The sequence below is a fragment of the Acidiphilium iwatense genome (genome assembly GCF_021556475.1).
Lineage (GTDB): Bacteria > Pseudomonadota > Alphaproteobacteria > Acetobacterales > Acetobacteraceae > Acidiphilium > Acidiphilium iwatense.
In genome coordinates, this window is record NZ_JAKGBZ010000005.1 from 1 (window position 1) to 57,671 (window position 57,671).

Annotated in this window: 39 protein-coding genes, 1 tRNA gene, 1 pseudogene and 1 riboswitch (1 of these 42 running past the window's edge); of the genes and pseudogenes, 16 read left to right on the forward strand and 25 right to left on the reverse strand. The window is 64.3% G+C overall.

What is annotated here, in order from left to right:
• On the forward strand, window positions 1-358 hold a 358-nt coding region (locus tag L2A60_RS03840; protein WP_235703050.1), incomplete at its 5' end, for an integrase core domain-containing protein.
• Between the two features lies 1 nt (window position 359).
• On the opposite strand, the gene L2A60_RS03845 is transcribed toward L2A60_RS03840, so the two are convergent.
• From L2A60_RS03845 to lepA, 4 genes are all read right to left on the reverse strand, one after another.
• On the reverse strand, window positions 360-1,088 hold the full coding sequence (locus tag L2A60_RS03845; protein ID WP_235703051.1) for a tyrosine-type recombinase/integrase: 729 nt from the start codon (window positions 1,086-1,088) through the stop codon (window positions 360-362).
• Window positions 1,089-1,258: 170 nt separating this feature from the next.
• Window positions 1,259-1,348 (reverse strand) — tRNA-Ser (locus L2A60_RS03850).
• A gap of 51 nt (window positions 1,349-1,399) precedes the next feature.
• Window positions 1,400-2,743: a DNA recombination protein RmuC gene (locus tag L2A60_RS03855; protein WP_235703052.1), complete on the reverse strand. Its 1,344-nt coding sequence runs from the start codon at window positions 2,741-2,743 to the stop codon at window positions 1,400-1,402.
• A 33-nt stretch (window positions 2,744-2,776) separates the two neighbouring features.
• Window positions 2,777-4,582 carry a translation elongation factor 4 gene (lepA, locus tag L2A60_RS03860; RefSeq protein ID WP_235703053.1) on the reverse strand — a complete coding sequence of 602 codons (1,806 nt, stop codon included), beginning with the start codon at window positions 4,580-4,582 and terminating at the stop codon, window positions 2,777-2,779.
• 153 nt (window positions 4,583-4,735) lie between these two features.
• On the opposite strand from lepA, the gene L2A60_RS03865 reads away from it, so the two are divergent.
• The 8 genes from L2A60_RS03865 to L2A60_RS03900 all read left to right on the forward strand — a co-directional run bounded on the left by L2A60_RS03865 (window position 4,736) and on the right by L2A60_RS03900 (window position 15,766).
• A complete protein-coding gene (locus L2A60_RS03865; protein ID WP_235703054.1) occupies window positions 4,736-5,509 on the forward strand; it encodes an ROK family protein in 774 nt (257 codons plus the stop codon).
• Between the two features lie 166 nt (window positions 5,510-5,675).
• A complete protein-coding gene (locus L2A60_RS03870; RefSeq protein ID WP_235703055.1) occupies window positions 5,676-8,501 on the forward strand; it encodes a bifunctional transaldolase/phosoglucose isomerase in 2,826 nt (941 codons plus the stop codon).
• Between the two features lie 17 nt (window positions 8,502-8,518).
• Window positions 8,519-9,517 (forward strand): phosphogluconate dehydrogenase (NAD(+)-dependent, decarboxylating), encoded by a 999-nt coding sequence (gene gnd, locus L2A60_RS03875; protein WP_235703056.1) that lies wholly within the window; start codon window positions 8,519-8,521, stop codon window positions 9,515-9,517.
• Window positions 9,518-9,519: 2 nt separating this feature from the next.
• Entirely contained in the window at window positions 9,520-11,130 is a 1,611-nt protein-coding gene (gene zwf / locus L2A60_RS03880; protein ID WP_235703057.1) for a glucose-6-phosphate dehydrogenase, read from the forward strand.
• Window positions 11,127-11,948 (forward strand): Cof-type HAD-IIB family hydrolase, encoded by an 822-nt coding sequence (locus tag L2A60_RS03885; RefSeq protein WP_235703058.1) that lies wholly within the window; start codon window positions 11,127-11,129, stop codon window positions 11,946-11,948. The genes zwf and L2A60_RS03885 overlap by 4 nt, the downstream gene beginning before the upstream one ends.
• Window positions 11,945-12,685 (forward strand): 6-phosphogluconolactonase, encoded by a 741-nt coding sequence (pgl, locus tag L2A60_RS03890; RefSeq protein ID WP_235703059.1) that lies wholly within the window; start codon window positions 11,945-11,947, stop codon window positions 12,683-12,685. Before L2A60_RS03885 ends, pgl begins: the two co-directional genes overlap by 4 nt.
• Before the next feature lie 14 nt (window positions 12,686-12,699).
• Window positions 12,700-13,971: a ribose 5-phosphate isomerase A gene (gene rpiA / locus L2A60_RS03895; protein WP_235703060.1), complete on the forward strand. Its 1,272-nt coding sequence runs from the start codon at window positions 12,700-12,702 to the stop codon at window positions 13,969-13,971.
• A gap of 22 nt (window positions 13,972-13,993) precedes the next feature.
• Complete coding sequence (locus L2A60_RS03900) at window positions 13,994-15,766, forward strand: glycoside hydrolase family 15 protein (RefSeq protein ID WP_235703061.1); 1,773 nt, start codon at window positions 13,994-13,996, stop codon at window positions 15,764-15,766.
• Between the two features lie 7 nt (window positions 15,767-15,773).
• Here the strand turns inward: L2A60_RS03900 and L2A60_RS03905 are convergent, their stop codons facing one another.
• From L2A60_RS03905 to L2A60_RS03920, 4 genes are read right to left on the reverse strand one after another with little or no spacing between them, the layout of a single operon-like run.
• Complete coding sequence (locus tag L2A60_RS03905; protein WP_235703062.1) at window positions 15,774-16,523, reverse strand: GDSL-type esterase/lipase family protein; 750 nt, start codon at window positions 16,521-16,523, stop codon at window positions 15,774-15,776.
• The gene (locus tag L2A60_RS03910) at window positions 16,520-17,695 is read right to left on the reverse strand and encodes an MFS transporter (protein WP_235703063.1); all 1,176 of its coding nucleotides are present in this window, start codon (window positions 17,693-17,695) and stop codon (window positions 16,520-16,522) included. The genes L2A60_RS03905 and L2A60_RS03910 overlap by 4 nt, the downstream gene beginning before the upstream one ends.
• Window positions 17,695-18,543 (reverse strand): undecaprenyl-diphosphate phosphatase, encoded by an 849-nt coding sequence (locus L2A60_RS03915; RefSeq protein ID WP_235703064.1) that lies wholly within the window; start codon window positions 18,541-18,543, stop codon window positions 17,695-17,697. The genes L2A60_RS03910 and L2A60_RS03915 overlap by 1 nt, the downstream gene beginning before the upstream one ends.
• Window positions 18,544-18,603: 60 nt before the next feature.
• Window positions 18,604-20,049: a DUF2142 domain-containing protein gene (locus L2A60_RS03920; protein WP_235703065.1), complete on the reverse strand. Its 1,446-nt coding sequence runs from the start codon at window positions 20,047-20,049 to the stop codon at window positions 18,604-18,606.
• Between the two features lie 171 nt (window positions 20,050-20,220).
• Between L2A60_RS03920 and L2A60_RS03925 the strand changes: the two genes are divergently transcribed.
• Both L2A60_RS03925 and L2A60_RS03930 read left to right on the forward strand, forming a co-directional pair.
• Window positions 20,221-22,899, forward strand: a complete 2,679-nt coding sequence (locus tag L2A60_RS03925; protein WP_235703066.1) for a hypothetical protein — start codon at window positions 20,221-20,223, stop codon at window positions 22,897-22,899.
• A 285-nt stretch (window positions 22,900-23,184) separates the two neighbouring features.
• On the forward strand, window positions 23,185-23,814 hold the full coding sequence (locus L2A60_RS03930) for a DUF2142 domain-containing protein (RefSeq protein WP_268920127.1): 630 nt from the start codon (window positions 23,185-23,187) through the stop codon (window positions 23,812-23,814).
• Here the strand turns inward: L2A60_RS03930 and L2A60_RS03935 are convergent.
• Window positions 23,757-24,035: pseudogene (locus L2A60_RS03935) on the reverse strand (EamA family transporter); the annotation flags it as partial. The gene L2A60_RS03930 and the pseudogene L2A60_RS03935 overlap by 58 nt on opposite strands.
• Entirely contained in the window at window positions 24,032-25,078 is a 1,047-nt protein-coding gene (locus tag L2A60_RS03940) for a glycosyltransferase family 2 protein (protein WP_235703067.1), read from the reverse strand. The gene L2A60_RS03940 and the pseudogene L2A60_RS03935, both read right to left, overlap by 4 nt.
• Window positions 25,079-25,182: 104 nt before the next feature.
• Between L2A60_RS03940 and L2A60_RS03945 the strand changes: the two genes are divergently transcribed.
• Window positions 25,183-27,909 (forward strand): hypothetical protein, encoded by a 2,727-nt coding sequence (locus L2A60_RS03945; protein WP_235703068.1) that lies wholly within the window; start codon window positions 25,183-25,185, stop codon window positions 27,907-27,909.
• Window positions 27,906-28,847 (forward strand): glycosyltransferase family 2 protein, encoded by a 942-nt coding sequence (locus L2A60_RS03950; protein ID WP_235703069.1) that lies wholly within the window; start codon window positions 27,906-27,908, stop codon window positions 28,845-28,847. Before L2A60_RS03945 ends, L2A60_RS03950 begins: the two co-directional genes overlap by 4 nt.
• 50 nt (window positions 28,848-28,897) lie before the next feature.
• Here L2A60_RS03950 and L2A60_RS03955 read toward each other — a convergent pair whose 3' ends face one another.
• From L2A60_RS03955 to L2A60_RS03975, 5 genes are read right to left on the reverse strand one after another with little or no spacing between them, the layout of a single operon-like run.
• Complete coding sequence (locus tag L2A60_RS03955) at window positions 28,898-29,647, reverse strand: lysophospholipid acyltransferase family protein (RefSeq protein ID WP_235703070.1); 750 nt, start codon at window positions 29,645-29,647, stop codon at window positions 28,898-28,900.
• Window positions 29,648-29,667: 20 nt separating this feature from the next.
• The gene (locus tag L2A60_RS03960; RefSeq protein ID WP_235703071.1) at window positions 29,668-30,714 is read right to left on the reverse strand and encodes a rhamnan synthesis F family protein; all 1,047 of its coding nucleotides are present in this window, start codon (window positions 30,712-30,714) and stop codon (window positions 29,668-29,670) included.
• On the reverse strand, window positions 30,714-33,839 hold the full coding sequence (locus L2A60_RS03965; RefSeq protein WP_235703072.1) for a class I SAM-dependent methyltransferase: 3,126 nt from the start codon (window positions 33,837-33,839) through the stop codon (window positions 30,714-30,716). Before L2A60_RS03965 ends, L2A60_RS03960 begins: the two co-directional genes overlap by 1 nt.
• Window positions 33,836-35,581 carry a methyltransferase gene (locus tag L2A60_RS03970; protein WP_235703073.1) on the reverse strand — a complete coding sequence of 582 codons (1,746 nt, stop codon included), beginning with the start codon at window positions 35,579-35,581 and terminating at the stop codon, window positions 33,836-33,838. The genes L2A60_RS03965 and L2A60_RS03970 overlap by 4 nt, the downstream gene beginning before the upstream one ends.
• Entirely contained in the window at window positions 35,574-36,941 is a 1,368-nt protein-coding gene (locus tag L2A60_RS03975; RefSeq protein WP_235703074.1) for a UDP-glucose dehydrogenase family protein, read from the reverse strand. Before L2A60_RS03975 ends, L2A60_RS03970 begins: the two co-directional genes overlap by 8 nt.
• 175 nt (window positions 36,942-37,116) lie before the next feature.
• On the opposite strand from L2A60_RS03975, the gene L2A60_RS03980 reads away from it, so the two are divergent.
• From L2A60_RS03980 to L2A60_RS03990, 3 genes are read left to right on the forward strand one after another with little or no spacing between them, the layout of a single operon-like run.
• Window positions 37,117-38,295 carry a hypothetical protein gene (locus L2A60_RS03980; RefSeq protein WP_235703075.1) on the forward strand — a complete coding sequence of 393 codons (1,179 nt, stop codon included), beginning with the start codon at window positions 37,117-37,119 and terminating at the stop codon, window positions 38,293-38,295.
• A gap of 20 nt (window positions 38,296-38,315) precedes the next feature.
• On the forward strand, window positions 38,316-38,993 hold the full coding sequence (aat, locus tag L2A60_RS03985) for a leucyl/phenylalanyl-tRNA--protein transferase (RefSeq protein ID WP_235703076.1): 678 nt from the start codon (window positions 38,316-38,318) through the stop codon (window positions 38,991-38,993).
• A complete protein-coding gene (locus L2A60_RS03990; RefSeq protein WP_235703077.1) occupies window positions 38,990-39,592 on the forward strand; it encodes a hypothetical protein in 603 nt (200 codons plus the stop codon). The genes aat and L2A60_RS03990 overlap by 4 nt, the downstream gene beginning before the upstream one ends.
• Here the strand turns inward: L2A60_RS03990 and pbpC are convergent.
• The 10 genes from pbpC to L2A60_RS04040 form a co-directional block, all read right to left on the reverse strand.
• Entirely contained in the window at window positions 39,549-41,549 is a 2,001-nt protein-coding gene (gene pbpC / locus L2A60_RS03995) for a penicillin-binding protein 1C (protein ID WP_235703078.1), read from the reverse strand. The genes L2A60_RS03990 and pbpC overlap by 44 nt on opposite strands.
• A complete protein-coding gene (locus L2A60_RS04000) occupies window positions 41,530-46,806 on the reverse strand; it encodes an alpha-2-macroglobulin family protein (protein ID WP_235703079.1) in 5,277 nt (1,758 codons plus the stop codon). Before L2A60_RS04000 ends, pbpC begins: the two co-directional genes overlap by 20 nt.
• A 67-nt stretch (window positions 46,807-46,873) precedes the next feature.
• A complete protein-coding gene (locus L2A60_RS04005; protein WP_235703080.1) occupies window positions 46,874-50,476 on the reverse strand; it encodes a hydantoinase B/oxoprolinase family protein in 3,603 nt (1,200 codons plus the stop codon).
• The gene (locus tag L2A60_RS04010) at window positions 50,476-51,729 is read right to left on the reverse strand and encodes an MFS transporter (protein ID WP_235703081.1); all 1,254 of its coding nucleotides are present in this window, start codon (window positions 51,727-51,729) and stop codon (window positions 50,476-50,478) included. The genes L2A60_RS04005 and L2A60_RS04010 overlap by 1 nt, the downstream gene beginning before the upstream one ends.
• 69 nt (window positions 51,730-51,798) lie before the next feature.
• Window positions 51,799-52,599 carry a putative hydro-lyase gene (locus L2A60_RS04015; RefSeq protein ID WP_235703082.1) on the reverse strand — a complete coding sequence of 267 codons (801 nt, stop codon included), beginning with the start codon at window positions 52,597-52,599 and terminating at the stop codon, window positions 51,799-51,801.
• A gap of 96 nt (window positions 52,600-52,695) precedes the next feature.
• Window positions 52,696-53,583, reverse strand: coding sequence for a LysR family transcriptional regulator (locus L2A60_RS04020; RefSeq protein WP_235703083.1), 888 nt, complete (start codon window positions 53,581-53,583; stop codon window positions 52,696-52,698).
• Between the two features lie 7 nt (window positions 53,584-53,590).
• A complete protein-coding gene (locus L2A60_RS04025) occupies window positions 53,591-54,151 on the reverse strand; it encodes a cob(I)yrinic acid a,c-diamide adenosyltransferase (RefSeq protein ID WP_235703084.1) in 561 nt (186 codons plus the stop codon).
• A 10-nt stretch (window positions 54,152-54,161) separates the two neighbouring features.
• Window positions 54,162-55,049: a cation diffusion facilitator family transporter gene (locus tag L2A60_RS04030; RefSeq protein ID WP_235703085.1), complete on the reverse strand. Its 888-nt coding sequence runs from the start codon at window positions 55,047-55,049 to the stop codon at window positions 54,162-54,164.
• Between the two features lie 56 nt (window positions 55,050-55,105).
• Window positions 55,106-57,085, reverse strand: coding sequence for a TonB-dependent receptor plug domain-containing protein (locus tag L2A60_RS04035; RefSeq protein ID WP_235703086.1), 1,980 nt, complete (start codon window positions 57,083-57,085; stop codon window positions 55,106-55,108).
• Window positions 57,086-57,195: 110 nt separating this feature from the next.
• Window positions 57,196-57,400, reverse strand: a riboswitch (cobalamin riboswitch).
• Window positions 57,364-57,671 carry the final stretch of a sensor histidine kinase gene (locus tag L2A60_RS04040; RefSeq protein WP_235703087.1) on the reverse strand. The gene runs 1,105 nt beyond the window's last position, so the window shows 308 of its 1,413 coding nt (coding positions 1,106-1,413); its start codon lies off the right edge, out of view; its stop codon occupies window positions 57,364-57,366. It overlaps the preceding riboswitch by 37 nt.

Sequence of the window (57,671 nt, forward strand, 5' to 3'; positions counted from 1 at the left end):
GCACGATCGCCGCCCGACCCAGCGGAATGGCCTCGTGCATCACAGTGATCGGGGCGTACAGTATGTCTCGATCCGCTACACTGAACGTCTGGCCGAAGCCGGTATCGAACCGTCGGTCGGCAGTGTCGGAGACAGCTACGACAACGCTTTGGCGGAGACCATCAATGGCCTGTTCAAAGCGGAGGTGATCCACCGACGCGGGCCGTGGCGCCATGCCGAAGCGGTCGAATTCGCCACCCTCGAATGGGTGGACTGGTTCAACCACCGGCGTCTCCTCGAGCCGATCGGCAACATCCCACCCGCCGAGGCCGAGGCGCGCTACTATGAACAACTGAACGAGATGGCTATGGTCGCCTGAGTCAAACAAAATGGCCTCCAGGATTCCCGGCGCGGTTCAGGTCAAGCTTCGTGACCGGATGGGCGGGGATCGCTTCCGCTGCGACGAGGGCCTCGCGCACTGATTCGAGATCGACCACGGCCGGCTGCCGTCCCTTTTTCATCGGCGCCATGGCGCCGGCCACGATCGCCGCCGGGTCGGCCTCGGCCAAGCCGCTGCCGATCGCATGGACAAAGACCGCTGACATCCGCTGCCGCACGCGCCGCGCGGTCTCAAGCGCCGGACGCTTTTCGATGCGCCGTATAACCTCAAGAACCATTGGTGCGGTGATCTCACGAATGTCGATGCCGCCAATGGCAGGGAAAACCAGCTTTTCGAGACTGCCGAGCACATCCTCGGTGTGGCGTTCGGTCCAGTGCGGCGCATGGAGGGCGTGCCATTGCCGCGCGACCGCCTCAAACCCGCGATCGCTCGCCTGGGCGTTTGCGCGCATCTGCCGCCGCGTCAGGGACGGGTCACGGCCGCCCCGCAACTCCGCCCGCGCCGCATCCCGCGCATCCCGCGCAGCGGCGAGGCTCACGGCAGGATAGGCACCAAAACTCAACAGCTTCTCGCGGCCCGCGAGCGAGTATCGCATCCGCCAGAGCTTGCTACCGCCGGGTGTCACCTGGACGAACGGGCCACCTGAATCATAGAGCTTGAAGGGCTTCGCGGCAGCAGGTGCCTTGCGCACCGCCGCGTCGGTCAGCATGTGGTAAACCCCGAAAATACCCCATCTCGGATTTCGATACCCCGCATTCTACCCCGCCTTCCATCGCGCTTGCCGCCCATCGGAGCCGATGAACAGCCACACGATAGGCTCAGAAAACAAGGGATTTCAAGGGATTTTTCGATGGTGATCGACAAGGGGCAACCGGGGTCTGGCGGAGGGAGTGGGATTCGAACCCACGGTACGCTTTCACGCACACACGCTTTCCAAGCGTGCGCCATCGACCGCTCGGCCATCCCTCCGGCGCCGGCGCTTCTTAGCCAAAGAAACGCGGCGGCTCAAGCGGGGGCGGGCTATTCCTCGGCGGCGGCTTCGATGCCGAGCAGGGGGGCGGCTTCGATGTAGTCCACTGCTTCGACCGCACGCAGGGTGCGGCCGACGGCGCGGATGCGGATCTGGGTTTTTTCGATATCGCCGCTCATGTCGATTGAGCGTTTGGCGAGTTTTTCCATCGTGTCGCCGAGTTTGCCCCACTCGGCTTTCACCGCGCTCAGGATCTTGCCGATTTCGCCCGCCTTGCGCTCGAGTTGCACGGTGAAATGGCCGACTCGGATGGTATGCAGAAGGGCAGGGAGCAAGCTCGGGCTCTGGATCAGCACACGGGTTTCGCGCTGAATCTGCTCGATCAGCCCTGGTATCCGCGCCACTTCGGCGAACAACCCCTCGCTCGGTAAATAGAGCACCGCGATGTCGGTGGTGCGCGGCGGACGGATATATTTCTGGGCGATCTTCTTCGCCTCCGCCCTGATCCGCGCGCCCAGCGCCACGATCGCGATCTCCTCAGCCACCCGATCCGCCGCCTCCGATGCCAGCAGCAGCCGGTCGTAATCCTCGGTCGGAAACTTCGCATCGATCGGCAGATATACCGGCTGCTCCCCCTCGCGCACCGGCATCCGCAGCGCGAATTCCACCGTCTCCGCACTGTTCGGATCGGCCTTGAAATTCGCCTCGAAGGTGCCCGGCGGCAGGGTATCCTCCATGGTCTGGCGGATCTGCGCCTCGCCCCAGCCGCCGCGCGATTTCACGTTGGCGAACAGGCGTTTGAGATCGCCCACCTGGGTCGCGACGTTCTGCACCTGGCCGATCGCCTGCTGCACCTGGGCGAACTGGTCGGCGACCCGTTGGAAACTCTCGCCGATCCGCTTTTCCAGGGCCGATTGCAGTTGCTCATCGACCGCGAGCCGCATCGCCTCCAGCTTGGCCTCGTTGCCGGCCCGCATTTCGTCGAGTTTCTGCTCCACCCGGCCGCGCAATTTCTCCTGCTCCTCGCGCAGCGCGACGGAGAAACCACCAAAATCGCGCCCCATCCGGTCGGCGAGCTGGGTCTGGCTGTCGGTGAGACGCGCGATCACCGCCAGCGTCTCGTTCAGCGCCTGGGCGCGGCCGGTCTGGGCGGCGCGCTCCGCCTCCGCCAGTTTTTCCGTCATCAGCAGCGAAAGATCGCCGATCGCGCCGTGCAGCCGGCCCAACTGCTCGTTCTGCGCCCGCGCCCCCTCCTGCACCCGCTCGAACGCGGTAATCAATCCGGCGCGCGACTGCTCCGCGATTTCGCTCCGCAGCGTTTCGCTCAGCCCCGCAATCCGCCGGGATTGCAGCGACAGCACCGCCAGCGCCAGCAGCACCAGGAGGAGCAACAACAACAAAATCCCGGCATCGAGGAGGAGCAAAACTCAGGCGTCCATCTTCAACGCGGCGAGGAACGCGGTCTGCGGAATTTCGACCTTGCCGAACTGGCGCATCCGCTTCTTGCCCTCTTTCTGCTTGTCCAGCAGCTTGCGCTTGCGGCTGATATCGCCGCCGTAGCACTTCGCGGTCACATCCTTCGACAGTGCGCCGATCGTCTCGCGCGCGATCACCCGCCCGCCGATCGCCGCCTGGATCGCGATCTTGAACAACTGCTTGGGGATCAGATCCTTCAGCTTGGCGCAGATCGCCCGGCCGCGCGTCTCGGCGACCGAACGATGGGCGATGAAGGCGAGTGCATCGACCGGCTCCAGATTGACCAGGATCGAGATTTTCACCAGCTCGCCCTCGACGTAATCGTCCATCTGGTAATCGAAGCTCGCATAGCCGCGCGAGACCGATTTCAGCCGATCGTAGAAATCGAACACCACCTCGTTCAGCGGCAGCCGATACACCGCCATCGCCCGATTGCCCACATAGGTCAGATCCGCCTGCTGGCCGCGCCGCTCGTTGCACAGGGTCAGCACCGCGCCGAGATAATCGTCCGGCACCATGATCGTCGCCTTGATCCACGGCTCCTCGATATGATCGATCACCGATCCGTCCGGCATGTCGGCCGGGTTGTGCAGCTCCATGGTCTCGCCATTGGTCTTGTGCAGCCGATACACCACCGAAGGCGCGGTCGCGATCAGATCGAGGTCGAATTCACGCGACAGGCGCTCCTGGATGATCTCCAGATGCAGCAATCCCAGGAATCCGCAGCGGAATCCGAAGCCCAGGGCCGCCGAGGTTTCCGCCTCGTAGTGGAAACTCGCGTCATTCAGCCGCAGCTTGCCCAGGCTGTCGCGCAGTTTCTCGAAATCGTCCGCATCGACCGGGTACAGCCCGCACCACACGACGGGAATCGACGGCTTGAAGCCAGGCAGCGCCTCGGCCGAGGGGTGCCGATCGTCGGTGATCGTGTCGCCCACGTTGCAATCAGCCACCGTCTTGATCGCGGCGGTGATGAAACCGATTTCGCCCGGCCCCAGATCCGCCTCCGCGCGCAATTTCGGCGCGAACACCCCAACCTGATCGATCGTATGCACTGCCCCGGTGGACATCATGCGGATGCGCTGGCCGCGTTTCAGCCGGCCGTTCTTCACCCGCACCAGGATGATCACGCCGAGGTACTGGTCGTACCAGCTATCCACCAGCAGCGCGGTCAGCGGCGCATCGGCATCGCCCACCGGCGGCGGCAGCCGCGTCACCAGCGCTTCCAGCACGGCTTCGATGTTCAACCCGGTCTTGGCGGAAATTTCCACCGCATCCGACGCATCCAGCCCGATCACGTCCTCGATCTGCTGCTTGACCCGCTCGGGTTCGGCCGCCGGCAGGTCGATCTTGTTGAGCACCGGCACGATCTCGTGATGCGCGTCGATCGCCTGATACACGTTCGCAAGGGTCTGCGCCTCGACGCCCTGCGAGGCATCGACCACCAGCAGCGACCCCTCGCACGCGGCGAGGCTGCGGCTCACCTCATAGGCGAAATCGACATGGCCGGGCGTGTCCATCAAATTCAGCGTGTAGGTCCTGCCGTCCTTCGCGGGGTAGGACAGCCGCACCGTCTGCGCCTTGATGGTGATGCCGCGCTCCTTCTCGATATCCATGGTGTCGAGCACCTGCTCGGTCATTTCGCGCGCGGTCAGCGCGCCGGTGGCCTGGATCAGCCGGTCGGCCAGGGTCGATTTGCCATGGTCGATATGGGCGATGATCGAGAAATTGCGGATGAGTTCGGTAGGGGTCGCGGTCATACGCGCCCTTTAGTCCAGTTTCGCTTCCGTGTCAGCGCCGCTCCGTCCGGCGTGCCGGGGTGACGATTCCGCGACGCAATTGAAAAGAGTGGCGGAACGCGCCAGATTGTTCCGCGTGCGCCTTCAGGCGCATTATTAGCCGGGGATGGAACCATGGACCGATCGACGAGCCAGGCAACGCACCGGGCCGACGCCAAGCAACCTGGCACGGCGCAGCTCCGTACCCTGTGTGTCGATGTCGGCGGCAGCCATGTCAAGGCCGCGATCGTCGGCCAGGATTCGACTGAACTGACCGATCAGGTCAGGGTGGTCACCCCGCTCGGCGGCGCGCCTTCGGTCCTGGTTGAAACCATCGCCGCGCTGGCCGCCCCGCTCGGCGGGTTCGACCGGGTTTCGGTCGGGTTTCCCGGCGCGGTGCGCGATGGACTCATCTTGACGGCGCCCAATCTCGGCGGCGCCGAATGGCACGGATTCCGGCTGGTGGAAAAATTGTCGGCCCGGCTCGGCCGTCCGGTGCGGCTCGCCAACGACGCGACGGTGCAGGGCCTCGGCGCCATCTCCGGGCGTGGGCTCGAATGCACCATCACGCTCGGCACCGGCATGGGGTTCGCGCTGTTCAGCAACGGCGAACCCGCGCCGCATCTGGAACTCGGCCAGCACATCGCGCGCAACAAGCGCAGCTACGATCATTACGTGGGCGAAGCCGCCTTGAAGGTCGATGGCGCAGGCAAATGGAACAAGCACGTGCAGAAGGTCATCGAGGCGCTGCGCGTCCTGGTCAATTTCGACATGCTCTATATCGGCGGCGGCAATACGAAGCGGATCGGCTTCGACCTGCCCGCTGACGTCCACCTGGTCTCGAACGAGACCGGCATCACCGGCGGGATCAGGTTGTGGGACGGTGTTCCGGGGCAGCTAGACGCATGATCGCCCCCGCGTTCACGATACGGTCAGGAACGCCCGACCCCGCCCGACATCGCGTGACATCAGTGGCCGCCCGCCCCATCTGTCCTGACGGATGATCGGGAGGGAGGCCGCGTCCAACCGAAACGATCGACATCCACGCCTTCTGCTATCTGCTAGGAGATTCATGATGAATGCCCTGAAACAACTCGCCGAGACCGGCCAGGCGCCGTGGCTCGATTTCGTCCAGCGCCATCTGATCCAACAGGGCGACCTCAAAACCCTGATCGAGCGGGACGGGCTGAAGGGCGTCACCTCCAACCCATCGATCTTCGAAAAAGCCATCGCCGGCTCGAAGGATTACGGCGATGATCTCGCCGCGTTCCTCAAGCACGCCGATCATGGTCCGATGGCGATCTACGAGCATCTCGCCATCGCCGACATCAAGGAAGCGGCCGATGTCCTGCTTCCCGTGTTCAAAGAAACCAAGGGCCGCGACGGCTTCATCAGCCTGGAGGTTTCGCCCTATCTCGCGAACGACACCGAAGCCACCATCGCCGAAGCGCGGCGCCTGTGGAAAGCGGTCGGCAAGCCCAATCTGATGGTCAAGGTGCCGGCCACCACGGCCGGAATCCCGGCGATCCGCACCCTGATCGGCGAGGGGCTGTCGATCAACGTAACCCTGCTGTTCGCCGTGCCGGTCTACGAGGAGGTGGCGAAAGCCTATATCGCCGGGCTCGAGCATTTCGCCGGACAGGGCGGCGATGTTTCCAAAGTCGCCAGCGTCGCCAGCTTCTTCGTCAGCCGGATCGACAACGTCATCGACAAGCAGCTTCAGGCGAAAATCGATGCCGGCGACACCGCGCTGAAACCGCTGCTCGGCAAAGCCGCCATCGCCAATGCGAAAGTCGCCTATGAGAGATACAAGAAGCTGTTTTCCGGCAAGGCGTGGGATGCGCTCGCCGCCAAGGGGGCCCACACCCAGCGGCTGCTCTGGGCCTCGACCAGCGTGAAAAACCCCACCTATCCCGACACGCTCTATGTCGAAACCTTGATCGGCCGCGACACCGTCAACACCATGCCGCCGGCGACGATGGATGCGTTCCGCGACCACGGCAAAGTTGTGCCCGATGCGGTCGAACAGGATCTCGCCGGCGGCAGGGCAATCCTGAAATCGCTCGAAAAATCCGGCATTTCTCTCGAAAAAGTCACCGCCGATCTGGTGGTGGACGGGGTGAAGCAATTCGCTGATGCGTTCGACAAGCTGCTCGGCGCGGTGGCCGAAAAGCGCGCGGCGTCGGTCTCGGTGAACAAGGCGACCGTCGAGACCGACGATGCGCTCAAATCCGCAATCGCGGCAGAGCAGAAACAATGGCTCGCGGAAGGCAAAATCCGCAAATTATGGGAAGGCGATAAATCGGTCTGGACCGGCAAGGACGAAGATCACTGGCTCGGCTGGCTCGATATCGTCAGGCATGAACACGACCATGTCGGCACGCTGGCGCGCTTCGCCGAGGCGGTGAAATCCGGCGGATTCGCGCATCTCGTTCTGCTCGGCATGGGCGGGTCGAGCCTCGGGCCGGAAGTGCTGGCAAAGAGCTTCGGTCACCATGCGGGCTGGCCACGCTTTCACATGCTCGACAGCACCGATCCCGCGCAAATCCGCACGCTCGAACGCACGCTCGATCTCAAGAAAACCATGTTCATCGTGTCGTCGAAATCGGGCAGCACGCTGGAGCCGAACATCTTTCTCGCCTATTTCAAGGCGCGCATGATCGAGACGGTCGGCGACGCCCATTGGGCCGAGCATTTCATCGCCGTCACCGATCCGGGTTCCGCGCTCGAAGCCGAGGCCAGGAAGGATCGTTTCGCCCATATTTTCCATGGCGTGAAATCGATCGGCGGGCGCTATTCGGTGCTGTCGAAATTCGGCCTGGTTCCCGCCGCCGCCATGGGAATCGACGTGGCGCGGTTCCTGGAAATCACCGCCCACATGGTCACCGGTTGCGGCGCCAATGTTCCGGTGGACCAGAACCCCGGCGCGGAACTCGGCCTGCTGCTGGGCATCGCCGCCAAGCAGTTCAAGCGCGACAAGGTCACCATCATCGCCTCGCCGAAAATCGCCGATCTCGGCGCCTGGCTTGAGCAGTTGATCGCGGAGTCCACGGGCAAGCAGGGTCACGGCCTGATCCCGCTCGACAGTGAACCGCTGGGCGATGTCAGCGTCTATGGCAAGGATCGCGTGTTCGCCTATCTCGTTCTCGACGGTAATGAGCAGAAGGCGCAATCCGTTCATGTCGCGGCCCTGGCGAAAGCGGGGCATCCGGTGGTGCGTATCGCGGTGCGCGATGTCGCGCATATCGGGCAGGAATTTTTCCGTTGGGAAATCGCAACTGCCGTCGCGGGTGCGATCATCGGCATCAACCCGTTCGACCAGCCGGATGTCGAAGCCAGCAAGATCAAAACCCGTGCCCTGACTGACGCTTATGAAAAATCCGGCGGCGTCGCGCAGAACGAGCCGGTGTTCCGCGCGAACGGCGTCGCGATCCATGCCGACGCGAAGAATGCCGAAGCACTCGGCCGGCATAATTCGCTCGCGACATATCTTGCGAAGCATTTCGGCCGCGCCCACGCCGGCGACTACATCGCCATCCTCGCCTATATCGAGCGCAACGAGGCGCACGGCAAAGCGTTGGAGGCGATCCGAACCCGGCTGCGCGACGCACGCAAAGTCGCCACCTGCCTTGGTTTCGGGCCGCGCTTTTTGCATTCGACGGGCCAGGCCTATAAGGGTGGACCGAACAGCGGCGTGTTCCTGCAAATCACTGCGGACGATGCGCATGATCTTCCGGTTCCCGGCCACTCCTATAGTTTCGGCCAGGTCAAGGCCGCGCAAGCCCAGGGCGATCTCAGCGTCCTGGTCGAGCGCGGCCGGCGCGTTCTGCGCGTTCACCTGAAAGATGTCGGCACGGGCTTGAAGGAATTGCAACAGGCCGTCGACCACGCATTCCATTAACGGAGCGGAGCAAGAATATGAAAATCGGAATCGTCGGCCTTGGCCGCATGGGGGCCAATATCTCGCGTCGTCTGATGCGTGCAGAACACGAGTGCGTGGTGTTCGACAAATCCGCTGACACGGTCAAGGATCTTCAGAAAGACGGCGCAACCGGCGTCGGTGATCTTGCCGCGATGATCAAGGCGCTGGAGGCACCGCGCGCGGTGTGGGTCATGCTGCCGTCGGGACATATCACCGAGGAAACCATCGAAGCCCTCGCCGGGCTGATGGATAAGGACGACGTCATCATCGATGGCGGCAATACCTTCTACAAGGACGATATCCGCCGCGCGGCCACGCTCAGGAAAAAATTCATTCATTATCTCGATGTCGGAACTTCCGGCGGGATCTGGGGCATCGAGCGCGGCTATTGCATGATGATCGGAGGCGAGGCCGATGTGGTGAAACGGCTCGATCCGATTTTCAAGTCCCTGGCACCCGGCATCGGCACGATCGAGAAAACCCCCGATCGCGACGGGAAAGACCCCCGCGCCGAGCAGGGCTACATCCATGCCGGCCCGGTCGGTGCCGGGCATTTCGTGAAAATGGTCCATAATGGCATCGAATACGGCTTGATGCAGGCCTATGCGGAAGGTTTCGACGTCCTGCGCAACAAATTCTCGACCGATCTGCCCGAAGACCATCGCTTCGAGCTCAATCTGGCGGACATCGCCGAGGTGTGGCGGCGCGGCAGCGTGGTCTCGTCCTGGCTGCTCGACCTGACCGCCTCGGCTCTGGCCAAGGACGAACAACTCACCAACTATACCGGCTATGTCGAGGATTCCGGCGAAGGCCGCTGGACCATCGAGGCCGCCATCGAAGAAGCCGTGCCCGCCGAGGTTCTGACAGCTTCGCTGTTCGCCCGCTTCCGCTCGCGCAAGGAACACACTTTCGGCGAAAAAATGCTCTCGGCGATGCGCCAGGGTTTCGGTGGTCACATCGAACAAGGTCACGACACTGGCAAAAAGGGAAGCTGACCATGACGGCGATGGCCAATCATCCGCTGCGCGACGACGCGACCACGCAACAGCCCAGTTCGACGAAACCGCCCGGTCCGTGCAGCGTCGTCATTTTCGGCGCCGGGGGCGATCTCACCAAGCGCCTGCTGGTTCCGGCCCTCTACAACCTCGCGCATACCGGGCTGATTCCCGAGAAATTCGTCTTGATCGGCGCGGATATCGCCAAACGCAGCGCCGATGACTGGAAAAACTCGCTGCACAAGACGCTGGAAAGCTTCATTGGCGACCCCAACGCCGAAGACCAGATCAAGAAAATCGACGAGAATACCTGGAGCAAATTTGCCGGTCACCTTTCCTACGTCCAGGGTGATTTCACCGATGCCGCGTTCTATCAGGCGCTGAAACAGGAATTGGAATCGCTCGAATCCCAGCACGGCACCGGCGGCAACCGGCTGTTCTACCTCGCCGTGGCGGACCGGTTCTTCGGCACCATCGTCGAGCATTTGGGTGAAGCCGGGCTGGTTCACGAGAAAGACGATGCTGCCATCGATGCGCCATGGTGCCGTGTGGTCATCGAAAAACCTTTTGGCCACAGCTACGCCTCGGCCCAGGCGCTGAATACGCAGATCCTCGGCATCCTGAAGGAGCGCCAGATCTATCGCATTGACCATTTCCTCGGCAAGGAAACGGTGCAGAACATCATGGCACTGCGCTTTGGCAACGGGATGTTCGAGCCGATCTGGAACCGCGACCGGATCGATCATGTGCAGATCACCGTCGCAGAGACCGTGGGCGTCGAAGGGCGCGGTAAATTCTACGAACAGACCGGTGCATTACGCGACATGGTGCCGAACCACGTGTTCCAGTTGCTCGCCATGGTGACGATCGAACCGCCCATCGGGTTCAAGCCGGAAGCGATCCGCGACAAAAAATACGAGTTGTTCGCCGCGATCGAGACATTGACCGAAACCGATGCGGTGCGCGGCCAGTATGGCCCCGGCACGGTCGCCGGCAAACAGGTCATCGGCTATCGCGACGAGCCGGATGTCGCAAAAGACTCTGCCATCGAAACCTATGTGGCGATGCGACTGAAAATCAACAACTGGCGCTGGGCCGGCGTGCCGTTCTACATCCGCACCGGCAAGCACATGCCCCAGCGGATGAGCGAAATTGCCATCCGCTTCAAGAAGGCGCCTCTGGCGGCGTTCCAGGGCACCTCGCTCGACACCATGCCGCCGAACTGGCTGGTGCTGCGCATCCAGCCGGATGAGGGCATTTCGCTGCAGTTCGAGGTCAAGCGCCCCGGCCAGGCGATGCGCCTCGCTCCGGTGAAAATGGATTTCCGCTATCGCGACTGGTTTGCGCCGGAACCCAATGTCGGCTATGAAACCCTGCTGTATGACTGCATGATCGGCGATCAGACTTTGTTCCAGCGCGCCGACATGGTGGAGGAAACCTGGCGCGTCGTGCAACAGGTCCTCGATCGCTGGGCTGCGACGAAGCCGAGCGATTTTCCGAATTATGCTTCGGGCAGTCCGGGCCCGGATGCGGCGGATCGCCTGCTGTCGGACGACGATGCCGGGCGCCGCTGGCGCGATGTCGCCCTGCCCAAGACGGGGGGGCGCTCATGAGCCGCAAAATCGAGCTGGTTCTCGCCGATGTCGACGGCACCCTGGTCACCAACGAAAAGGAACTCACCGAGGGGGCGAAACGCGCGGTTGCCGATCTGCACAAAGCCGGCATCAAATTCGCGATCACCAGCGGAAGGCCGCCGCGCGGCATGGCGATGGTCAGCAAGCCACTCGGCATCGACACGCCGATCGCCGGTTTCAATGGCGGCGTGCTGATCGCGCCCGATCTCAAAACGGTGATCGACAGTCATGATCTTCCGAGCGAGGTCATCAAGCGCGCGATCGATTTGCTCGGCGAGCACGATCTCGATGCGTGGGTCTATACCAAAAGGCGCTGGCTGGTGCGCGATAAGTTGGCACCGCATGTCGATCGCGAGGCGCGCACGGTGCAGTTCGATCCCGAAATCATCGAGGATTTTTCCGCCGACGATTTGAAAACCGTGGTCAAGATCGTCGGCGTCACCGATGACCATGAAAAAATGCAGCAGGCTCTGAAGGCCGCTCAGGACGAATTCGGCGACAATGTCGCGGCCTCCTGTTCGCAGCCTTATTATCTCGACATCACCAACGCAAAAGCCAACAAGGGTGCGGTGGTCGATTCGCTGTCCCGTATTCTCAAGATCGAGCCGGACCACATCGCCACGATCGGCGACATGCCGAACGATGTCAGAATGTTCAAGCGCAGCGGCGTGTCGATCGCAATGGGCAATGCCGATGACACGGTCAAGGCACACGCGAAATTCGCCACTGACAGCAATGAGCATGATGGATTCGCGAAGGCGATACGGCGCTTCGTGCTCGACGGAGACGGCGCATGAAACCGGTGCTGGGCGAGATTCTGGTCGTTCCCGATGCCGAGGCTTTCGCGGAAGCCGGCGCAAAACTGTTCGCCGATGCGGCGATGGTGGCGCCAGACCGCTTCGTCGCCGGACTTGCCGGCGGCTCGACGCCGAAATCACTCTACGAACGGCTCGCCGTCGCACCCTATCGGCAGCAGATCAGATGGTCGGCGATTGACTTCGTGCTCGGCGACGAGCGTTTCGTCTCCCCGGACGATGACGACAGCAACCTTCACATGGTCCGCAATTCGCTGTTCGACCGGCTCGATCATGAAAAGCCGCGAATCCATCCGGTGCCGTTCGAGGGTTTGACGGTGAACGAGGCCGCCATAGCTTATGAAAAAACCCTGAAATCCCTCTACGGTTCGGAAAGCTTGGCACCGGATCGGAAATTTTTCGATATTTGCTTTCTCGGCATGGGTGATGACGGCCATACCGCATCCTTGCTGCCAGGCCAGCCAAAACTGCTCGACGAGAAAAAACGCTGGGTCCTGCCGGTCACCGAAGGGCGCCCGGAATCGCGCGTCACCCTGACATATCCGGTGCTCGAAAGTGCTGAACTGGTCGTGTTCGTCGTCTCGGGCGGGGGAAAACGCGCGATGCTGGATCGTATCCTGAGCGGCGAAGAGCGCGAGGTTCCGGCGGCAAGGCTGCGTCCCCAGGGACGCCTGCTATGGCTGGCCGATCGTGCCGCCGCCGGGCGCTGGGCGGATTGATCGAAGCAATCCGCATGACCACACAGGACGATCAAAAACGCGCGGCCGCGCGCGAGGCGGCGAAACTGGTCGAACCCGGAATGCGGCTCGGACTCGGCACCGGCTCGACCATCGCGCATTTTCTCGATGCCTTGGCGGAGCGGGTAAAAACCGAAAACATCGATCACGCCTGCGTGGCGACATCAGTGACAACCGAGCGCCGCGCCGCCGAACTCGGCATCAAGGTGACAGCACTCGATGGCGTGCTTGACCTTGCGGTCGATGGCGCCGACGAGGTCGAATTCGGCAGCCTGCACCTCATCAAGGGATTGGGCGGCGCGCTGTTGCGCGAAAAGCAGATCGCCGAATCCTCCCACCGCTTCGTCGTCATCGCCGATCAGGGTAAGCTGGTCTCGCGCCTGGGTGAGCGCTCGAAACTGCCTGTCGAAATCGTGAATTTCGCGGTCGCGCGAACCCTCGCACGCATCGGCGAACTGGGCTTGCTTGCCGAACCGCGCAAACAGGCGAATGGCAAGGCCTTCATCTCCGACAACGGCAATGTCATCGCCGACTGTGTGCTTCCAGGACGGATCGATGCGGTGGCGCTCGATCGGGCTTTGAAATCGATTGCCGGCGTGGTCGAAACCGGGCTGTTCACCGCCGGCTGCGATTGCGCGATCATCGGCTATGACGATGGCAGCACACGCTGTTTCGAGGGTGACGTTTTCGCGAAGCTCGGTGTCTCCACCATGATCGCGACTTTGCGCGCACTGCGTCTGCAGCACCTTGCGCACAAACCGCTGCTCGCCGTGATGGGGGTTTCCGCCTCGGGCAAAAGCACGATCGGAGCGATGCTTGCCGGCGTGCTCGGCGTGCCGTTCCGCGATGGCGACGATCTGCATCCCGCATCGAACCGACGGAAGATGCACGAAGGCAAGCCGCTCGACGATAACGACCGGATGCCCTGGCTGCACCGCATCGCGCTGGAACTGCGCGGCTGGCGGGATGCCGGATCGGGTGGCGTCATTGTCAGTTCTCTTCTGACACGATGCTATCGCGATTTTGTGCGTGGCGGATCAGACGATGTGACCCTGATTCATCTCGACGGCGATCGCGATCTGCTGGCCGATCGCATCGCAAATCGTCACGGGCATTTCATGCCGGCGAAACTGCTCGACAGCCAGTTTGCCACACTGGAACTGCCCGGCGAGGGCGAGAACGCGATCGTGGTGAAGGTGGACGCGTCGCCCATCGAGATCGTCAGGGATATCGTGGAGCGGCTCGCCGCGCGTGATGCCCGCTCCTGACTTAATTGAAGGATAATGACGGATGGCTCTTCGGATCGAGGATTACGCGCTGATCGGCGACCGGCAGACCACGGCTCTGGTCGGTAAGGATGGTTCGATCGATTGGCTGTGCCTGCCGAGATTCGATTCCGACGCCTGTTTCGCGGCGCTGCTGGGAACCCGCGACAATGGCCGCTGGCTGATCGCCCCGGCCGACCCGATCAAAGAAACCAGCCGCCGTTACCGCGACGATACGCTGGTGCTGGAGACCGACATGCATACCGATACAGGTGCCGTGCGCCTGACCGATTGCATGGTGCCGCATCCGCACGATACCACGCGCATGGTGCGTCTGGTCACCGGGCTTTCCGGCAGCGTCGAGATGCGGCTGGAACTCGTTTTCCGCTTCGGCTTCGGCCGGGTGGTGCCCTGGGTGCGCCGTATGCCAGGCCATGAGGGGATCGTGGCGATCGCCGGGCCGGACATGGCGGTCGTGTGGTCCGACGTGCCGCTCGAAGGGCAGAACCAGCACACCGAAGCACGGTTCACCGTCGAAGCCGACCAAACCGTCGCCTTCGCGCTGGAATGGCTGCCCTCGCACCGTCATGTGCCGAAATCGTTCGATCCAGCGCACAGCGTCGAACTCGCGACCCAAAAATGGCAAAAATGGACTCAGAGAGCGCCGGTCAAGGGGCGCTGGGCGGAAATCGTGAAGCGCTCGCTGATCACGCTGAAAGCGCTGACCCATTGGGAGACCGGCGGCATCGTCGCGGCGGCGACGTGCTCGCTGCCCGAGGAAATCGGCGGCGAACGCAACTGGGACTATCGCTATTGCTGGCTGCGCGACGCGAGCTTCACCCTCCAGGCCCTGATGAATGCGGGGTACCGCGACGAGGCAAGCGCCTGGCGCCACTGGCTCGACCGCGCGGTCGCCGGCAGCGCCGCCGACATCCAGATCATGTACGGCATCGCCGGCGAAAGACGGCTTGCCGAATGGCGGGTCGATTGGCTCTGTGGTTATGAAAATTCACGGCCCGTCAGGGTCGGCAATGCCGCCGCCGAGCAGCGTCAGCTCGATGTCTACGGCGAAATGATGAACACGCTGTATCAGGCGCATCGCGGTGGCCTGAAGCACGATCAGAACAGTTGGGAACTGCGCTGCAATCTCCTTGATGATCTCGAAAAATTCTGGGCCGCGCCGGACGAAGGCATCTGGGAGGTGCGCGGCGGGCGCCAGCAATTTGTACATTCCAAGGTGATGGCCTGGGTGGCGTTCGATCGGGCGATCCGTTCGGTCGAGGAATTCGGCTATGACGGACCGGCGGAGCACTGGCGTAAAATCCGTCAGGACATTCACGATCAGGTCTGCGCCCAGGGATTCGACGTTTCGAGAAACACGTTCACCCAGGTCTATGGCTCCAGGACGCTCGATGCCAGCCTGTTGCTTCTGGCCGTGGTGGGATTTCTGCCGCCCGACGATCCACGCATCATCGGCACCGTCGCAGCCATCGAACGCGATCTGTTGCAGGACGGATTTGTCCGCCGCTACGACACCGATACCGGCAAGGATGGTCTTTCCGGTACCGAAGGCGTGTTCCTCGCGTGCAGTTTCTGGCTGGTTGATAATTACGCGCTCATGGGCCGCAAGCACGACGCCGAAACCCTGTTCGAAAAACTGATCGCGCTGCGCAACGACGTCGGGCTGTTTGCCGAAGAATACGACACCGCGCGGCAGCGCCAGATCGGCAATTTCCCACAGGCCTTCACCCATGTCGCCCTGGTCAATTCGGCGATGCGCCTCAGCGCGATGGATTGACCACCTATTATTGCATCAGCCGTTCGACGGTCGGCTGCAGCGCATGCGCGATCCGCCGCATCCCCGCCGCGTCCGGGTGCAGTGCCGGCTGCGGCGGATGCAATTTCGGATCGACATAAAGTAAGGCGTCGGGTTTGCCGTCATGCTCCAGCACGGCGCCGACATCGCGGAACGTCACCACCGGACTGTGTGCATAAATACCCGCAAGCTCGGCGTTGATTTTCACCGTCTCCGCCGAAATCCACGCCGAGCGGATCGATGGCAGAATGCCGAGCAGCAGAATTTTCGCTCCCGGCACGCGGCGATGCAGATTATTCACCACCGCCTCGATCCCCGGCACGGTCAGATGCGCGCCCCAATGCGTCGCACCCAGATTGTTCGCCCCGATCAGAACGATCACCAGCTTGGGGTGCAGCCCATTGAATTCGCCATGATCGAGCCGCCAGATCACGCTCGCCGTGGTGTCGCCGATCAGCCCGAAATCGAGCGGATTGTACCGTCCGTAATAGCGGTTCCACACCGGCAGAACATCCTCGAACCGCGCCGGTCCGGTGCGCTGCCAGTACTGGGTGATCGAATCTCCCAGCCATACTAACTTTGCGTCAGGATCGGCGTGCGCCTCGCGCAGCGTCGTTTCGAATCGCGCGCGCCACCACGGCAAATCGGTCCGCCCGATCGGTACCGCGGCAAGATTGATCCCGGCACGGGCCGCGATCGGCAGTGCGAGCGAAAGGCCAAGCAAAAATCGACGGATCATGGCGGCCTCGACGGATCATGCGCACCGAACACGCGCGGATAGAGAAACAGATACGCTCCCTGAAACAACCCCGCGAGCAAAAACGGTGCGGCAAGCGCGCCCGACTCGAACAACACCCCGGCGAGCGCGGGGGCGATGCCGCGTGGCACCATCACCGAAATACTGTTCACGCTCGCGGCGAGGCCGCGCCGCTCGTCGCCGACCAGCCCGAGCGCCACGGCCTGCCGCGCTCCTGCGGTGCCGCGATTGAACGCCGAGCGCAGCGCATAGATCGCGGTCGCGGTCGCGAAACTCGGCGCGAAGGGCAAGGCGAACAGGCTTGCCAGCCCGATGCCGCGCATCAGCACCACCGCCCGCACCACGCCCAGCCGGCGGGTCAGCGCCCCGGTGGTTACCGAGGCAATCCCACCGGCGGCGAAGGCCACGGCCAGCGCCGGGCCGATCGTGCCAGCCGTCGCATGGAACTTGGCCGCGAACCACCAGGACATGAACGGCCCACTCAATCCGATTCCCGTGCCGTTGAGGATGTTCAGCCCGGCCAGCCGCCACAGCAGGCCATTCTCGCCGCGCGTCGCCGCGGCTTGGCCCGACCGTGCGGGCACGGCACCGCGCGGCGGGTCCGGGGTGACGATGAGCAGAGCCGCCGCGATCAGCGCCGCCACCAGCGGCAGCAGGAACAGCTCCTGCCGCGCGCCGACCACACCCGCCAGCACCGCCCCGGTCGCCATGCCGAAAAATCCGATCGCGATGTTGAACGACAGCACCGCTCCGAAATCGCGCCTCTCGATGAACCCCGAGAGCCACGATTGTTCGGCGGGACCGAACGGTCCCGCCGCGCCATTGGCGCCGCGCCCGAATCCACCGATCACGGCGGCGAAAGCCAGCGGCCAGGTCGCGTGGCTCGCCAGCGCGATCACCGCGGCAAGCGCCGAAATCGCTTCGTAGACCAGAACGAACCGCTTGCGCCCGAGCCGGTCGCTCGCCGGGCCGATCGCCGCCGTCAGCATCACGGTGAACAGCACGGCAACGGCAAACACCACGCCGAGAAACGCCGCACTCCAGCCGAGCCTGGTCGCATAAAGCGCGAAATCGACCACCAGCGCACCCTGGGCGATGCTGCGGGAAAACCGCGCCGCCATCAGGCGTTTCGCCTCGGGGCGGATCGGCGGCATCAGGCTCCGATCGACAGCAGAACGAGGCTCAACACCCCGAACGCCGCGCAATATCCGGCGAACGGTCCCAGCGCCCAGCGGTCATGGCCGCGGAAATAGCGCATCAGGAACGCGGTCGAGAGAAACGCGACCACGCCGGCTACCACCGCCGCCAGCACCGACAGCCCGAGCATCCCGCTCATCGCCGCGTGATGATGAATCAGCTTCGGCACCTCGATCACCGTCGCCCCCGCGATCACCGGGGTCGCCATCAGAAACGCGAAGCGCGCCGCCGCCTCGTGGTCGATCCCGCGCGTCAGCCCGCCGACGATCGCCGCTCCCGAACGCGACAGTCCGGGCAGAAACGCGAGGCACTGGAACAGCCCGATGATGAACGCATCGCCCAGCGTGAGCTGCCCGATCCCGAAATCCCGCCCCACCTTGCGCCGGCGCAGCCTTTCGCCGCCCAGCAGCAGGATCGCATTGGCGATCAGGAATCCCGCCGCGATCATCGGCGTCGCGAACAGATGCTGGATCGGCTTTTTCAACGCGAATCCGATCACCACGGCGGGAATCGTCGCGATCACCAGCCGCAGCAGCAGCCCGCGCTGCGCATCCACCGCGCGCGCCTCACCCCGGCCGAGCAGCCCCATCAGCATCGCCCACCAGTCGCGCCAGAAATACAGCAGCAGCGCCGTCGCGGTGCCGACATGCAGCATCACCACGAAAGGCAGGAAGGACGGCGCGTGCTGGTCCACGTGCCAGTGCAGCAGCGCGGGCACGATCACCGCATGGCCCAGGCTGGAGACGGGGAATAATTCGGTGGCGCCCTGCATCAGGGCGAACAGTACGGCGATCGACGGGGTCATGACGGCTCCGGGAAATTGTGCGCCTTCAGTGGCAAAGCCTCGGGCGGAACGCAAACCACACTATCCAAGGCAGAACCGGCGCAGCATCAATCCCGGCAGATACGCCATGTCGATTGCCGCGATCACGATCGCCGGCAGGGCGGTCAGCGCTTCGGCGAACCCCGTGGCGCCCGGCCCGAACCGTCCGGCGATCCGCTCGCCGAGTCGCGGAATCGCAAGCATCAGAAACGGGATGAACAGCAGGTAATACCGCCCTTGCGGGCCGGAAATCGCCGCCGCCCCCACGTCGTCCCAGCTCAGATAGATCGCCAGTTCCACCGCGATCACGCTGGCGGCGACGAGAATCAGAATCGCGCCGGCATCGCGCGCGAACCACCGCACGCCGCCATCGTCTCGCCCGGCAGCCACCCCGAGCGCGGCGGCCAGGACCGCGAAGAGCCACGCGCCATAGGCCCAGTTGGACAGGCCGATCGAAAGCCAGCCGAGGCTGCCGATCGCCGATGTCGTCATGATCCACCCGTTCGCGACGAGAAACCCGACCGGCATGGTGACGATCCGCGCCGGCTCCGCCAGCAGCACGCGCAGATTGGCCAGCGGGTCGGTGGTATGGAATATCGTCGCCGGATTGCCCGGCCAGAGCGGTCCGGGATGATACGAGCCGCGCAGATACGGCATCAGCGACACGTGCGCCATCACCGCAACCCACAGCAGCGGCGGAAGCGCCCATACCGCCGTGGTCAACCCCCGCCGCACCAGGCGCGGCGCGGCCAGCGGCACAAGGGCCGCGAACAGCAGCAGCCCATAGGGCGGCTTCGAACAGATCACCAGGGTGAACGCCGGCAGGGCCAGCCAGCGTATCCGCCGGTATCGCGCGGGGTCGAGCGTCAGCAGCGCGCCCGTCAGCGCGCTGGTCGCGATCAGCAGCCCGTCCTGGTTGAACGAAGCGCCGAGGCTCAGCGCCATCGGCAGCGACAGCGTGGCGAAGATCAGCCCCCGGCCGAATCGCGCGATCGCGATCGCCGCCACGGCGACCGCCAGATAGGCGAGCAGCATGAAAATGCGTCCGGTGAACAAGGCGGCGAGCGGGCGCTGCCCCGCCGCCCGCCCGGCCGCGATGCCGAGCGTCCCCGGCAGATACAGCGCCGGAAAATACTGGACCGTGTTGAAATCGATATCGATGTTGCGGGCTTTCGCCCAGCGCAGCGCGGCGGTGCTCGCCACCGATGTCTGATCGCCGCAGGTCTCGTTCATTTCGCCGAACGAGGCGCCGATCAGCCCGGCATCGACCATCGTGGCCGGCACGATGACGGTGTTCCGGCCCGGCGGGCGGAACGGCACCCGATGGCCGAGCAGTTCGCCATGCAGCAGGGCGCCGGCCCGCGCGATATGCGCCGGTTCGTCGGCGACCTGCCCGATCGGCGTGACCAGCGCCAGCCTCAGCCCGGTGGGCAGCGCGGTGACGACGAACAGGATCGCGATCCAGTGCGACCGGAGGAACCGCCTCATCGGCCCCCGCCGCTGGCCTGACGATGACATGACTTCGGCATGGACCATTCCTTGCTTCATGGTTAAGTGTGGCGCGAACGCAACGCTTCGGCGCCTTGCGTCGCACGCGCACCATACCGGAGCCGCCGCGACGGCGCGATATCGAGGCACGGGGAGACCGATTTGCGGGATATGTCTGAAACAGGGTTGGTTTTGAGCGCCGCGCCTCCGGCGGAATGGCTCGATCGCTATCCATGGCTGCCGTTCCTGGTCATCGTTCTCGCCGCGCTACTGGGGCAGGTTCCGTCATGGATTTTCGAGCTGAGCACCAACCCGATCTGGCTCCAGTCCGGCGTGGTGCTCGGCGTCGGGCCCGGCCTGTTGGCGGGCGCTCCCTTCGGCGATCCCAATGTCGGCTGGACCAATCAGGCGCTCGGCCATCTCGCGGCACAGGACTGGTTGCACGGCAGAGTGCCCTGGTGGAACCCCTATTCGGGAATCGGTCTGCCGCTGGCGGGCGAAATGCAGCCGGCGGCCTTGTTCCTGCCCTTCGTGCTGCTGCTCGCGTTCCGGGGCGGCATCGTCTGGCTGGAACTGGCGCTCCAAATCTTCGCCGGCATCGCGACCTTCTGCCTGCTCCGGCGCCTGAAACTCGGCCGGCTCGCCGCGCTGATTGGCGCGCTTCTCTATGAATTCAACGGCACATTCGCCTGGGTGCCGGGCGAAACCATCCTCAACGTCCTGCCGTTCCTGCCGGTGCTGCTGCTCGGCATCGAATATGCGCGGGATTCGGCTTCTCGCCGCCATGCCGTGGTGCTGGTCGCGCTCAGCATCGGTGGCTCGATTCTCGCCGGTTTTCCCGAGGCCGCCTATATCGACGGGCTGATGGCGCTGCTCTGGGCGATCGTCCGGCTGTTCGAGTCGCCGGATCGCCCGGCATTCGCCTGGAGGGTGGCATTCGGCGGCATTCTGGGATTGTTGATCGCCGCCCCCGCCATCGTCGCCTTCGCCGATTTCAGCGCGGCGAGCGATGTGTTCCAGACCCACGCCATCGGCAATCTTTCGGTCGATCTGCGCGGGTTCGCGTCCATCATCCTGCCCTATATCTACGGGCCGCTGGGCGGCGATCTGGGCGGCGCGCGGCTCCTGCCGGTCTCGTCCAGCATCGGCGGCTATATCGGCGCGCTCACCCTGGCCTTCGCTTTCGCCGGGCTCGCCTCGCGGCGCGATCGCCCGATCGCGATCATGCTCGCCGTCTGGATCGTGCTTGCCGCCGGTAAGATTTTCGGGTTTCCGCCGGTCATGGTGCTGATGAACGCGCTGCCGTTCATGATGGATACCATGTTTTTCCGCTATTCCGCGCCCGCCTGGGAACTGGCGGCGATCATCCTCGCGGCAAACGCCCTGGAAGACGCGCGCGAGGGACGGATGAGATTGGTTCTCCCGTTGGCCGCGACCCTGGCCGTCATCGCGCTGGCGATCGGGCTCGCCTGGCCCTGGGCGCAATCCTGGCACTGGAATGCGCATGACCGGGCGATCATGGTGACATGGCTGATCCGCGCCACCGCTTTGCCGATCGGCTCGATGATCGCCATCGCCCTGATCTGGGTTCTGGCGAAGGGTGAGAGGCGGCGTTGGCTGGCGGGGCTGATCCTGGTCGGCAATTCCATCATCCTGTTCGCCCTGCCGCAACTCTCCGGCGTCAGGCCGGGACGGATCGATTGGCCAGCGATCGATTTCCTGAAAACCCATCTCGGCCTGTCGCGCTTCTACGCGCTGGGCCCGATGCCGCCGAATTACAGCGCCTATTTCGAAATCCCGGACATCAACCACAACTATCTGCCGGTCGCGCGAAACTGGGCCGATTTCGTCCAGAGTCACCTGTTTCCCAAATTATCGACATCGAGCGGTGATATTTTCTGGGCGCCGTTTCCCGACAACGAGGTGCCGCAGGCAAGCCGCGACGTCGTGCGCTTCAAACGCAGCTATCGATATCTCGGCGTCCGCTATTTTCTGACCATGCCGGGCGATTCCTTGCCGCCTTCCTTCGCCATGCCGGCGGATTCCAGCAACGCCACTGCGCTGCCGCTCTGGGCCGGCCAGTCGCTGACGATCGCCGCGGTCGCGCCGCCCGTCCTCAGGCGAATTCCCGTGATCGGGCGTGTGGGCGTCAACCAGGGCACTTACGCCAATTCCGCCAACGGCACTCTGTCCGTGACGCTGTGCGTCGATGGACAATGTGGCGTGGGCAGCGGCAAACTGCATAATTCTCCCGATGACAGTGCTTTCGTGATCGGCCTGGACAAACCTATCCATGTTGCTCCCGGAGAGCGTTTCACCGTTACGGTAACGCATGAGAGCGGCAACCACCCGGTGGCGATCTGGCTTCCTCCGAAGCACGGTCAGAAGTCGGATTTGTCGTCGAACACCGGTCAGTCTCTCGCCGGCAGAACCATCCAGCTCGTATTCGGGACGACCGGCCATAGCGGTTTCAAGCGCGTCTATTCCGACCCGCTCATGACCATCTGGCGGCTCAAGGGAGCAGAGCCGTTCTACACGACGCACGGCGCCGCCTGCACGTTGCAAAACGCTCGGCTCGACAGCGTGACCGCGATCTGCCGGACCCGCGCGCTCCTGATCCGGCGGGAATTGTTCATGCCGGGATGGCGCGCATCGATCGATGGCGTTCCGGCGCCGGTCCTGAAGCACCACGCCATCATCCAGGCCGTCGCGCTCGAACCGGGCCGCAACCATGTCCGTTTCGATTTCGAGCCGCCCTACATGACATTTGGCTGGATCGCCTTCTGGATCGGCATTTTTGGCATCGCGTGGCAGGCAACCGGGGCGGCGGCTTTCATCCGCCGCCGGTAGCAGCGCCACCAAACAGCCCCACCCGTCATTGCGACGCCGAGCTTGCGAGGCGGAAGCAATCCATTTTTCGTGCATAACGCTACCACAAAATGGATTGTCGCGCCGGCTGTAACGGCTCGCAATGACCGGGCTGAAGGGTCACTTATACCAACCGCCGTAGCCTACGACTCACGCCTGACGCCGACTCGTCATTGCGAGAAGCGAAGCACCGAAGCAATCCAGCCTGGGGCGCAAGCCATCCGGTCCATGGACCGGCGTCGGCTTCTTGGCTATGCGTCGCACCCGATGGATCTGTCCTTGCACCGCCGGGTCTCCGGTTCCGCCACCGCGTATCCTGGCCGTTTCCTGCGACTGCTTCTCGACACGCGCTGGCTGCCAATCCTTTTCCTGGCCTGCGCGCTGCCGACCGGCATCCGCCTCGCCTTGCTGACTCCTATGGGACAGGTCGCCGACGAGCCGGCGCATATCGCCCGCGCGGATGGATTGCTCTACGGCCAGATTCTCGGGTTTCGGGAGCACTTCCCCGACTCGATCCGGCACGGAACCTTTCCGGTCTCCGGGGTGAACGCCAATCTGGCGATCATCGCCGAATCGGTGGCCGAACTTCCGTCCGGTCCGGCCCGGCCACTGACCCAGAAACGTGTGCGGCAGGCGAATGCGATCAAATGGTCGAAGCAGACCGGATTCGATATCTGCCCGAACACCGTCCAGTATTTTCCGTTCTTCTACCTGCCCGGAACCATCGGCATCGGCGCCGCCCCGCCGCCGCCGCATCACCCGGCGGAATTGCCGAGCTGGGTGATGATAATGCCGGCCATGATCAGGACGACTCCAACCCAGAATGACGGTCGTACGTGCTCACCGAAGACAAAAATCGACAGGAAAGGCACGAGCCCGACGCCAACTGCGACATAAGGGTAGGCACGGCTTAACGGCACCCTCGACAAAATCCATATCCAAAGTACAGTCGCGATAAAATAGAGCAGCCCGGCGGCATAGATGGCCGGCCGCCCGAGAATGCGTAAAATGCCATCGGTCAGGCTGATTCCGCGCAGCTCAAGCCCGACTTTTTTGAATAAAAGCTGGCCGAGCGCCAACAGGATCGTGAAGGCCAGCAATGCCAGCGTATTTATCATCGCTTGCCTGATCCGGCAGGCAATTTGGAAACGTCCGCATGCGCTTTCGTGCCGCTGCGTATCGTGGAATCAAGAAGCCGATGAATTGCGGTTTGCGGCACGGCCGCGATGTCGAAACCCAGGAAAGACAGAAAAATCTGCAACCCAAGAATCACTGGCAATGCCGAAAGCATCACCGTGCCCGATGTCGTCACCACGTCGTGATGTGCATTGTACCACCAGTGCGAAAACCCGAATATCGTGCCGAAGCCGAGTAGCAGCAGGCCGACGACGAGTTCGACCGAGGCGATGGAAAAATCGCGAACGAAATAGCTGTACACAATGCGTTTCACGAGATTCCTCAGATGCCCCTTCAGGAAGCCGAACAGCACCGCACGAATTCGCAGATTGCTCTGTTCTTCCGCATAGATCGCGGTCATCGGAATGTCGAGAACGCAGGCTCTCAGAATGCCGAGGCGAAACAGCATGTCGGATTCGAAGAAATACCGGGTCGAAATCGAAGTGAGCGGCAATTGCCGAAGGACATTGGCATGGATCGCGGTATAGCCATTGGTCGGATCGAACAGGGTCCAATAGCCCGTTGACAATTTTGTCATGAACGAAAGAACGGCATTGCCGAACAGGCGAATGGTAGGCATCGTTCGAACATCGTCGAGATTGAAGAAGCGGTTGCCTTTGGTGTAGTCAGCGCGGCCCTCCAGAATCGGTCGGACGAATATGGGTAGGAGCGCTGGGTCCATTTGGCCGTCGCCATCGATCTTGACGATCACCGTCATTCCGTCGGCGAGGGCTTGGCGATACCCACTCAATGTTGCCGCACCGACGCCACCATTGACCGTTCGCATGATGACACGGACCCGCGAATCGCGGGATGCCTCGCGGACAAACGCCCCCGTCTGCTCCGGGCAGCAATCGTCGACGACATAAATCGCCGTCACCTCAGGACCGATCCGCTCGATCACATCAAGGATATGCGCCCGGACCCGGTAGCAGGGAATTACCACGGCGATTTGCCCGGTCGGGGGAACCTCAGACAGCGACAAGACACTCCTAACCTCTCCTCAATTCATGAAGAGATGAATACCGCTTCAAGCCTCAAAAAAGCAAAAATTTGCAACGCCACGTCACTTTTGGCATCTATGTCATTATGACCGATTTGACAGAAACATCAACGGCTCGTGCCAGAAATGCTGCTGACGCACCTGAAATATCTGAGGCGCATGTCGGCTTTCTTGGTCGCTACCAATGGCTTCCTGTACTTGTTTTGCTGATTGCGCCTTTCGTTGGTCAAATACCGGCCCTAATTCTAGGCATCAGCAGCGATCCGATTTGGTCCACCTCTTCTGCAGTCATTGGCGTTCGGCACGGTTTGTTAGGGGGAATGCCGTTTGATGATCCGAATACTGGCTGGACCACGCAGGCTCTTGGCAATCTAGCCGCCTATGATTGGTTGCATGGAATTATTCCATGGTGGAACCCCTATTCCGGGATAGGACTGCCGCTTGCCGGAGAAATTCAACCGGCAGCATTTTTCCTTCCTTTTGTTTTATTATTGTTTTTTCATCATGGAATATTTTGGCTTGAGCGGGCCATGCAAATCATTGCAGGTCTCTCTACCTATGCATTGCTCAGGCGCTTGAAATTCACCCGCTTGAGTGCCTTATCTGGCGCACTCCTCTATGCATTCTCCGGCACATTTGCCTGGACTCCCGGCGAGGTGTTGCTGAATGTCATGGCTTTCCTGCCGACATTGCTGCTCGGCATCGAAAACGCAAGAGACAGGCGTTGTCGGCGACAATCTGTTCTACTGATTGCGGCAGGGATTGGTTTTTCAATTCTGGGCGGATTTCCAGAAGAGGCTTATATCGACGGATTGTTCGCCCTGCTCTGGGCAGGATTTCGCCTGTTCGAGGCGGACGATAGAATAGAATATGTTGGTAACATCCTGTGCGGCGGCGTGATCGGGCTTCTCATCGCCGCGCCACAGTTGGTCGCATTTTTCGATTTTTTAACCCAGAGCGATGTTGTTGGGTTACATCAATATGGACTGCTTTCACTGTCTATACGGGGCATGTCGGTAATTTTGTTGCCATATGTCTTCGGCCCGCTTACGGCATCGTACGGTAGACAATTGATTGTCGCGATTAACGGCGGTGTCGGCGGATTCCTCGGCGCAACCCTTTTGGGTTTTTCGTGCCTGGGCGTATTCCTGTGTCGCGACCGTAGGCTTCGTATCCTGTTATTGGTTTGGCTTATTCTTTGTGCAGGAAAAACATTCGGCATTCCACCGATTATGCCACTTATGAATATCATACCTTTCATGCAGGATGTTGAATTTTTCCGTTATGCGGCACCTTCCTGGGAGATTGCGGCAATCATTCTAGCCTGTTGTGTTCTGGAACAGGAGATATTCCCTCGTGTAATCCTTCTCAGGGCAACGTTTATCACCCTCTTCTTGTTGGCCATAGCGGTGTATCTCGTTTGGCCTTGGACGGCTTTCTGGCATTGGAATTCCGTTCATCGTGCCCAGATGGTCAAATGGCTTATTTTCGCCTTGTCGATTGGGCTCAGCGGCCTTGTTCTTGGGGTAATCAGCGTTGCTGCGTTGCGCGACGAAAAGCGTCGTTGGGCACTTTCGATTATATTGGTTATCAACACAATTTGTCTGTATATGTTGCCACAGCTATCTGGCTTGAAGCCAGGGCAGATCGACAAGACAGGGATACGCTACCTCCGAACAAATCTAGGCCTTTCTCGGTTTTATACACTCGGACCTATTGCTCCGAACTATAGTGCATATTTCAGAATCTCAAGCATCAACCATAACTATCTTCCGCTTCCGCTTAATTGGTCGAGTTACGTTATAAAGCATCTTTTGCCGTCTGTTGCTGAACTGAGCGGCACTATTTTTTGGGCGCCATTTCCGCCGTTGCAGATTCCAGTAGCGGCGAATGATATCATGCTTTTTAAAAAGAGCTACTTATATCTTGGTGTCCGCTATATCGTAACCGATCCTAGCACGAACCTTATCCCGACAATCAGTTTTCCGAGCGAACCAGTAAACGGTATACCGTTGCGGCTCTATGCCGGCCAGTCCGTGACCGTTACCGAAGCCGCCCCTCGGAGTATTGTACGCTTTCCGGTGATCGATCGGATCGGTGTCGAACAGGGCAATTACGATAATACCGCGGATGGAATACTGGCAATTTCTCTTTGCACGCGAAACGGATGCAGCAAAACGGCTGCTAATCTTAACCGTTCCGGCGATAACAGCGCGTTTGAAATGACTCTGAACAAAGCGATACACTTGGTGCCTGGCGAGCAGTTCACCGTGACGGTAACGCATGTGAGCGGTAACAACCCGGAGGCGATCTGGCTTTGGCCGACACATGATCATGGTGTGGTCCTAAGTACAAATGCTGGTCAAGACGTTACCGGGAAAACCATCCAACTGGTTTTCGGAAATAGTAGTGATGCACGAGATTTCCAGCAAGTCTATGCCGACAGGCTGATGAATATCTGGCGTCTCAAAGGAGCGGATCCGTTCTACACGACGAGCGGCTCCGCCTGCACGCTGCAAAACGCCAGGCGCGATAGCGTGATCGCGACCTGCTCCGCGCATGCATCGCTGGTTCGCCGCGAATTGTTCATGCCGGGATGGCGCGCCGCGATCAATGGAATGAGCGTGCCGGTATCGGTCCATCACGAGATCGTCCAGAGCGTCGAGCTTCGTCCTGGCCGCAACATCGTCCGGTTCCGCTTTGCGCCACCCTACATCGTCTATGCTTGGATCGGGTTTTTTCTGGGTGCTTTCGCCCTGATCTGGCAAGGTATTGGTCCCACGATAATCGCAATCAGGCAGCGCCACCGATGACCATTTCGATCGTCGTTCCGTTCCATAACGAGGCCGCGAATATCGCGAAGCTGCACGAGCGGCTTTGCGCGGTGCTCGACGCCGGGGCGGAATCCTGGGAACTCGTCTGCGTCAACGACGGCAGCCGGGACGATACCCTGGCGCGTCTGGTCGCCCTCGCCGAGCGCGATTCCCGCGTCCGGGTGATCGATCTTTCGCGCAATTTCGGCAAGGAGGCCGCACTCACCGCCGGGCTCGACCACGCGCGCGGCGAGGCGGTGATCCCGCTCGACGCCGATCTGCAGGACCCGCCGGAAGTCATCCCCGAACTGATCGCCAAATGGCGGGAAGGCTTCGAAGTGGTCAACGCGGTGCGCGAATCCCGCGAGGGCGACGGCCCGATGAAGCGCCTCACCGCGCACGGCTTTTATCGGGTGATGAACCGGATGAGCCATGTCGATATTCCCCCCGATACCGGCGATTTCCGGCTGATCTCCCGCCCGGCGCTGGACGCGCTGAAACGCCTGCCGGAGCGGCGGCGCTTCATGAAAGGTCTGTTCGCCTGGGTGGGTTTTCGCACCGCGACGATCACCTATCGGCGTGCCCCCCGCCACGCCGGCGCCACCACCTGGAACTACTGGAAGCTCTGGAATCTCGCCCTTGAGGGCATCACCTCGTTCAGCAGCGTGCCGCTCCGGTTGGCATCCTATCTGGGCTTTGCTGTCTCAATTTTTGCTTTTATTTACGCAATCGTCACAATTTTCGACAAATTGGTCTACGGCAACCCGGTCAAGGGCTATCCGTCGCTCCTGGTCGCGGTGCTGTTCCTGGGCGGCGTGCAATTGCTGGCGCTCGGCGTGATCGGCGAATATCTCGGCCGGCTCTACGAGGAAAGCAAGCAGCGCCCGATCTATCTGGTCCGCGCGATCTGGGAAAAATCTGACATAACGAAAAGTTAGTCATAATAACTGTCCTTTGTTTCACGTGAAACAAAGGCACCAGACCGGACCTAATTTTTGCCCTGCCGGATCGCCGCGGCGCGACTGGCGATTGCGTGTTCCAGCGTAGCGCTCAGCATTTTTCGCCCGATCCTTGCATCGACCGGCGGATCGAGCACGATGGTCGCCCGCCAATTATGCCGGCCCAGCCGCGCATAATGCGAGGTGATATCCATGTCGCCATACCAGGCGATCAGCGGACGGTTGCGCCGGCAGATCGGCAGCCCGTCCAGTTGGTCGTAAACGATCGTCACCGGTTGGACGATCGGCGCGTCGTTTCGCTCCGCAAGGGCCAGAAAACTCGACCGGAACGGCAGAACCCGCGCGCCGTCCGACGTCGTGCCCTCGGGAAACAGGATCAGATTGTCGCCGGCGTCGAGCCGGGAAGCGAGATCTTTCTGCTCGCGCGCCGTGCCCGACCGCGCGCGGGAGACGAATACCGTTCGCCCCGCCTTGGCTACAAAATTGATGCCGGGCCAGTTGGCGATATCGCCCTTGGCGACGAAACAGCCGGGCAGAACCGCGCCGAGGGCGATCACATCGAGCCAGGAACTGTGATTCGAGACGAACAGAACCGGTCGCCCGTTGCCGGACGCAAGGGTACCCATCACGCGGAGTCGCACCCCGAGCAGCCGCGCCATGCCCGACCAGTAGATCATCGGCAGGCGTTGCTTCGCCGCTCCCTTCAGGCGGATCAGCACGAATTGCACCGGCAGGAGCAGAACCGTCCAGGCCAGCACCGCGGCCAGCCGTGCCAGCATGCGCGCGGTGCCTGCCATCTTCAGGGCGCGTCGCCGCGCAGCATGGTCCTGAGATCGGCGATGATCGGCGCGGGATCGACGCCGAGCGTATCGCGCAGCACATCCGCCCAGTCGCCGACATCCTCGACCCTGGTGGGGTTGTCACGCAGCAGTTCGCGCTTGATGAACGGGTAACCCGAAAGCAGCAGATGCCGCCACAGATCCGAGGTCGGATTGAGCGGCTTGCGCCGGGCGATCGCGTCGCGCAGGCGCAGAATATGCAGCCAGCGGGTCAGGTCGATCGGGTCGTTGCGCATCGCGGCGCCGGCATCGGTATCGAGATATCCCGCGAGCTGGTCGCGGGTGATCAGCTTGGTCAGTGCCTCGTAGGGCCAGAGCACGGCGACCCTGAGCCCCGCCTTGATCATCGCCTGGGTCATGCCGACCTCGTATTTCCCGATGACATAGGCTTTCGACGGTGCCGGAATCACCTGCGCCCAGAATTTGCGGAACGCGGGCGAGCGGATCGCGCGCGGGCCGAAGGCCACGAAATAGGATTGCAGATGATAGCGCCGCTGCCAGCTTTCGGTCAGGCCCCAGACATCGACATGCTCGTAGTCGAGGCGCAGCAGCGTGGCCTCAAGCGGGCGCACCGGGCCGAACACGCTGTCGTTGACGATGATGATTTCCTCGGTCTCGGTGCGCGGCAGGTCGAGCGTTTCGATCGCATCGCGCCAGCCGCCGAAATCATAGCCGATATTGCGTCGTACCAGCACGCCGGCGCACAAAGTGAGCAGCCGCGCCTCGGCGGTGGGCTCGATCTTGCCGGCATTGGTGACGAACACCACCGAACGGCCGGATTCGGCGAGCTGCGCGATATAGGTGAACAGCGCCTCGCGCACCCGGCCGCCGCGATCCCAGTGCAGGAACAGAACCACTTTCGGGCCGAGCGTGATTCCCGTCGTTGGCTTGCTGGCGACCACCTGATGCGCGCTGCGCAGCCGGCCGAGTACGCCGGCAACGGCGAGGGTGACTGCCGCGCGGGCGGCACCGAACCCGAGTTTCAGTTTCCGCAGTATCGCCAGCATTATCGGTGATCCGTCATGAGTTCCTGCGCCAGATCCTCCGGCGCGCCGCGATAGCGGGCGAGCATCGCCCGGCCGAGCGCCGTGGCCTCGGCGGCGCGCGATGTCTGGTGCAATGCGATGATCTCGCCGCGCAGCGATTCCCAGAACAGGGCGGGCGCGGTTTCGCTCTCGGCCAGTTCCGCGGCGAAGCCGCGGCGGACTGCGGCAAAAGCGGCTTCGGCGCGATGCGGTTGTGCCGGTTCCTGCAGATCGAGCACGCCGAGCGCGAAACCCGCGCTGCGCATGCCTTCCGTGGCCGCCTTGGCGTAGTTCGCGAAATCCGGCTCGATCCGCCCGCGCAGCAGCGAAGCCGCGGCAAAATCGCCGCGATTGACCGCGGTGACGAAGCCGGACACCGCCAGCGCCTTGATCCTGGCCGGTTCGGCCGCGTCGCTTTCCAGAGTATCGAGCAGGGCGGCGAGCCGATCGGTGTCCGCCGCCTCGATCGCGAAATGCGCCTCGGTCGCGACCAGATCGCTCCGGCTCGCCGGATCGAGGAGCGAAAGATCGATCGTCGCGATCAGCGGCCGGGCTTCGCCGAGCCGTCCCAGATGGATCAGCCGCAGCGTTGCCTGAGCCCGCGCATCGTTCCCGACCTCGCTGGCGAGATGAGGCAGACGGTCGAGCAGTGCCGGAACCTCCGCCGGATCGCCGGTCGCGAGACCGAGAGCGATCAGGGCGATCGAGGCGTCGGCGCCGTCGGCATCCTCCGGCGCGGCGGCCCAGGCTTCGATCGGGGCTGCGTCGCGCAATGCAAGCGCCTCGTCGTAGCGGGAGCGATTGACCAGGGTGACGAAGGCGCCAAGCATAATTTGACGGCGGCGCTCGGCATCGATCGCGATATCCGCGATTCGTGCCGGTGCCATGGCGGGATCGCCCACGACAAGATCGAGAATCGCAATCCCGATCGTCGCGTCGCGTGCCGGCTCGTCGCCGCCGTCGCCGATCAGGATTTCGATCGCCTGTTCGCCGGCGAAACGCGCGGCCTCCGCATAGCGCGCGGCGTTGATCAGCCGCGAGAAGGCACCGATCAGGAAGGCGCGGCGCTGGCCGGCATCCATCGTGAGGCCGGAGAGCCTGGCCGGCACGTCCATCGGATCGCCGGTCGCGAGATCGAGCAAAGCGAGGGCGAGGCGGGCATCGCGTCCGGCATCGTCATCCCGTGCGACCGCGCGGCTGACGATATTCTCGGCATCCGCCATTGCCACCGCCTCGTCGTAGCGGGCGGTGCCGACCAGTCGGCTGAACGCATCGAGCAGGATCGCGTCGCGCCGCGCAGGCGGCAGGGCGAGCGGACGGATCAGGGCTGGGATGGCGGCGGGATCGGCGGTTTTTTCGTAGGCGATGGCAAGGGCGGCGCGCGCATCGGTCCCAGCCGCGTCGGTGCGCGAGCAGGCGAGCGGGATCACGCGTTCGGCGACCGCGATCGCCTCGTCATAGCGCGCCGCATTCACCAGCCGGATGAAGCCGCCGAGCAGGAGGTCGGGGACGACCGGATCGCTCGCGCCGAGCGCGTTCGCCATCGCGATCGCCTGGGCCGGGTCGCCGCCTTCGGCGAGCGCCAATTGGCCGAGCACGATATGGATGTCGCGCCGCAGATCGGCCGGCAGATCGGCATCGGGCAGACCGAGTCCTTCGGCGGCCCTGAGCGCGCGCGCCGCGCCGGTCGCGTCGGCATTGGTCAGCTCGATCACCCCGCGCCAAAGATAAATGCGGCGCGTGGCGTCCGTCTCACCGCGCGGCTTCAGGCCGGCGAGCAGTGCGACCGCCTCGTCATCCCCCGCCTCGGCACGGCCGATCGCCTGCTCGGCGCGGGCGCGGAAGGCAATGTCCTCGCTCATGGCATCGGTCAGCCACAAGGCGCGCAACGCCTCGACCAGAACGCCGGCCGTCTGTCCGGCAAGGCCGAGCTCGCGCACGACCTCCGCCCGCGTAGCACCCAGGCCGATCCGGCGCATCGCCTCGGCGTACATCACCGGGCCGAGATTGAAGGGGATCCGGTCCTTCAGAGCGGCAAGGCGCGGCTCGAGGCATGGTTCGGGGAGGGTTTCGATCGTCGCGAGATCAAGGCCGAAGCGCCGCCGGATCGCGGGGAACAGGAGGTCGCGCGCGGCCGCGGCGGCGGCGAAATCGCCGTCATTGGCGGCTTCGAACAGGGCACGGCCGAGCAGGCCGATGCCGGCATCGCTGACCGGATCCAGGTTCGCCGCGCGCCCATCGAGATAGGCGCGGAAGCGGCGGCGCAGCAAGGCAGGATCATCATCGAGCGCGAGCGGCGCCATCGAGGCGAAGGCGACCACGGAATGGGCATCGCGGGTGACCGCGACATGCGCGAACCCGGCGGTGCGCAGCGCGTGCTCGAGGCTGCGCACGGTCTGGAACACCATGTGGATTTCGGGGACAAGGATTTGTTCGAGCGCTTCGTACGGGGTTCCGGGCGCGATCGCGCCGCCGTCCGGCGTGGTCAGCAGCACGACGCCATCCGGCGCGATCCGCGCCGCGATGTCACGCAGCAGCACACCGGGATGATCCATGTGCTCGATCACCTCGGTCGCGACGATCGCGTCCCATGGCAGCCCGCCGCTATCGTCGGCCTCGGGGAAATAGCCGACCCGCACCGGCAGGCCAAGCTCGGCGCGGCCGCGTTCGGCGAGCGGCGAGGGGTCGATGCCCATGCCGGTCCAGCCGAGCGCGTGGATCGCGAAATCGAGGCCGAAGCCGTAGCCGCCGCCGATTTCAAGGAAGCGCGCGCCGCGCGGTTTGGCGATTCGCGCGATCGGGGCGGTGACCGGCCAGAGCCCGGCATTCTGCTGGATGTAGAATTGCGGCCAGCCGATCACCCGTGTCTCTTCGTGATGATAGTCGGGCAGGCGCATCGTCTCGTAAAAGCGCGCGTCGCAATTTGGGCAGGCATAGATCGCGCGCCGCATCGGCGCCATTTTTTTGGTGCCGGTCCAGCGCACCAGCACGAGAAGCGGACTCGGGCCGGCGGCGCCGCAATTCGGGCAGGGTCCCTGGTGAGGGGCGCCGTCGCTCCAGTCGAAGGTGAGACCGCCGGGTTCGGCGGCGGTGGACAAGGCGCTCAAGCGAACAGCGCCGGCACGCGCTTGCGCAGCGCCTCGGTCAGTTCGTCGCGCCGCGCCCAGAGCGAGTGATACCAGTCGATCCGTGCGCGCAACTGATAGGCCAGCATGCGTTCGGCGGCGATGTGGGCGCGCGCCGCCTCGGCCAGACGCTTCGCCGCCTCGGGATAGGCGAGCAGGCGCAGCAACTGCATGCGCAAATGGTCCGGCGAGCGGAACAAGAGGCCGGTTTCGCCGTCCCGGATGCTGGCCTCATAGACCACCGGGCTCGCGAGGGACACCACGCGCGCGGCGCTCGCCTCGATGAATTTGAGGTCGGATTTCGCCCGGTTGAACGCGGTGTCGGCGAGCGGCATGAGGCAGATTTCCGCCTCGCCCAGGCGCTGCATATAGGTCGCGTAGTCGCTGGTCGGGACGAACTCCTTGTTCGCGGTGTCGAGCGCGTCGAAAAAACCGCGATCATGCAGCACCAGCACGTTGAGCCTGGCACCCACCGCGCGCAGCACCTCGTTCAGCACTGGCATATAGGGCGCCCAGTCTTCCTCGCGGTTCAGCGCGCCGAAGAACAGGGTCATCCGGTCTGGTGCTGCGAAGTTGCGCGGCTCGGGCAATTCCACGATCGCGTTGGGGAAGACCGCGATTTCCGGGTTGTATTCGGTCAGTACGGCGGCGAGCGCCTCGGTGCTGGTCTGCACCGCGTGGGCCGCGCTGAAGGTGAGGAGATCCTCGGTCGCCACGCCGCGGCCTTCGAGAAATCCCGGATGGTCGTCGAATTCGGTGACCACCAGATAGCCCTTGTCGATCAGCGCGCGCACCCGCCCGAGGCCCGGCTCGCCCAGCAGAAGCGGGCGGTGCAGCACCGCGATGTGCGGCGCTTCTGGCATGAGCAGGGCGATTTCGGCTTCCGGGCGGATCGCCGCGAGCACCGAGGCGTCGCTCGCCAGTGCGCGCACCGGCTCGATCACCCGCACGTCGGACACGCCGCCGACCGGCGGCAGCATGGTCGTGGCGAGCACGAGGCGCGGCCGCGGCTGTTTCTTGGCCCGCCAGACGAACTGGATCGGAATCGCGCGGTTCAGATATTCGGCGGGATCGACGCCGATCGCCTTGAGCGCGGGCGTCATCGCCTCGACGAAGCGGGTCGCCTCGGTCGGGTTGGTGAGGCGCGGGCGCACATCGCAGAGAGCGAGACCGGCCTGTTCCAGCGCCGCCGCCATCATGCGCGGGGTAAACCAGCGCAGATGGGTGCGGTCGAGCAAGCCTTCGTCCTCGTAGTCGAAGCTGCCCTTCAGCAGGCGATAGACGATGCTCCAGTTCTCCACGTTGGGAAAGCAGACGAGCACGGTGCCGTCCGGGTTGAGTTGCTCCGCGTGGCGCGCGAGCACCGCCCATGGATCGGCCAGATGTTCCAGGATGTCGCCATAGATCAGGCAGTCGATGCCGTCCGGCAGGTCGAAGGGCAGGGGATCGGACTGAACGTCGCAATGCGCGGCTTCGGTGAGCCGGGTCCGCGCCAGGGCGATCGATTCGGGGTGGGTATCGACGCCGAGCACCCGCGCGCGGGGATTGCGCCGCCGGTATGCGGCGCCGAGCGCGCCGCCGCCGCAGCCGATATCGAGCACGGTGCGCGCGGTGAGCGGAATCGCGTCCAGCAGGTCGGGATTGGCGAAATCGGGATAGGCGCCGATCATCGGAAGCCCGTTCGGGTCCAGGCGGACTTGCTGAGGCGCGGTCACATCATCCATGCTCGACTTCCCTGTCCAATTCGATTTTTTGCGGGGCGATTTTTCGCGGGGCATGGCCCCTGCCCACCCCATGATACACGAATCCCGCGCTGCGCATCGCGGCCGGATCGAAGATGTTGCGCAGATCGACGATGATCCGGCCGCGCATCGCGGCGGCGAGCCGCGCGGGGGCGAGGGCGCGGAATTCGTTCCACTCGGTCATTACCACCAGAAGCTCGGCACCCTTGATCGCCTCGGGCGCGCTGGCGGCGTAGCGCACCGAGGCCGGGAGCAGCGGTTTTGCCGCCTCCATCGCCGCCGGATCGTAGGCGACGATGTGCGCGCCGGCCTCGGCCAGGGCCTCGATCGCCGGGATCGCCGGCGAATCGCGCATGTCGTCGGTTCCCTGCTTGAAGGCGAGGCCGAGAACCGCGACGCGCCGGCCGCGAAGCTCCGTCCCGGCGGCGTCGATGATCCGGCGGCCGAGCCCGGCCTTGCGCGCTTCGTTCACCGCGACCACGGTTTCGGTCAGCCGGCTCGGCGCGCGCGCGTCCTGCGCGATGCGGGCGAGGGCGAGCGTGTCCTTCGGAAAGCACGAGCCGCCGAAACCGGGGCCGGGATGCAGGAATTTCCGGCCGATCCGGCCATCGAAGCCCATGCCGCGCGCGACGTCGTGCACGTCGGCGCCGACGGCTTCGCAGAGATCGGCCATTTCGTTGATGAAGGTGACCTTCATCGCGAGAAAGGCGTTGGCGGCGTATTTGATCAGCTCGGCGGTTTCCAGCCCGGTCATCAGGATCGGCGTTTCGATCAGGTTGAGCGGGCGGTACAGCGCGCGCAGCACCGAGCGGGCGTGCTCGGTCTCGGCGCCGACCACCACCCGGTCTGGCCGCATGAAATCGCCGATCGCGCTGCCCTCGCGCAGGAATTCGGGGTTGGAGGCGACCTCGACCGCGAGATCGGGCCGCAGCGCGGCGGCAAGCTGCGCCAGTTTCCGCCCGGTGCCGACCGGCACGGTGGATTTGGTGACCAGGACAGCCGGATGGTCGAGCGAGGTCAGGACCTGCTCGGCGGCAGCGAAGACATAGGTGAGATCGGCATGGCCGCCGCCCCGGCGCGACGGGGTGCCGACCGCGATGAACACCGCCTGAGCTCCGGCGATCGCCGCGTCGAGCGCGCCGGTGAAGCCGAGCCGGCCGGCGGCGCGGTTGGCGGCGACCAGTTCCTCGAGTCCCGGCTCATAGATCGGCATCACGCCCGCGCGCAGCCGGTCGAGCCGCACCGGATCGGTTTCGGCGACCATCACCTCGACGCCGAATTCCGCGAAACACGCCGCCGACACCAGGCCGACATAGCCGCCGCCGATGATCGCGATCTTCAACCCGGTTCACTCCCATCAAGCCAGCCCGGTTCTTCTGGCAAGCCCCATCCTCGGTTGCAAGCCCCGCCGGCCCCGTCCGGCATGATGGCCCTGCCGCGTCGCCTGTAACATTCAGCAACAATCCGCAACTTTTAGCTACTTGATACGACATTATTCGCAAATTAGGTAGTTATTGATGTCTAAGCCTCGGATTTTGCGACAATCGAGATGGAGCAACCTGATCGGCAAAGCGGGAGCCGATCTCCTCGCTTTCACGATCGGGCCGGCTTTGCTGCGCCTTTCGCTCGGGCGCCGGCCCAGCGCGGACGAACGCGGTGCGTTCCGCCGGGCGCTGCGCACCCGCTATATCGACGATGCGCGCGAAATTCCGCCACTGATCCGCGGGCTCCTGGTCCTGCCGGAGGCGCGCCGGATCATGCGTCTCGCGGTCGGTCTCGCCTGGTATCATGAGCGCGGCCGCGGCGGCGGCGACCCGTTCGCGGACCGGGTAACGCCTTTGGGCGTACCGGGCGTGCCGGATCTCACCGGCAATCTGTTCACCGCCTGGACCGGGCCGAAGCTCGGCTTCCTCCATTTCGAGAAATGCGGCGGGATCGCGGTGATGCGCTGGCTCTCCGAACAATTCCACCCGGATCAGATCGACCCCGACCCGGTTCGCTCGATGCCGCCGCATCTATGGTTTCGCGCACCGTGCGGGCTCAGCCGCGACATCGCGCGCTATCCGCTGCTCTGGGGTCACTACGGCCTGCCGGCGCTGGAACGGATCGACCCAGAGCGGTTCATATTCACCTTCCTGCGCGATCCGCGCGCGCGGATCGTTTCGCTGTACAATTACTGGCGCAGCGTCGATCCCGCCTTGCTCGACCCCGCAGAGGGCAATTTCACCGTGGCGGCGGCGCACCGGCACGATCTGCTCGGTTTTCTGCGCGGGAGCGATCCGTTCATCGTCAATTATCTCGACAATTTCTATGTCCGGCGCCTGACCGGACGCTATCGGACAAGTGCCGCGCACGATCCGCTGCATGCCAATCCGCGCGTTGCCCTGACCGAGGCGATCGCGGCCCTGGACCGGATCGGCTTCGTCGGGATCACCGAACGGATGGACGAGAGCGTGGCCCGGCTGGCCAAGGCGATCGGTGCGGTGCCGCCGGGCGGGAAGGTGCGCGGCAATGTCGCGGCGGAGAACCATACCGACCCGAGCGGCTGGTTCCGTGCGGCGCCGCGCGCCGAAATCACCCCCGAGGTCGCGGCGGAACTCGATCGACTCACCACCCTCGATCGCGCGCTCTATGCCGAGGCGCTGGGCCGGTTCGACGGCAGGCGCGGCCGCGCGCGCGTGGTTGCCGCCGCCTGAAATCCGGGCGATCATGCCACATGACTGTGCGCGACCGTGTGCTGAATGCCGACATGCTGCTCCGCGCCTATCGACTTGGGCTGTTTCCGATGGCGGAGACCCGGCAGTCGCAAAGCCTCCATTTTCTCGATCCCGAGCGGCGCGGCGTGCTGCCGCTCGACGGGTTTTATATGCCGCGCCGCCTGTTCCGCACCTTGCGCACGACGCGGCTGCGGATCGTCGCCGACCGGGATTTCCGGGGGCTGATCGCGGCCTGCGCGCAGCCCCGCGCGAACCGGCCGGAAACCTGGATCAACGCGGAAATCGAGCGCCTGTTCGTCGAACTGCACGATCTCGGCCACGCCCATAGCGTCGAGGTGTGGGATGGCGGGCGGCTGGCCGGCGGCCTTTACGGTCTGGTGATCGGCGGGGCGTTTTTCGGCGAAAGCATGGTTTCGCTGACCCGCGACGCCTCGAAACTCGCCCTCGCGCATCTGGTTGCGCGGCTGCGTCTGTGCGGCTTCGGGCTGCTCGACACCCAGTTTCTCACCGACCATCTCGCCCGGTTCGGCGCCTACGAGGTCTCGAAGGCGACCTATCACGCCTTGCTGGCCGAGGCGGTCGCGCTGCCGGCGCGCTGGGTGACCGAACTCGATCCTGCCACAATCGCGCGCGAAATCGAGACGATGCACAGAATCATTCAGGAGGACCAAGCATGACGATCCACAATACCGCAGCTCTTGCTGCCTTCCTGCTCGCGATGGGGGTGGCGCATGCGGCGGCGGCGCCGCGCCTGATCCCGGACCATGACGCGATGGGCGTGTATCGGATCAGCCAGCCCGGAAAGCCGACGCAGACCTGGCGGGTGCGATATCTGGCGGCGAGCGAACGGGTGCGCGCGGTCAGCCTGTCCGGTCAGGCGGCGGGAACGGCGATCCTGCTCGACCTCGCTTCGGGGGCAGCGAATGTGGTGCTGCCGCAGATGCATGCGGTGGTCGCGGTGCCCGGCCTGTCGGCGATGATGCAAAAGGTGATGGACAATCGCGGCGCGCATTTCACCAGGCTGGGGCAGGCCACCATCGCCGGCCGAGCGTGCACGCGCTATCTCGTGCTGAAACCCAAGGGCGACGGCAGCGCCTGCATCACGCCGGGCGGCGTGGTGCTGCAGGCGACCGGGAAGAACGATCATGGGTCGGTTGCCGTGCAGGCGCTGTCGATCACCAACGCGCCGCAACAGGCCGCCGCTTTCACCCCACCGGCGGGCTATTCCAGCATCACCCTGCCGCCGCAGATGCTGGCGCAGTTGCTGGGCGGGTGAGCCGGGGATTGCCGACGCGCAGGGTGCGGGTGATCGCGTCGCCTTTCGCGTCCAGGATGGTCAGGCGGTAGAAGCCGGGGCCGGGAGGCTGCCAGTCCGCGCTGCGCAGAGCGGGGATGGACGGGAGCAGCCGGTCGTCGATCATGAAGTTTAGCGGCCGGTCGCCGCCCATCGCGCGCAGATGTACTGGCGGACCGACCGGCAGGATGGCTTTCGGCGGCGGAAACAGCAAAGCGAGCTTCGGCCGGGCGGCGGAGACGAGGGTGACCGGCGGGTGCGCGCGGCGCATCGGCAGCGGCGCCGGTTTCAGGAAACCGAAGACATCGGCGAGGACCGGCAAGGCGGCGAGGGCGGATTGGTTCGGCAGAGCGCCGCCATCGGGTTCACCGATCCACACGCCCGCTACATAACGGCGATCGTACCCGATCGCCCAATTATCGCGATTGCCGGCACTGGTGCCGGTTTTCCAGGCGATTCCTGCGGGGCCGCCGCCGGGGAACGGGCGGGTGAGAATGCCCGTGATGCTGCGCGCGATTGCCGGCGAGATCAGGCGGCGCCGGTTGCGCCGCTGCCCGGCGATGAGATGGAGGGGCTCGACGGTGCCGTCGGTCGCGAGTGCGGCGTAAAGGGCGACGAGGCGGCGCATGGTGATGCCGGCGCCGCCGAGCGCGAGCGGCAGGGTGGGCGCGACACCACGCGGTAAGGCCAGCGGCGCGCCCGCGCTCGCCAGATGCGCGGCGAATTTTGCCGGGCCGAAACGGCGCATCAGCGCGACCGCGGGCAGATTGAGCGAACGGCGCAGCGCGGTGGCCGCGGTGACATCGCCCTTGAACGCGCCGGTATAATCGTCGGGTGCGTAGCCGCCGAAATCGCGCGGCAGATCGGTGAGCAGTGTGCTCGGGCGCGCGAGACCGTCGGCGAAGGCGAGGCCGTAGAGAAACGGTTTCAACGCCGAGCCCGGCGAGCGGATGGTGCGCGTGAGATCGAGAAAGCCGGCGCGGCGCGGATCGGTCCAGTCCCCGGCATAGATCGCGCGGATCGCACGGGTTTTCGCGTCGGCGACGATGATGGCGAGGCTTTCGGTGGGGGCGAGCCGGCGCAACTGGCCGCGCGCGAAGCGGGCGATGGCGGTGTCGAGCGCGCCGTCGATCGTGGTGCGGGCGCGATCCGGCAGATGATCGGTGATTTGCGGGGAGAGGGTCAGGAAACGATGGCGGCGGCGCGGCACCGGCGTTGCCTCGGCGTGGATCAGGGCAGCGCGGGAAATGACGCCGAGCGAGGCGGCTTCGAGCAGGATGCGGTTGCGCGCGGTCAGCGCGGCGCGCGGATGAACTGCGGGGTCGAGCGCGGCGGGCCGGCGGCACAAAGCGACGAGGAGCGCCGCTTCGGCGGGGCTGAGCGTCGCGGGCGAGTGGCCGAACCAGGCGCGCGAAGCGGCCTCGGCGCCGACGATATTGCCGCCGAACGGGGCGAGCGAGAGCCACATGCCGAGGATTTCGGCTTTGCCGTCGTGCTCGTTCAGCGCGATGGCGTGGAATGCCTCGCCGATTTTGACCTTCAGCGTGCGCGGCGCGGGATGCAGCAGGCGGGCGACCTGCATGGTGAGGGTGGACGCACCGGAGACGACATGGCCGGCGGCGAGCATCTGCACAGTTGCGCGCAGAATCGAGAACGGGTTGACGCCGGGGTCGAGATAGAAATGCCGGTCTTCGGACGCGATCAGCATGCGCGGCAGGAGCGGGTCGACTTCGGCTTCGGTCGTCGGGAGTTTCCATTCGCCGCGACGGTCTTCGAAAGTTGCGATGGGGTGGAAGTGGCGGCCGAACACGACGCGGCTCCGATCGTGCAGCCGCGCGAGGTTCGGCGGGAAGAGCCACGCCGCGCCGAAGACGATCGCGACGGTGACGATCGCCGCGGTCGTCCAGCGTGTCAGTGGGTCAGGGATGCGTCTGGCCACCATTGGTCGGGGCATTGGGTTTCGGCGGAATTTGACCCGGTGCGAGAACCGCGACGCTGCCGCCTTCGGTGCGCCCGTAGACCATCGGGTGGAACATGTCCGACAACGTGACGCCGGGCAGGGTGAACCGGCCCGGCGTGACCGCGCGCAGCATGACCGCGACGCGGAATTCGCGATCGACGCCGTTATCCTCGCCGAAGAAATTGGACTCGTGGGGCGCGAGATCGAACGCGGCTTCGTAGCGATCGTCGGCGGCGGCGCGGATGCGCGGATGGCTGAGCGTGCCGAGCCAGCGCATGTGGCTGACCTTGCCGCTCGAGATATTGCCGGCGAGTTCCCAGCCGGCCGGCAGCCCGGCATCGACTACCGCGCGATGCGGGGCGGAATCCACCGATCGTCCGCTGATCACCATGATGAAAACCGTGTTCTGCGCGAGATTGGAAGGATCGAGCTTGTCGCCCGACATCGTGTAGAAGCGGCGATCGACGATCATGCCCTGCCGGGCGGCGGCGGGTGGTTTGGCCGGAATGCCGGTGGTCGCGACGCTGACCGCGAGCGGGGTCGCGGCGAGATTGTCGATGCTGACCGGCGATGTCAGCTTTTGGCTGATCGCCTTCGCCGATTTCATCTCCCGCGTGCCGATGCGGAAATCCATCGGCGGCGGCGGTGCGCCCAGAATGCCGTTGGCGAAGCAGGCCCAGGCGAGTTCCTGCGCGTTCAGATCGTCGACACTGATTCCCTTGCCCGGAAGATTGGCGCGCAATTCGGGGATTTTATCGCGCAACAGCCCGGTTTGCGCGATCACCGCCGGAACCGCCCAGGCGTCGCGCAGCGGCGAGCCGAAGGCGTTCTGCCAATCCCGATCGAGGAACCACCAGTCGCCGGTGAGCCGGTTATGGATGGCGAGTGCGGCGTTCAGGGCGGCGCGGGCGTGGTTCGGTTCGCCGATATCGTTCAGCGCCGCGCCGAGCTGCGCGCGGGCGAGCGGCATGTGCAGCGCATCGACATCCTGTCCGAGCAGGCGGATGGCGCCGGCCGGTGGCCGGCCCGCGAGGCCGAGCACATAGGTGGCATAGATTTGCGAAAATCTGCCGTGATTGCCTTGCACAACCTCGTTGTGCAGCCAGGCCAGCGCCTGATCGATCTGCACGCCCGGCACATAGACACCCGCCTTGCGCGCGCGGAGCAGGAACTCGGTAGCGTAGGCGGTCAGCCATGGTTCGCTGAAATCATGCGAGGACCACAGGCCGAAGGAGCCGTCGAAGCGCTGGAGATCGAGCACCTGCTCCACCGCGCGGGCGAGCCGCCCGGTCGGGTCCGGTCCCGCGACCGGTCCGCGCAGCACGGTGAGCGGCAGGCCGCGGCTGACGCTTTGTGCAAGGAACGGCAGCGTGTTGGCGGCAAGCGCCTGCATGTATTCGGCCGGATCGAAGGGCAGCGTGTTGCCGAAAGTGACGGTGGACTGCACCGAGCCGGGATAGAGGCCGGACTCGTTCAACCCGATTTGTTGTGTCGCTCCCGGTTTGATGCTGGCGGCTGCGAGTCTGGTGACCGGCGCGCGTGCGGAATGGACGGTGAGCGTCCAGTGCCGTTTCAGCGCGTAGTTCGGGCCGGTGAGATCGAGGCTGATCTGGCCGGTGCCTTCGGCGTTCGACGCGGCGAGCTGGAACGGCACGACATGGCGCGTGCCGGGTTTGAGGTCGAGCGTGGTGCTGGTTCTGCCCTTGAACGCGAGCGGGCCGGTTGCCGCGACGGTTGCGGTGAATTGCCCGTCCGGCAGGTCGAGATTTTGCAGCATCAGCCCGGCATTGGCGATGTCGCCGGGGGCGAGGAAGCGTGGCAGCAGCGCGTTGGCGATCACCCGGTCGCGCACGATGATATCGGTATGCGCGGCGCCGACCGCGGTTTTGGTCCAGGCTACCGCCATCAGCCTGATCTGTCCGTTGAATTCGGGGATATGGAGGGTGATTTTCGCGACGCCGTCGGACCCGGCTCGCACCGGACCGGCGAACAGCGAGACGATGCGCTGCGGGATCGGTTTCACCGCCGGCCCGAAATTGGCGCCCGCGCCGTTTTTCAGCAATGCGGCCTGCCCCGATGGCGGCAGGAGCAAAGCGGCGTAATCGTCCATGACGCCGACGCCGAGCCGCCATTTGCCGAAGAAATGGCCGATCGGGTCAGGGTTCGGGAAGTCCGTTAGCTGCAATATGCCTTCATCCACGGCGGCGAGGGTGACATAGGCGCCGGGCCGCGCATGGACATCGACGGTAATGTCGTGGCCTGGGCGGTATAGTTTTTTCGTCGGGATCGACACGTCGATCTTTCGTCTGCCCGGTTTCACCGCGAGCCAGGTGAGCCCGACCGCGCGGGAGGGCTGGCTGGTCGCGTCGGGTTTCTGGAACGCCTCGACGATCGCATAGGCGCCCGGACCCCAGGCGCGCTTCACCGGAACGTCGAGCGTGGTGCCGCCGTTCGGCAGGGTGAAATTCCGCATCGACAACACGGCGTTATTGGCGATGACCAGCGTGGCGGGGCCATGGAATGGCGCCGTGACATGGAGCTCGGCGGTATCGCCGGGTGCGTAATCCTGATGGTCGGACGAGACGGTGACGCGCTGCGGCACTGCCGGGTTGGCGGAGGTCGCGAAGCCGGAATAGAAGATCACCGAACTCGCCGCGAAACCGCCTTTCGCCTGCACCACGCGCAGCCGGTAGCGGCCCCAGCCGAGCACGGGCGCGGTGAAAACCGTGGGCTTGTCGGCGGCCAGGGTGATGGTCCTGGTTTCGACCGGGCGGTCGATATGGGTGATCGCCCAGCGCGCGGCGGAACCGTTGAAATAGATGTGCCATTCGGTCTCCTGACGGACCAGGCTGATGGTCACCGCCATCTTCACTTGACTGCCCGCTGGGCCGATTGCCACGATGTTGAAACCTGGCGCGATTTTGTTGCCGACGGTCTGGCCGGCAAAATTTTCCTTGATGCCGATCAGCGGCCTCGCCGGGGTTATCGGCAGGGTGATCGCCGAGGTGACGGCGCGGCCCGAAGGATCGTTGATGCTGACCGACAATTTCGCCTCGATCGCGCGCGTGGTGTCGGGCGGGCTGGTGAGGTCGATCGGCACCGAGGTGTTACCGCGCGGGCCGGTTTCGGGAAGCGCGATGCGGGTGAGTTTGGATTGGAAAATCTCGTTCTGCAGGCCGAAGGAATAGCCGCGCCATTGCGGAAACGGCTGGTTATCGGCGATGAGGCGAAGCGTGGCGTTGCCGGTCAGTTTCGAACCGGGCGCGCCGTAGAGGAATCGCACATTGAGCGGCCAGTGGTCGATCTTGCCTGGGGTAAGCGGGTGCGACCGGCCGAGCGAGACCTTGAGCTTCGCGGGGACGAAGGCGGCGACGGTGAATTGGCGGCGGGCGAGCGCGGGTTTGTGTGCGCCCAGGGCGAGGCTGACCGACCAGTTGCCGGCCTGGGCCGCGCCGGGCAGTTTCACCGGCAACGCGATCGAATCATCGTCGGTGCGCGGCGCCACGCGGTCGAGATAGACCTGCCCTGCCGGGCGGCGGATGATGACATGAAGCGGCAGGTCGAGCGGCGTGTCGCGATCGGTGCGGTAGAGGGCGGCGACATGCACGGTTTCGCCTGGCCGGTAGATCCCGCGATCGAGCCAGAGATAGGGATCGATCCGGTTCGGCACCGGCCGGCCGGAAATACCGCGATCCGAAAGATCGAGCGGCGAGCCCGTCAGATTGAAAACGGTGAAATCGCCGTCCGGCCCGGTGATATGGAGTGCTGCGGGCGATTGTCCGGCGATGCCGGCGAGCAGAGGACCGGCGAAGCTGACGATGCCCTTACCGTTGGTTTTTGCCGAGGCGAGAATCGCGTTATCGGCGGCGATCAGATTGACCGTGACATCGGCATAGGGTTGCGCGCTGGTGAATTTGCGAATTTGCACATTCATGCCGTTCCAGCCGCGCCAGACGATGGGCGCCATGTTGGTGCGCAGCACGAGCTGGACGGTGTTCAGCGCATAGGCATCCGGCAGGCCCGGACCGGGTCGGATCGCGATGGCGTAGAGGCCGGTTTTCTTCATCACATCCGGCAGGGCGATGACTGAATGGATCAGTCTGTTGGAGACGAAGTTTTGGATTTTCGCTTCGCCTTTCCAGATCGTCTTGCCGTAATTGTCGCCGAGTGACGATTGATATTCGGTGGGGTTGAACAGCGGATGATTGCTGAAAAATCCGGTCAGGGAACGTTCGGCGATGCGGACGATTTTCAGCCGGACCTTGTCGAGATTGACGGTGGAAATGCCGATCGTGGATGGCGATGAGGCGGGGATGAGGTAGTGCCCGACATCGGCGATGAGCTGGGCGCGGCGATCACGGATCGCGACCGGGATTTTGGTTTCGCTCGGCAGGGTGGTGCCGGCCTGGAGCGGCAGACCCGCGCGCAGGATCACCCTGGTCGTGTGTCCGGCGGGCAGGCCGTCGATGCAGAGATCGCCGTTTTGCTCGGTGATTGCGGCTCCCTTCACCGGGGGCGTGAAGATCACCCAATCCGCCGGGTGAAAATCGGGCGCGCTGCCGAGCTTGACGTTGAACGCGATGCATGCGCTGGTCGGGAAGCGGTTGGCATGGACGGTGAGCTTGCGGACCCGGATGCCGAAAGTCTTGGATGCTTCGGCGAGTTCGTGCTTGATGAGATCATCGTCGGGATAGGCGCGCCGCATCGCCGCGAGAAGATCGATCCGCGCGAGGTTGTTGTTTTGCAGGCGCAGCCCTTTGGCGATCAGAAGCAGAGCGCGCTTGGCGGTCGTGGCATCGGCACCGTGCGTTTCGTTCAGTTCATAGGCGATAAAGGCGGCCGTTTCGACGGTGCGGGCATCGGCCGTTTTGCGGCGGGAGGAGGCGGTGGCGAGTGCCAGCCAGAGCGATGGATGGTTCTCATCGCCCAGACGCAGCCGCTTGCGATAGAGGGAAGACGCATTCGGCCAGTCCTGATCGTCGTATGCCTGTTTGGCCTGCCTGGTCAGATCGGCACGGCGCGCGGCGAGGCCGGCACTGTTCCCGGCCGTCGGCTGATTGCCGAAAGCCTGGAACTGGCGGGCATTTTCGCCAAGTCCGGGGAGCAGATGGCGCAGGAACACAGTAGATGGTGGCGCGGAGCCGCCCGCGCGGGCAGTCTGCGACAATGCGACGGATGCGACAACGAAGCAGAGCAACCAGGCCAGCAAAACTCCGATTCGCCGGTGGTTGCGCATCCCATGGCTCCCTGTTCGCCGATTGTTATCGGGACGATACAGGGAAACCGCAACGGAGTCACACTGCTCAGCTCCGCCTGCCGTAGCCGCCGCCGCCAGGGGTCGCGATGCCGAATATGTCGCCGGGCGCGATGCTCGCCTCGGCCCGGCCCGACAGGGTCTCGCGCGTGCCATCCGCCCGCTCGATCCATTGCAGGCCGACCGCGCCATCCGCCCCGCCGTCGAGCCCGAACGGCGGCACCACGCGGCGGGACGCGACGATCACCGCCGTCATCGGTGCATGAAAGCGCAGCCGGCGGACCGCGCCATCGCCGCCGCACATGGCACCCGCGCCGCCGGAGCCGCGCCGGATCGAAAACTCCTCGACCGTGACGGGATAGTTCAGCTCCAGCACTTCGGGATCGGTCATCCGCGTGTTGGTCATGTGGGTGTGAACGGCGGAAGCGCCGGCGAAGCCCGGACCCGCGCCGGCACCGCCGCAGATGGTTTCGTAATATTGGCGTTGCGCATCGCCGAACAGAAAATTATTCATCGTCGCCTGGCTGCACGCGACCGCGCCGAGCGCCCCGAACAGGGCGTTGCACACCGCCTGGCTCACCTCGGTATTGCCGGCGACCACCGCCGCTCCCGGCGCGGGGGCGAGGAACGAGCCTTCGGGAATGATCAGGTCGATCGGTTCGAGGCAGCCCTCGTTGAGCGGAATATCCTCGCCGACCAGGCAGCGGAACACGTAGAGCACGGCGGCCTGGGTGATCGCGCGCGGGGCGTTGAAATTGCCCTTGTGCTGGGTGCTGGTGCCGGTGAAATCGACCGTCGCGCGCCGCGCCGCGCGATCCACCGCGACGCGCACCGAGATGACGCTGGAATCGTCCATCCGATAGGTGAATCGCCCGTCGCCGATGCGGTCGATCACCCGGCGCACATGTTCGGCCGCATTGTCCATCACATGGCGCAGATAGGCCGCGACGAGCGGCCAGCCGTGTTGCGCGACGATGGCATCGAGACCCATTGCCGCCGCGCGATTGGCGGCGATCTGCGCCTTGATGTCGGCGATATTCTGATCCGGGTTGCGTGCCGGGTAGCGCGCCGAGAGAAGCAGGTCGCGAAATGCGTCTTCCCGAAACCTGCCCTGTTCGACCAGTAAAAAATCGTCGATCAGCACGCCTTCCTCGATCAGGGTGGTCGCATTCGGTGGCGTCGATCCTGGCGTGATGCCGCCGACATCCGCGTGATGGCCGCGGGCGCCGGTGAAGAAGCGGATTTCCGCGCCATTCGGGTCGAACACCGGGGTAATCACGGTGATATCGGGCAGATGGGTACCGCCGGCGCTCGGGTTGTTCAGCGCGATCACGTCGCCTGGGCGCAGCGTTCCGCCGCGGGTTTTGAGAACGTGGCGCACGCTCTCGCTCATCGAGCCGAGATGCACCGGAACGTGCGGAGCGTTCGCGACCAGCCGCCCGGCGGCATCGAACACCGCGCAGGAAAAATCCAGCCGCTCGCGAATGTTCACGCTCTGCGCCGTGTTCTGCAACACCGCGCCGGCCTGTTCGGCGACGCTCATGAACAGGTTGTTGAACAGTTCGAGCAGCACCGGATCGGGCGGCGCATTCGCATCCGGCGCGCGGCGGCGCGCTTCGGTGAGGCGGCGCAGGATCAGATTGTCGGGCGGCGCGATCTCGGCGATCCAGCCAGGCTCGACGATGGTGGTGGCATTGGCGTCGCAGATCATCGCCGGGCCGGGAATCGAATCGCCGAGACGCAGATCGGTGCGATCGAACACGTCGGCGCGATGCGATTCTCCCCGGCTCCAGATCGATACGGTGTCGATCGGGGCGAGTATCGCGTCGCGGGGCGGCGGGGCTTGTTCGCTGACGCTTTCGCCCGGCGCGATCGCTTCCACCGAGACGGCATCGACGATGATCGTGCGCTCCGGAATCGCGAAGCCGAAGCGCGTTTCATGCGCTTTGGTGAACGCCATCTCGCGATCATCGGCATCGGCGGCGATCGGCAGGATCGCCTCGGTCGCTTCATAGCGCAGATGAAGCTGGGATACGATGCGGACGGTGACGGGATCGCTGCCCTGGCCGACGAGCACCGCGTGTGCCTCGTCCGAAAGTTCGTTGATCGCCGTTGCGATATCGGTCTCGGCCTCGCCGAGCACCCGTTCGATCGCGCGCTGGCGCACGGTGCCGAGTTCGGCGAGCCCCATGCCGAATGCCGAGAGCACGCCGGCGAATTTATGGATGAACACGGCATCCATCCCGAGCGCCTCGGCGACCAGGCAGGCGTGCTGGCCGCCGGCGCCACCGAAACAGGCGAGCGCGAAACGCTGCGGGTCGCGGCCTTTCTGGATCGAGACCTGCTTGATCGCCTTGACCATGTTGGCGATCGCGATGTCGAGAAATCCCTCGGCGATTTGCTGCGCGCTGCGGGCGATGCCGGTCGCGCGCCCAACCTCCCTTGCGACGGTGGCAAACCGCGCCTGCACGATCTCGGCATCGAGCGGAGCATCGCCGTTGGGGCCGAACACGGCGGGGAAGCGGCGCGGCTGGATTTTGCCGAGGCAGAGATTGGCATCGGTTACCGTGAGCGGCCCGCCGCGCCGATAACAGGCCGGTCCCGGATTGGCGCCGGCGGAATCGGGGCCGACACGAAAGCGCGCGCCGTCGAAATGCAGGATCGAGCCGCCGCCGGCCGCAACGGTGTTGATCGCCATCATCGGCACGCGCACCCGTGCACCGGCGATTTCGGTATCGAAGCTGCGCTCGAACGCGCCGTCATACAGGGCGACATCGGTGGATGTGCCGCCCATGTCGAAGCCGATGATGCGTGCGAAACCGGCTGCTTCGGCCGAGCGCGCCGCGCCGACGATGCCGCCCGCCGGGCCGGACAGGATCGCATCCTTGCCCTCGAAGCTGGAAGCTTCGGCGAGACCGCCATGCGACTGCATAAAATAGAGTTTTGCGCCGTCCAGCGCTTTTGCCACCCGGTCGACATAGCGGCGCAGGATCGGCGACAGATAGGCATCGACCACCGTGGTGTCGCCGCGCGGCACCAGGCGCAGCAGCGGACTGACGATGTGACTCGCCGAGACCTGCGAAAAGCCGATCTCTCGTGCGATGTCCATAAGGCGCCGCTCATGCGCTGGATTTTTCCAGCCATGCATCAAGGCGATCGCGACGGCCTCCACGCCGTCCGTCTTTGCGGCCATCAGCGCATCGCGCGCTGACGCTTCGTTAAGTGGCGCGGTCTCCTGGCCGTCGACGCCGATGCGGCCGTCGATCTCGATCACCGTTTCGTAGAGCATCGAGGGCAAAGTGATCGCGAGATCGAATAACCGTGGCCGCGCCTGGCTGCCGATGCGCAGCACGTCGCCGAGGCCCCGGTTGATGACCAGGACGGTGCGCGTGCCCTTGCGTTCGAGCAGCGCATTGGTCGCGACCGTGGTGCCCATGCGAACCGAATGGATGCGCTCGGCCGGAATCGGGTCGCCGGGGGCGATTCCGAGCACATTCCGGATCCCGGCGATCGCCGCGTCGTCGTAGCGCTCGGGGTTCTCGCTGAGCAGCTTGCGCGTGACGAGGCTTCCGTCCGGCGCGACGGCGATCAGATCGGTGAAGGTGCCACCGCGATCGATCCAGAATCGCCAGCTTGCATCGGCCTCGCTCATCAAACGGTCTCCGGGGCGGGAATTTCCGCGTCGAGCGCGCGGTTCATGGTTTCCGGCAGGCTGAGTGCTGCGATCGCAAATAGCGCATAAGCGATCACCGCGAAGATCGCGACGGCGGCACCGAGCGGCAAGGTCCTGGCCGCGAAACCGATCAAGGTGGGAAAGAACGCCGCCATCCCACGTCCGAAATTATAGCAGAATCCTTGCGCGGTCGCACGGATTTCGGTTGGAAACAACTCGGAGTAGAACGCACCCATGCCGCTGAAGATGCCCGAAGGGAAGAAGCCAAGCGGGAAGCCGAGAAACAGCATCGCCTCATTCGAGATCGGCAGATAGAGATAGCACACCGCGATGACCGCCGAGCCGACCGCGAACAGGATGAAATTCGGCCGCCTGCCGATTTTGTCGGTGAGGATTGCGCTGGTGATGTAACCCACCAGCGAGCCCGCGATGATGACGGCGAGATAGGCGCCGCTGCCGAGAATGGTCAGATGGCGCTGCACGCGCAGAAAGGTCGGAATCCAGGTGGTGATCGCGTAATATCCGCCCTGGGCACCCATGGCGAGGAGCGAACCGCGCACCGTGAGGTTGAGGAAGCGCCGCGAGAAAATCGCGGAGGGGCCGGTCGACCGGCCGCGTTCGCTGGAACGCATTTCGGTGAAGATCGGCGATTCCGGCACCATCCGGCGGATCAGGAACACCAAGGCGGCAGGCGCCAGGCCGACGAAGAACAGAACCCGCCACGCGATATCGGGCGGCAGGATTTGCAGAATGATCGTCGCCGCGATCGCCGCGACGGCCCAGCCAATCGCCCAGGAGCTTTGTACGAAACCCACCGCGCGGCCACGGAAGCGGGTGGCGATCACTTCGCCCATCAGCACCGAGCCGGCCGCCCATTCGCCACCGAAACCGAGCCCCTGCAAACCGCGTGTTATCATCAGTTGCTCGGGCGACTGGGTGAAACCGCAAAGAAAAGTGAAGATCGCATACCACAGGATGGTAATCTGCAGCACGCGCACCCGGCCGATGCGGTCGGCCAGAATGCCGGCGATCCAGCCGCCGGCAGCGGAGAGCAGGAGCGTCACGGTCGCGATTTCACCAGCCTGCGCGCTGGTCATTTTCCAGACCACGAACAGGGAGGGAATCACGAAGCTGAAAATCATCACGTCCATGCCGTCGAGCGCATAGCCGCCATAGCAGGCCCAGAAGGTGCGCTTTTCGTTGCGCCCCATATTTCCATACCATTCGAACATTGTCGTCTCCTTCCATCCAGGGTTTGCGAGGTCGCGTGACTGGCGGCTTCGAAATCCCCGTTTGGGGTGTTATTGATTGATGGGGCAGAATTGCTCGGGCAGATCGGTGATGAGCATGCAGCCCGGCGCATGGGTAATCGCGAAGGGCAGCCGAGCCTGCTCCAGCGCCGATTGGCTGGTCACGCCGCAGGCCCAGAATACCGGCACGTCGCCCGGTGCGAAATCCACCGCGTCGCCGAAATCCGGGCGCGCGAGATTGGCGATACCGATTGCGATCGGGTCACCGATATGCACGGGCGCACCATGCATGTCATGAAATCGCGCGGTCACGGCAATGGCGCGCCGTGCATCCTCGGGGCTCATCGGCCGCATCGAGACCACGAGCGGCCCGCCGAACGGGGGCGCCGGCCTGGTGAGAATGGTCGTGCGATACATTGCGACGTTGCGGCCCTGCTCGATATGGCGGAGCGGGATTCCCGCTGCGAGCAGCGCGCGCTCGAAGGTGAAGGAACAGCCGAGCACGAAGGTCACCAGATCGCCGCGCCACAGGGCGGTGATGCCGGTGGGTTGTTCGGTGCAGACGCCATCGTGGAACACGCGGTAGCGCGGCAGGTTGGTGCGGATGTCGATTGCCGAGCCGAGCGGTGCGAGAGTCGGATCGCCCGGTATGCCGACATGGATCAGCGGACAGGCTTGGGCATTGGCGCGGCAGAAGGTTTCGAACGATGTCGCGAATTCCGCTGGCAGGATCACGATATTGCCTTGCACGAAACCCGGCGCGAGCCCGGCGGTGGTATCGGCGAACGCACCGGAGGCGGCAAGCGCGCGGGCGGCGGCGGGCGACTGGTTCGTCAAACTTCGAATATCCATGCGCAACCTCCGTTTGCCCCGATCCGGCCAGCATAGGAGGTCTGTATCGATCACATCAAATTGTCATTTCTTATTCATTTTGATAGTCAATTTGGATCAAAATCGCGCCGCCATCTCGCGCGCCTGGTTGGCTACCATGGCGGCGAGGCGTGCGCCCGGCCCGTCGAGATAGCTCGCGGCAAATCGCAGCGTCGGCAGCTTCACCGTGGTGTTCAGGATACGCAGACGCCCGCTCGCCAGTTCGTCGCGGATGGTGACCGGCGGAATCGCACCGATGCCTATGCCGTCGGTCGCGAGCCGCACGATCGAGGCGAGCGACCCGTTACCGAACAGCCGCACCGGACCGAGGGTGGGATCTTTGAACAGGGCAGAAATTTGCTGATAGGGCTGGGTTCGGCTCGAATAGGTTAGGATCGGCCACGCGGCGAGATGCCTGAGTTCGAGTAGCCCATCGTCGAGCGGCAGCGTTGGTGCCGCCACCCATTCCAGCGGATAATCACAGAGGGACATAGTCACCGCTTTGGCCGGTGCGAGTCCATCGAGCATAAAGGCGAGATCGAGTTCGCCGCGGTTCAACCCATCTTGTAGCGTCGCCGAAATATCCACCGAGATATCGAGCCCGACGCCGGGATGGGTCTGAAGCAGATCCCGCACCAGTTCCGACAGCCATGTATGCACCAGGGTTTCCGAAACGCCGAGCCGTACCGTGCCGGTCAGCGCTTCCGCCCCTTTGAGCGAGACCAGAAGCGTCTCGTGCAGGCGCAGCATATGTTCGGCGTGCTTGAAAAAGGTGAGGCCGCGCGCGGTGAGCGTGACCGGCTTGCGCCGCCCGCGCTCGAACAGGGAGATGTTGTATTGTCGCTCGATCTGGGCGATGCGGTTGGAAATCGCCGGCTGGGTGGTGTTCAGCCGCGTCGCCGCCTTGCGGAAACCGCCGAGCTTGACGATCCAGTAAAGGACTTCGAGGTCCCGGAATTCGACCATTCGGCGTTCAGCGTGTCCCGCCGGGCACCCAGAGGATGTCGGTCCTGCCGTCATCGTTTAGGCTGCGCGCCAGCACGAACAGAAAATCGGACAGGCGGTTCATGTAGGGAACCAGGACCGGCGAAACCGGCTCCGCGGCGGCGAGGGCGACGAGGTCGCGTTCGGCGCGGCGGGCGACGGCGCGGGCGAGATGAGCGCGCGATGCGGCTTCGGTCCCGCCCGGCAGCACGAAACTGCGCAAGGGGGCCAGCGAGACGTTCAGTGCCGCTACCGCATCATCGAGCGCGAGCAGGTAGGTTTCGGTCAGCTTGGGGCCGGGGCGGTCGATGCCGGGGGTGGCCAGATCGGCGCCGAGATCGAACAGATCGTTCTGGATGCGGGCGAGAATGCGGTCGATCGATGGCCGGTCCGCGCAGACGACGCGCAACGCGCCGATCGCCGCATTGGCCTCATCCAGCGCGCCGAACACCTGGATGCGGGCGGCATCCTTGCGCAGACGGGAGCCGTCGGCGAGCGAGGTTTCGCCGCCGTCGCCGCCGCGCGTGACGATGCGGTCGAGCTTTACCATGACAGGTGCCTCATACGACCAGAACCCCTTGATGTTTCGCCTTATGATCCGGCTCGACATGGATCGTGATGACCACGCCGGGCATTTCGGTCTTCAAGGCGGCCTCGATCCGGTCGCAGATATCATGCGCCGCGGCAACCGCCATTTCGCCCGGAACGACCAGATGGAATTCGAGGAAGCTCGACCTGCCGGCCTGGCGCATTCGCATGTCGTGGGCTTCGAGCGCGCCGGTCGCATGGGTGGCGACGAGGCCGCGGATGCGTGTCACGATGTCGGGCGGCGGGGCCCGGTCGAGCAGCAGGCTGAGTGAGCGCAGGATGGTGCGGCCGCCGATCACCGCGATCTGGATGGCGATGGCGACGGCGATCAGCGGGTCGAGGATCGGGATATCGGCCAGAACCGCGAGGGAAAGGCCGATGACGATGCCGATGGTGGTGATCGCATCGGCGATCAGATGCGCCTGATCGGCGGCGAGAGCCGGATAGCGCCTCGATGCGCCCGAGCGGCTGAGCACCACGGCCCAGAGCGCGTTCAGAACGCCGCCGGACGCGTTGAGGGTGAGGCCGAGCCAGGGTGAAGCCGGCAGATGCGGCGCGAGAATGGTTGCCGCCGCGCGTTGCAGGATGAGCACGGCGGCGAGGACGATCATGCCGCCCTCGGCCATCGCGCTGAGCAACTCGGCCTTGGCGTGACCGTAGGGATGCTCGAAATCCGCCGGTTTCGCGGCGGTTTTCAGCGCATAGAACACCATCAGCGCGGCGAACACGTTGACCAGCGATTCCAGCGCGTCGGAATAGAGGGCGGCGGAGCCGCTGACCTGCCACGCGGCGGCCTTCAGGCCGAGCACGAGAATGCCGATGCCAAAACTTCCCAGGGCAAAGCGCAGCGGTGCGGTCATGTCCGGTCGGGGGGATTCCTCGGTGAGGCGTTTCCCATAGACCAGCTTGTGCCCGATTACACCCCGATTCGCCCGCTTATGCCGAACAGGAAGTTCTGGCCGGGAATCTGCAATCCGTTGACCGGCTCGAATGGCGAATTGAACAGATTGCGGCCGGTCGCGAACACGGTGAGGGCAGGGGAGATACGGAAACTGACCGTCAGGTCTGCGATGGTGCCGGATTTGGCGAGGCCGATGCCGGCGGGGTAGCCGGAATTATTGGTCAGATAATCGGAAAATCGGCCAATATAACGGAGTTCAGGGTCGATATTGAGGCGCGGGATCGGCCGGATGTCGAGCAGGGCCGATCCGGCATTCTCCGGGCGGCGCAGCAGCTCGGCGCCGGTCGCACCGTCGCGCGCGATGGTGCGGGTGTAGCTGAACTTTGCTGCGAACCAGGCTGCCGGATGAAGATCGATCTCGGTCTCGACGCCGCGGATATGTGCGACCGCGACGTTCTGCTCGGTCGAGAATACAGGTGAAATCTGAACATATTCGATCAGATTATTGATATTGTTGTGAAAATAATCGACAGAAATGGTCGCGAACCCGTTGCGGCCGAAACCCGCGAGCGTGGTTGTCGCGCCGAACTGGTAGCCCGCGCTACGCTCCGGCCGAAGGGCCGGGTTGCCGCGATAGCCGTAACTATCCACGCCGTGGAGATCGTAGAGCGACGGGGCGAGAAACCCGGTGCCGTAGGAGGCTTTGAAGCGGGTCGATAGCGCTGGGATGGCAAGAACCGCGCCAATCCGGCCGGTCATCACGTTGCCGTAGCCCGAAACGCCATCGTCGCGCAGGGCGGTCATCAGCGACAGGTCGTGGAACAGAGTGCCCTGCGCGCCGGCGTGGAACGCGGTGATGCGCTGGCTGGCGTTCACGCTGGAGAGGTAGGGCGAGCCGAAGAAACTCTCATTCACGTTCTGGTTCGCGGTGTCGCGATCCTGCTCGAAGCCGGCGACCAGCGCGGCATCGCGCAGCGCGCCGAGCGGTTGCAGGCGCAGCACGTTGTTGAACTGGATGACGGTCCGGTCGCTGGCGTAGGAGCTGTTGCCGGCGAACCCGTTGGGGTCGGCCGGGTCAAGCAGGGCCAGATAGCGCCGGTCGTCCTGCACATGGGACACGTAGAGCGAGGTGATCAGATGCCGGTCGAGCAGGTGGGATTTCACCCCGAAACGGATGAATACCTGGGAATCGTAGTTGTTTTCATAGGGATCATCGAAGGCGGGATAGCCGAGATCGGGGTAGGTGGAGCCGGTCTGGCGGGCGCGCACGATCAGCGAGACGCGGGTGCCGGCGACCGGCGTGTAGCCGAGATTCAGCGAGCCGAGCTTGTAGCGGAACGGGTTGCGCACCGCCCGATAGACCGAAAGGCGCCGTGCCAGACTATCGAAGCCGGCCTGTTCGATCAACGATCCGGTGATCGCGTAATCGAAGGCGCCGCTGCGGCCGGACAATGTGGCGCTGCCTTGGCCCTGGCCGGGAAAACCGCCGGCGATATCGTAATCGACATGCGGCGCGCCGGTGCCGCGTCGGGTGATCATGTTGATCACCCCGCCGATCGCGCCCGAGCCATACAGGCCGGACATCGGGCCGCGCACCACGACGATGCGGGCGATATCGGCCAGTCCATCCACGCCGAAATTGAACAAGCCATTGGACACCGAGGGATCGTTGACCGGCACGCCGTCGAGCAAGACCAGGACATCCTCGGAATTGCCGCCCTGGACGAACACGCTGGCCGCACTGCCCGGACCGCCCGAGGGAACGACGTTCAGTCCCGGCACGGCGGAGAGCGCCTGGGTCAATGTGGTGTCGCCCCGGCGCCGCATTTCGGCCGCGGTAATCACCGTGACGCTGGCCGGGGTGTCGGCAAGCGGGGTGGGTACATAGCTCGCGGTAACGGTCTGGATCGGAACTGTGCCGGACGGGACGGTTTGGGCCTGGGCGCACAGGCCAAGAATCGGCGCGCACAGGATAGTGCAGGAGAGGCGGCGCATCACGTGTCTCCGCGGTCGGTCGCCCATGACAGGGCGACGGTATGATGACGGCGACAGACGGCCTTGGGAGTTTCACCCTTCGCGTTCGATCCACCCCGCCCGAATGCGCGCACATCGTCTCGATGCCGGCCGGTCTCCTGGCTCGCGGGTCATGAAACGATCCGGCCTTCTCGCCCGTGCAAACGGACAATGGCCAATGCTGGATCGCTTTCGCCGCTTACAGTTGCGGGGGCAGCCGCAGCCTGGACCGTGTTTCCGGCCCGTCCTGCATTCCCGTTTCAGCCCTTGCGGGCCACCGTCATCTGGCCGTCCTGTAACCCGCGCGCCGGTTCGGGCGCAAGCGGCAGCCAGACGAGGCAGGTGGTGCCGACGCCCTCGATACTGTCGATGACCAGCCGGCCGCGATGGCGCGAGATCACGTGCTTGACGATCGCGAGCCCGAGTCCGGTGCCCCCGACCGCGCGGGCGCGCCCCTTATCGACCCGGTAGAACCGTTCGGTCAGCCGGGGCAGGTGCTCGCGCGGAATGCCCGGCCCGTCATCGGCTACGCTGACCACGAGTCCCGGCCGGGTGAAATTCGCATCTG

Bases quoted from the DNA above. Each gene is read 5' to 3' on its own strand.
- L2A60_RS03845 (WP_235703051.1), bottom strand. From the start codon at position 1,088: ATGCTGACCGACGCGGCGGTGCGCAAGGCACCTGCTGCCGCGAAGCCC.
- lepA (WP_235703053.1), bottom strand. From the start codon at position 4,582: ATGACCGCGACCCCTACCGAACTCATCCGCAATTTCTCGATCATCGCC.
- L2A60_RS03865 (WP_235703054.1), top strand. From the start codon at position 4,736: ATGGACCGATCGACGAGCCAGGCAACGCACCGGGCCGACGCCAAGCAA.
- L2A60_RS03870 (WP_235703055.1), top strand. From the start codon at position 5,676: ATGAATGCCCTGAAACAACTCGCCGAGACCGGCCAGGCGCCGTGGCTC.
- gnd (WP_235703056.1), top strand. From the start codon at position 8,519: ATGAAAATCGGAATCGTCGGCCTTGGCCGCATGGGGGCCAATATCTCG.
- zwf (WP_235703057.1), top strand. From the start codon at position 9,520: ATGACGGCGATGGCCAATCATCCGCTGCGCGACGACGCGACCACGCAA.
- L2A60_RS03885 (WP_235703058.1), top strand. From the start codon at position 11,127: ATGAGCCGCAAAATCGAGCTGGTTCTCGCCGATGTCGACGGCACCCTG.
- pgl (WP_235703059.1), top strand. From the start codon at position 11,945: ATGAAACCGGTGCTGGGCGAGATTCTGGTCGTTCCCGATGCCGAGGCT.
- rpiA (WP_235703060.1), top strand. From the start codon at position 12,700: ATGACCACACAGGACGATCAAAAACGCGCGGCCGCGCGCGAGGCGGCG.
- L2A60_RS03900 (WP_235703061.1), top strand. From the start codon at position 13,994: ATGGCTCTTCGGATCGAGGATTACGCGCTGATCGGCGACCGGCAGACC.
- L2A60_RS03905 (WP_235703062.1), bottom strand. From the start codon at position 16,523: ATGATCCGTCGATTTTTGCTTGGCCTTTCGCTCGCACTGCCGATCGCG.
- L2A60_RS03910 (WP_235703063.1), bottom strand. From the start codon at position 17,695: ATGCCGCCGATCCGCCCCGAGGCGAAACGCCTGATGGCGGCGCGGTTT.
- L2A60_RS03915 (WP_235703064.1), bottom strand. From the start codon at position 18,543: ATGACCCCGTCGATCGCCGTACTGTTCGCCCTGATGCAGGGCGCCACC.
- L2A60_RS03920 (WP_235703065.1), bottom strand. From the start codon at position 20,049: ATGAGGCGGTTCCTCCGGTCGCACTGGATCGCGATCCTGTTCGTCGTC.
- L2A60_RS03925 (WP_235703066.1), top strand. From the start codon at position 20,221: ATGTCTGAAACAGGGTTGGTTTTGAGCGCCGCGCCTCCGGCGGAATGG.
- L2A60_RS03930 (WP_268920127.1), top strand. From the start codon at position 23,185: ATGGATCTGTCCTTGCACCGCCGGGTCTCCGGTTCCGCCACCGCGTAT.
- L2A60_RS03945 (WP_235703068.1), top strand. From the start codon at position 25,183: ATGACCGATTTGACAGAAACATCAACGGCTCGTGCCAGAAATGCTGCT.
- L2A60_RS03950 (WP_235703069.1), top strand. From the start codon at position 27,906: ATGACCATTTCGATCGTCGTTCCGTTCCATAACGAGGCCGCGAATATC.
- L2A60_RS03955 (WP_235703070.1), bottom strand. From the start codon at position 29,647: ATGCTGGCACGGCTGGCCGCGGTGCTGGCCTGGACGGTTCTGCTCCTG.
- L2A60_RS03960 (WP_235703071.1), bottom strand. From the start codon at position 30,714: ATGCTGGCGATACTGCGGAAACTGAAACTCGGGTTCGGTGCCGCCCGC.
- L2A60_RS03970 (WP_235703073.1), bottom strand. From the start codon at position 35,581: ATGGATGATGTGACCGCGCCTCAGCAAGTCCGCCTGGACCCGAACGGG.
- L2A60_RS03980 (WP_235703075.1), top strand. From the start codon at position 37,117: ATGTCTAAGCCTCGGATTTTGCGACAATCGAGATGGAGCAACCTGATC.
- aat (WP_235703076.1), top strand. From the start codon at position 38,316: ATGACTGTGCGCGACCGTGTGCTGAATGCCGACATGCTGCTCCGCGCC.
- L2A60_RS03990 (WP_235703077.1), top strand. From the start codon at position 38,990: ATGACGATCCACAATACCGCAGCTCTTGCTGCCTTCCTGCTCGCGATG.
- L2A60_RS04000 (WP_235703079.1), bottom strand. From the start codon at position 46,806: ATGCGCAACCACCGGCGAATCGGAGTTTTGCTGGCCTGGTTGCTCTGC.
- L2A60_RS04005 (WP_235703080.1), bottom strand. From the start codon at position 50,476: ATGAGCGAGGCCGATGCAAGCTGGCGATTCTGGATCGATCGCGGTGGC.
- L2A60_RS04010 (WP_235703081.1), bottom strand. From the start codon at position 51,729: ATGTTCGAATGGTATGGAAATATGGGGCGCAACGAAAAGCGCACCTTC.
- L2A60_RS04015 (WP_235703082.1), bottom strand. From the start codon at position 52,599: ATGGATATTCGAAGTTTGACGAACCAGTCGCCCGCCGCCGCCCGCGCG.
- L2A60_RS04020 (WP_235703083.1), bottom strand. From the start codon at position 53,583: ATGGTCGAATTCCGGGACCTCGAAGTCCTTTACTGGATCGTCAAGCTC.
- L2A60_RS04025 (WP_235703084.1), bottom strand. From the start codon at position 54,151: ATGGTAAAGCTCGACCGCATCGTCACGCGCGGCGGCGACGGCGGCGAA.
- L2A60_RS04030 (WP_235703085.1), bottom strand. From the start codon at position 55,049: ATGACCGCACCGCTGCGCTTTGCCCTGGGAAGTTTTGGCATCGGCATT.
- L2A60_RS04035 (WP_235703086.1), bottom strand. From the start codon at position 57,085: ATGCGCCGCCTCTCCTGCACTATCCTGTGCGCGCCGATTCTTGGCCTG.